Annotated in this window: 66 protein-coding genes and 1 riboswitch (1 of these 67 running past the window's edge); of the genes, 59 read left to right on the top strand and 7 right to left on the bottom strand. The window is 54.9% G+C overall.

What is annotated here, in order from left to right; genetic code table 11:
* From ACOWVD_RS11810 to ACOWVD_RS11605, 42 genes are all read left to right on the top strand, one after another.
* Positions 1-763 carry the 3' portion of a helix-turn-helix domain-containing protein gene (locus ACOWVD_RS11810; protein WP_421105818.1) on the top strand. The gene continues 152 nt to the left of window position 1, outside the view, so only the last 763 of its 915 coding nucleotides appear in the window; its start codon lies off the left edge, out of view; it ends in the stop codon at positions 761-763.
* On the top strand, positions 760-1,482 hold the full coding sequence (locus ACOWVD_RS11805) for a replication protein P (RefSeq protein ID WP_421105819.1): 723 nt from the start codon (positions 760-762) through the stop codon (positions 1,480-1,482). The genes ACOWVD_RS11810 and ACOWVD_RS11805 overlap by 4 nt, the downstream gene beginning before the upstream one ends.
* A complete protein-coding gene (locus ACOWVD_RS11800) occupies positions 1,479-1,826 on the top strand; it encodes a hypothetical protein (protein ID WP_421105820.1) in 348 nt (115 codons plus the stop codon). The genes ACOWVD_RS11805 and ACOWVD_RS11800 overlap by 4 nt, the downstream gene beginning before the upstream one ends.
* Complete coding sequence (locus ACOWVD_RS11795; RefSeq protein WP_421105821.1) at positions 1,823-2,050, top strand: hypothetical protein; 228 nt, start codon at positions 1,823-1,825, stop codon at positions 2,048-2,050. Before ACOWVD_RS11800 ends, ACOWVD_RS11795 begins: the two co-directional genes overlap by 4 nt.
* Positions 2,047-2,592, top strand: a complete 546-nt coding sequence (locus ACOWVD_RS11790) for a phage N-6-adenine-methyltransferase (protein ID WP_197842607.1) — start codon at positions 2,047-2,049, stop codon at positions 2,590-2,592. Before ACOWVD_RS11795 ends, ACOWVD_RS11790 begins: the two co-directional genes overlap by 4 nt.
* Positions 2,589-2,972 carry a RusA family crossover junction endodeoxyribonuclease gene (locus ACOWVD_RS11785; RefSeq protein ID WP_421105822.1) on the top strand — a complete coding sequence of 128 codons (384 nt, stop codon included), beginning with the start codon at positions 2,589-2,591 and terminating at the stop codon, positions 2,970-2,972. Before ACOWVD_RS11790 ends, ACOWVD_RS11785 begins: the two co-directional genes overlap by 4 nt.
* Complete coding sequence (locus ACOWVD_RS11780; RefSeq protein WP_421105823.1) at positions 2,957-3,952, top strand: DUF968 domain-containing protein; 996 nt, start codon at positions 2,957-2,959, stop codon at positions 3,950-3,952. The genes ACOWVD_RS11785 and ACOWVD_RS11780 overlap by 16 nt, the downstream gene beginning before the upstream one ends.
* A gap of 52 nt (positions 3,953-4,004) precedes the next feature.
* The gene (locus tag ACOWVD_RS11775) at positions 4,005-4,703 is read left to right on the top strand and encodes a bacteriophage antitermination protein Q (protein WP_421105824.1); all 699 of its coding nucleotides are present in this window, start codon (positions 4,005-4,007) and stop codon (positions 4,701-4,703) included.
* 246 nt (positions 4,704-4,949) lie between these two features.
* Positions 4,950-5,126 (top strand): type II toxin-antitoxin system HicA family toxin, encoded by a 177-nt coding sequence (locus ACOWVD_RS11770; protein WP_046897129.1) that lies wholly within the window; start codon positions 4,950-4,952, stop codon positions 5,124-5,126.
* A gap of 47 nt (positions 5,127-5,173) precedes the next feature.
* Positions 5,174-5,581, top strand: coding sequence for a type II toxin-antitoxin system HicB family antitoxin (locus ACOWVD_RS11765; RefSeq protein ID WP_197798607.1), 408 nt, complete (start codon positions 5,174-5,176; stop codon positions 5,579-5,581).
* A gap of 104 nt (positions 5,582-5,685) precedes the next feature.
* Positions 5,686-6,063, top strand: coding sequence for a putative holin (locus ACOWVD_RS11760; protein WP_154899404.1), 378 nt, complete (start codon positions 5,686-5,688; stop codon positions 6,061-6,063).
* Positions 6,053-6,373, top strand: a complete 321-nt coding sequence (locus ACOWVD_RS11755) for a phage holin family protein (protein WP_421105825.1) — start codon at positions 6,053-6,055, stop codon at positions 6,371-6,373. The genes ACOWVD_RS11760 and ACOWVD_RS11755 overlap by 11 nt, the downstream gene beginning before the upstream one ends.
* Complete coding sequence (locus tag ACOWVD_RS11750; protein WP_421105826.1) at positions 6,370-6,981, top strand: glycoside hydrolase family 19 protein; 612 nt, start codon at positions 6,370-6,372, stop codon at positions 6,979-6,981. Before ACOWVD_RS11755 ends, ACOWVD_RS11750 begins: the two co-directional genes overlap by 4 nt.
* Positions 6,978-7,367 (top strand): hypothetical protein, encoded by a 390-nt coding sequence (locus tag ACOWVD_RS11745; RefSeq protein ID WP_197798605.1) that lies wholly within the window; start codon positions 6,978-6,980, stop codon positions 7,365-7,367. Before ACOWVD_RS11750 ends, ACOWVD_RS11745 begins: the two co-directional genes overlap by 4 nt.
* Positions 7,297-7,524 carry an Rz1-like lysis system protein LysC gene (lysC, locus tag ACOWVD_RS11740; RefSeq protein ID WP_421105827.1) on the top strand — a complete coding sequence of 76 codons (228 nt, stop codon included), beginning with the start codon at positions 7,297-7,299 and terminating at the stop codon, positions 7,522-7,524. Before ACOWVD_RS11745 ends, lysC begins: the two co-directional genes overlap by 71 nt.
* A gap of 150 nt (positions 7,525-7,674) precedes the next feature.
* Positions 7,675-7,917, top strand: coding sequence for a hypothetical protein (locus ACOWVD_RS11735; RefSeq protein ID WP_197798604.1), 243 nt, complete (start codon positions 7,675-7,677; stop codon positions 7,915-7,917).
* Between the two features lie 116 nt (positions 7,918-8,033).
* Positions 8,034-8,243 carry a hypothetical protein gene (locus tag ACOWVD_RS11730; protein WP_197798603.1) on the top strand — a complete coding sequence of 70 codons (210 nt, stop codon included), beginning with the start codon at positions 8,034-8,036 and terminating at the stop codon, positions 8,241-8,243.
* A 9-nt stretch (positions 8,244-8,252) separates the two neighbouring features.
* The gene (locus ACOWVD_RS11725; protein WP_421105828.1) at positions 8,253-9,713 is read left to right on the top strand and encodes a glycosyltransferase family 2 protein; all 1,461 of its coding nucleotides are present in this window, start codon (positions 8,253-8,255) and stop codon (positions 9,711-9,713) included.
* The gene (locus tag ACOWVD_RS11720) at positions 9,695-10,294 is read left to right on the top strand and encodes a hypothetical protein (protein ID WP_421105829.1); all 600 of its coding nucleotides are present in this window, start codon (positions 9,695-9,697) and stop codon (positions 10,292-10,294) included. Before ACOWVD_RS11725 ends, ACOWVD_RS11720 begins: the two co-directional genes overlap by 19 nt.
* On the top strand, positions 10,281-10,649 hold the full coding sequence (locus ACOWVD_RS11715; protein ID WP_421105830.1) for an HNH endonuclease: 369 nt from the start codon (positions 10,281-10,283) through the stop codon (positions 10,647-10,649). The genes ACOWVD_RS11720 and ACOWVD_RS11715 overlap by 14 nt, the downstream gene beginning before the upstream one ends.
* A gap of 132 nt (positions 10,650-10,781) precedes the next feature.
* Entirely contained in the window at positions 10,782-11,243 is a 462-nt protein-coding gene (locus tag ACOWVD_RS11710) for a terminase small subunit (RefSeq protein WP_262140627.1), read from the top strand.
* 3 nt (positions 11,244-11,246) lie between these two features.
* Positions 11,247-12,908, top strand: a complete 1,662-nt coding sequence (locus ACOWVD_RS11705; protein WP_072628213.1) for a terminase large subunit — start codon at positions 11,247-11,249, stop codon at positions 12,906-12,908.
* 58 nt (positions 12,909-12,966) lie between these two features.
* Positions 12,967-14,904 carry a phage major capsid protein gene (locus ACOWVD_RS11700; protein WP_421105831.1) on the top strand — a complete coding sequence of 646 codons (1,938 nt, stop codon included), beginning with the start codon at positions 12,967-12,969 and terminating at the stop codon, positions 14,902-14,904.
* Positions 14,905-14,941: 37 nt separating this feature from the next.
* On the top strand, positions 14,942-15,112 hold the full coding sequence (locus ACOWVD_RS11695; protein WP_176167126.1) for a hypothetical protein: 171 nt from the start codon (positions 14,942-14,944) through the stop codon (positions 15,110-15,112).
* The gene (locus ACOWVD_RS11690; RefSeq protein WP_421105832.1) at positions 15,112-16,461 is read left to right on the top strand and encodes a phage portal protein; all 1,350 of its coding nucleotides are present in this window, start codon (positions 15,112-15,114) and stop codon (positions 16,459-16,461) included. The genes ACOWVD_RS11695 and ACOWVD_RS11690 overlap by 1 nt, the downstream gene beginning before the upstream one ends.
* A complete protein-coding gene (locus ACOWVD_RS11685) occupies positions 16,458-17,360 on the top strand; it encodes a phage portal protein (RefSeq protein ID WP_421105833.1) in 903 nt (300 codons plus the stop codon). Before ACOWVD_RS11690 ends, ACOWVD_RS11685 begins: the two co-directional genes overlap by 4 nt.
* The gene (locus ACOWVD_RS11680; protein ID WP_421105834.1) at positions 17,357-17,683 is read left to right on the top strand and encodes a head-tail connector protein; all 327 of its coding nucleotides are present in this window, start codon (positions 17,357-17,359) and stop codon (positions 17,681-17,683) included. Before ACOWVD_RS11685 ends, ACOWVD_RS11680 begins: the two co-directional genes overlap by 4 nt.
* Before the next feature lie 67 nt (positions 17,684-17,750).
* Positions 17,751-17,960: a hypothetical protein gene (locus tag ACOWVD_RS11675; protein ID WP_421105835.1), complete on the top strand. Its 210-nt coding sequence runs from the start codon at positions 17,751-17,753 to the stop codon at positions 17,958-17,960.
* Between the two features lie 2 nt (positions 17,961-17,962).
* Positions 17,963-18,295 carry a phage head closure protein gene (locus ACOWVD_RS11670; protein WP_421105836.1) on the top strand — a complete coding sequence of 111 codons (333 nt, stop codon included), beginning with the start codon at positions 17,963-17,965 and terminating at the stop codon, positions 18,293-18,295.
* On the top strand, positions 18,288-18,770 hold the full coding sequence (locus ACOWVD_RS11665; RefSeq protein ID WP_421105837.1) for an HK97-gp10 family putative phage morphogenesis protein: 483 nt from the start codon (positions 18,288-18,290) through the stop codon (positions 18,768-18,770). Before ACOWVD_RS11670 ends, ACOWVD_RS11665 begins: the two co-directional genes overlap by 8 nt.
* On the top strand, positions 18,770-19,138 hold the full coding sequence (gene gp17, locus ACOWVD_RS11660; RefSeq protein WP_421105846.1) for a tail completion protein gp17: 369 nt from the start codon (positions 18,770-18,772) through the stop codon (positions 19,136-19,138). Before ACOWVD_RS11665 ends, gp17 begins: the two co-directional genes overlap by 1 nt.
* Before the next feature lie 58 nt (positions 19,139-19,196).
* Complete coding sequence (locus ACOWVD_RS11655) at positions 19,197-19,694, top strand: phage tail tube protein (RefSeq protein WP_197842887.1); 498 nt, start codon at positions 19,197-19,199, stop codon at positions 19,692-19,694.
* 57 nt (positions 19,695-19,751) lie between these two features.
* Positions 19,752-20,102 carry a phage tail assembly chaperone family protein, TAC gene (locus ACOWVD_RS11650; RefSeq protein ID WP_197842886.1) on the top strand — a complete coding sequence of 117 codons (351 nt, stop codon included), beginning with the start codon at positions 19,752-19,754 and terminating at the stop codon, positions 20,100-20,102.
* A gap of 32 nt (positions 20,103-20,134) precedes the next feature.
* Positions 20,135-20,401: a phage tail assembly protein T gene (locus ACOWVD_RS11645; protein ID WP_197842951.1), complete on the top strand. Its 267-nt coding sequence runs from the start codon at positions 20,135-20,137 to the stop codon at positions 20,399-20,401.
* Positions 20,402-20,421: 20 nt separating this feature from the next.
* A complete protein-coding gene (locus ACOWVD_RS11640; protein WP_421105838.1) occupies positions 20,422-22,854 on the top strand; it encodes a phage tail tape measure protein in 2,433 nt (810 codons plus the stop codon).
* Positions 22,854-23,324 (top strand): hypothetical protein, encoded by a 471-nt coding sequence (locus ACOWVD_RS11635; RefSeq protein ID WP_421105847.1) that lies wholly within the window; start codon positions 22,854-22,856, stop codon positions 23,322-23,324. Before ACOWVD_RS11640 ends, ACOWVD_RS11635 begins: the two co-directional genes overlap by 1 nt.
* The gene (locus ACOWVD_RS11630) at positions 23,321-23,803 is read left to right on the top strand and encodes a DUF1833 family protein (protein WP_197798591.1); all 483 of its coding nucleotides are present in this window, start codon (positions 23,321-23,323) and stop codon (positions 23,801-23,803) included. Before ACOWVD_RS11635 ends, ACOWVD_RS11630 begins: the two co-directional genes overlap by 4 nt.
* 10 nt (positions 23,804-23,813) lie before the next feature.
* Complete coding sequence (locus ACOWVD_RS11625) at positions 23,814-24,194, top strand: nitrite transporter (RefSeq protein WP_421105839.1); 381 nt, start codon at positions 23,814-23,816, stop codon at positions 24,192-24,194.
* Positions 24,195-24,253: 59 nt separating this feature from the next.
* Complete coding sequence (locus ACOWVD_RS11620) at positions 24,254-27,265, top strand: host specificity factor TipJ family phage tail protein (RefSeq protein WP_421130395.1); 3,012 nt, start codon at positions 24,254-24,256, stop codon at positions 27,263-27,265.
* 55 nt (positions 27,266-27,320) lie between these two features.
* Positions 27,321-29,204, top strand: coding sequence for a sialate O-acetylesterase (locus ACOWVD_RS11615; protein WP_421105841.1), 1,884 nt, complete (start codon positions 27,321-27,323; stop codon positions 29,202-29,204).
* Positions 29,204-29,926, top strand: coding sequence for a hypothetical protein (locus ACOWVD_RS11610; protein ID WP_421105842.1), 723 nt, complete (start codon positions 29,204-29,206; stop codon positions 29,924-29,926). The genes ACOWVD_RS11615 and ACOWVD_RS11610 overlap by 1 nt, the downstream gene beginning before the upstream one ends.
* 67 nt (positions 29,927-29,993) lie before the next feature.
* Positions 29,994-30,479 (top strand): hypothetical protein, encoded by a 486-nt coding sequence (locus ACOWVD_RS11605; protein WP_421105843.1) that lies wholly within the window; start codon positions 29,994-29,996, stop codon positions 30,477-30,479.
* Here ACOWVD_RS11605 and ACOWVD_RS11600 read toward each other — a convergent pair.
* Together ACOWVD_RS11600 and ACOWVD_RS11595 are read right to left on the bottom strand one after the other, a co-directional pair.
* On the bottom strand, positions 30,476-30,706 hold the full coding sequence (locus ACOWVD_RS11600; protein ID WP_421105844.1) for a hypothetical protein: 231 nt from the start codon (positions 30,704-30,706) through the stop codon (positions 30,476-30,478). The genes ACOWVD_RS11605 and ACOWVD_RS11600 overlap by 4 nt on opposite strands.
* Complete coding sequence (locus tag ACOWVD_RS11595; RefSeq protein ID WP_421105845.1) at positions 30,706-31,797, bottom strand: tyrosine-type recombinase/integrase; 1,092 nt, start codon at positions 31,795-31,797, stop codon at positions 30,706-30,708. Before ACOWVD_RS11595 ends, ACOWVD_RS11600 begins: the two co-directional genes overlap by 1 nt.
* A 314-nt stretch (positions 31,798-32,111) precedes the next feature.
* Between ACOWVD_RS11595 and pgl the strand changes: the two genes are divergently transcribed.
* Entirely contained in the window at positions 32,112-33,107 is a 996-nt protein-coding gene (gene pgl, locus ACOWVD_RS11590) for a 6-phosphogluconolactonase (RefSeq protein ID WP_197764060.1), read from the top strand.
* A gap of 64 nt (positions 33,108-33,171) precedes the next feature.
* On the opposite strand, the gene ACOWVD_RS11585 is transcribed toward pgl, so the two are convergent.
* Together ACOWVD_RS11585 and dmeF are read right to left on the bottom strand one after the other, a co-directional pair.
* Positions 33,172-33,654 (bottom strand): kinase inhibitor, encoded by a 483-nt coding sequence (locus ACOWVD_RS11585; protein ID WP_049242115.1) that lies wholly within the window; start codon positions 33,652-33,654, stop codon positions 33,172-33,174.
* Positions 33,655-33,686: 32 nt separating this feature from the next.
* Positions 33,687-34,655, bottom strand: a complete 969-nt coding sequence (gene dmeF / locus ACOWVD_RS11580) for a CDF family Co(II)/Ni(II) efflux transporter DmeF (RefSeq protein WP_325994888.1) — start codon at positions 34,653-34,655, stop codon at positions 33,687-33,689.
* A gap of 78 nt (positions 34,656-34,733) precedes the next feature.
* Here dmeF and ACOWVD_RS11575 point away from each other — a divergent pair, with 78 nt between their 5' ends.
* Positions 34,734-35,009: a metal/formaldehyde-sensitive transcriptional repressor gene (locus tag ACOWVD_RS11575; protein ID WP_004939805.1), complete on the top strand. Its 276-nt coding sequence runs from the start codon at positions 34,734-34,736 to the stop codon at positions 35,007-35,009.
* A 2-nt stretch (positions 35,010-35,011) separates the two neighbouring features.
* Complete coding sequence (locus ACOWVD_RS11570; protein ID WP_004939804.1) at positions 35,012-35,413, top strand: YkvA family protein; 402 nt, start codon at positions 35,012-35,014, stop codon at positions 35,411-35,413.
* Between the two features lie 4 nt (positions 35,414-35,417).
* On the opposite strand, the gene bioA is transcribed toward ACOWVD_RS11570, so the two are convergent.
* Complete coding sequence (gene bioA, locus ACOWVD_RS11565) at positions 35,418-36,692, bottom strand: adenosylmethionine--8-amino-7-oxononanoate transaminase (RefSeq protein ID WP_049242121.1); 1,275 nt, start codon at positions 36,690-36,692, stop codon at positions 35,418-35,420.
* An 88-nt stretch (positions 36,693-36,780) separates the two neighbouring features.
* Between bioA and bioB the strand changes: the two genes are divergently transcribed.
* From bioB to bioD, 4 genes are read left to right on the top strand one after another with little or no spacing between them, the layout of a single operon-like run.
* Positions 36,781-37,818, top strand: a complete 1,038-nt coding sequence (bioB, locus tag ACOWVD_RS11560; protein ID WP_025160023.1) for a biotin synthase BioB — start codon at positions 36,781-36,783, stop codon at positions 37,816-37,818.
* The gene (bioF, locus tag ACOWVD_RS11555; RefSeq protein ID WP_164095990.1) at positions 37,818-38,969 is read left to right on the top strand and encodes an 8-amino-7-oxononanoate synthase; all 1,152 of its coding nucleotides are present in this window, start codon (positions 37,818-37,820) and stop codon (positions 38,967-38,969) included. The genes bioB and bioF overlap by 1 nt, the downstream gene beginning before the upstream one ends.
* Complete coding sequence (gene bioC / locus ACOWVD_RS11550; protein ID WP_274864753.1) at positions 38,953-39,720, top strand: malonyl-ACP O-methyltransferase BioC; 768 nt, start codon at positions 38,953-38,955, stop codon at positions 39,718-39,720. Before bioF ends, bioC begins: the two co-directional genes overlap by 17 nt.
* A complete protein-coding gene (gene bioD / locus ACOWVD_RS11545) occupies positions 39,713-40,387 on the top strand; it encodes a dethiobiotin synthase (protein WP_049242124.1) in 675 nt (224 codons plus the stop codon). Before bioC ends, bioD begins: the two co-directional genes overlap by 8 nt.
* 26 nt (positions 40,388-40,413) lie before the next feature.
* Here the strand turns inward: bioD and ACOWVD_RS11540 are convergent, their stop codons facing one another.
* Complete coding sequence (locus ACOWVD_RS11540; RefSeq protein WP_197798582.1) at positions 40,414-41,136, bottom strand: ATP-binding cassette domain-containing protein; 723 nt, start codon at positions 41,134-41,136, stop codon at positions 40,414-40,416.
* Between the two features lie 454 nt (positions 41,137-41,590).
* On the opposite strand from ACOWVD_RS11540, the gene ACOWVD_RS11535 reads away from it, so the two are divergent.
* The 3 genes from ACOWVD_RS11535 (at position 41,591) to ACOWVD_RS11525 (ending at position 44,624) form a co-directional block, all read left to right on the top strand.
* Positions 41,591-41,713, top strand: a complete 123-nt coding sequence (locus tag ACOWVD_RS11535) for a hypothetical protein (RefSeq protein WP_254925154.1) — start codon at positions 41,591-41,593, stop codon at positions 41,711-41,713.
* A gap of 531 nt (positions 41,714-42,244) precedes the next feature.
* Positions 42,245-44,257 carry an excinuclease ABC subunit UvrB gene (gene uvrB / locus ACOWVD_RS11530; RefSeq protein WP_004939786.1) on the top strand — a complete coding sequence of 671 codons (2,013 nt, stop codon included), beginning with the start codon at positions 42,245-42,247 and terminating at the stop codon, positions 44,255-44,257.
* A gap of 100 nt (positions 44,258-44,357) precedes the next feature.
* On the top strand, positions 44,358-44,624 hold the full coding sequence (locus ACOWVD_RS11525; RefSeq protein ID WP_004939783.1) for a VF530 family DNA-binding protein: 267 nt from the start codon (positions 44,358-44,360) through the stop codon (positions 44,622-44,624).
* A gap of 6 nt (positions 44,625-44,630) precedes the next feature.
* Here the strand turns inward: ACOWVD_RS11525 and ACOWVD_RS11520 are convergent, their stop codons facing one another.
* The gene (locus ACOWVD_RS11520; protein ID WP_004939781.1) at positions 44,631-45,548 is read right to left on the bottom strand and encodes a gluconeogenesis factor YvcK family protein; all 918 of its coding nucleotides are present in this window, start codon (positions 45,546-45,548) and stop codon (positions 44,631-44,633) included.
* 260 nt (positions 45,549-45,808) lie between these two features.
* A riboswitch (molybdenum cofactor riboswitch) is annotated at positions 45,809-45,953 on the top strand.
* On the opposite strand from ACOWVD_RS11520, the gene moaA reads away from it, so the two are divergent.
* From moaA to ACOWVD_RS11485, 7 genes are all read left to right on the top strand, one after another.
* Positions 45,940-46,926, top strand: a complete 987-nt coding sequence (gene moaA, locus ACOWVD_RS11515) for a GTP 3',8-cyclase MoaA (protein ID WP_312425415.1) — start codon at positions 45,940-45,942, stop codon at positions 46,924-46,926. Its footprint overlaps the riboswitch before it by 14 nt.
* A gap of 24 nt (positions 46,927-46,950) precedes the next feature.
* The gene (moaB, locus tag ACOWVD_RS11510; RefSeq protein ID WP_021503999.1) at positions 46,951-47,466 is read left to right on the top strand and encodes a molybdenum cofactor biosynthesis protein B; all 516 of its coding nucleotides are present in this window, start codon (positions 46,951-46,953) and stop codon (positions 47,464-47,466) included.
* 3 nt (positions 47,467-47,469) lie between these two features.
* Entirely contained in the window at positions 47,470-47,949 is a 480-nt protein-coding gene (moaC, locus tag ACOWVD_RS11505; protein WP_004939770.1) for a cyclic pyranopterin monophosphate synthase MoaC, read from the top strand.
* The gene (gene moaD / locus ACOWVD_RS11500) at positions 47,946-48,191 is read left to right on the top strand and encodes a molybdopterin synthase sulfur carrier subunit (RefSeq protein ID WP_004939768.1); all 246 of its coding nucleotides are present in this window, start codon (positions 47,946-47,948) and stop codon (positions 48,189-48,191) included. The genes moaC and moaD overlap by 4 nt, the downstream gene beginning before the upstream one ends.
* 2 nt (positions 48,192-48,193) lie before the next feature.
* Entirely contained in the window at positions 48,194-48,661 is a 468-nt protein-coding gene (gene moaE, locus ACOWVD_RS11495) for a molybdopterin synthase catalytic subunit MoaE (protein ID WP_033633871.1), read from the top strand.
* A 130-nt stretch (positions 48,662-48,791) separates the two neighbouring features.
* Positions 48,792-49,502 (top strand): Bax inhibitor-1/YccA family protein, encoded by a 711-nt coding sequence (locus ACOWVD_RS11490; protein ID WP_004939761.1) that lies wholly within the window; start codon positions 48,792-48,794, stop codon positions 49,500-49,502.
* Between the two features lie 277 nt (positions 49,503-49,779).
* A partial coding sequence (locus tag ACOWVD_RS11485; protein WP_421130393.1) for a PAAR domain-containing protein occupies positions 49,780-53,339 on the top strand: 3,560 nt, incomplete at its 3' end.

Genomic DNA, 53,339 nt, shown 5'->3' with positions numbered 1-53,339 from the left:
GAGCGCCGTGAAGGCTCATATCACTGCACTGATAAAAATGGGGCTGCTCTCGAAAGAGAACCGCCTTGGCGTTAATAACGGAAAAGGTAATACATCAAACATTTACCAACTGACACTTGGTAACCCTGTGTCGTCAGAAAACACAGCCCCTGTGTCGCGTAAAAGCACAGCACCTATGCCACCAAAAAACACAGGTGGGTCAGGAAAAAGCACAGGTGAGGCGTCAGAAAACACAGCCCCTGTGTCATCTGGTGGCACCCCCTGTGGCAGCACGTGGCACCAGAACCAGTCATTAGAACCTAAAGACCAAAACCCTTCTTGTCAGGTCGCTCCGCAACCCGACGAATCAGGCGATGAAAAGTTTTTATCTCGGCACCCAGAAGCAGCGGTATTCAGTGCCAAGAAAAAAATCTGGGGCAGTGCTGAAGACCTGAAGTGCGCGGAGTGGATCCGCTCTCGCATCGTGAAGCTGTATGAGCAAGCTGCCGAGAGCGATGGGGAAGTCGCCAGACCGAAGGAGCCTAACTGGGCAGACTGGGCAAACGAGATCCGCCTGATGTGTTCTCAGGACGGCCGCACGCACAAGCAGATCTGCGAACTGTTCGCTAAGGCAAACCGGGACCCATTCTGGTGCAAGAACATCCTGAGCCCGTCAAAACTGCGTGAGAAGTGGGACGACCTGACGCTGAAGCTTAGCGTTAACCCTGCATCACCGGCAGGTGGTCATTGGAACACTGCTGAAGCATGGGAGAACACCCTATGAATAAATTCATGAGTGCTGTCCAAAATCGCGATGGTAACGCACTGGCGCGGATGATGCCCGCAGAACCGCAAGCGCGAGTAGTCAACGGAAACGCTGAAAAATTGGTTGATCTGCTCTTCGTCAACCTCATGCAAGTCTTTCCCGCCGCTAAGCAAACAGCGCTGAGCACGCCAGCAGAAGTGGCAGCCGCAAAACGTCAGTGGATCCTGGCATTCGCGGAGAATGGGATTACCACCGTTGAGCAACTGCAGGCCGGCATGCGCATGGCGCGTCAGCAAGAAAGCGACTTTTGGCCGAGCTGTGGAAAGTTCATTGGCTGGTGTAAGGCTGGCGCCGCCGAGAATGCTGGCCTGCCATCCGTTGATGACGTTGAATCAGAGTTCAAGCGCTACAACGCGAATCGCGGTCAGCATGCCCGGCCTGAAGATTTCAACTGGTCGGCGCCGGTCATGTACTGGATTGTGATCGACGTTCGTCATCTGATGCTTCAGCACAACTACACCGAAAGCGAGATCCGCAAGTCAATTCAGCAGCACCTCAACCGATGGGCTAAACGGCTGGCCAAGGGCGAACGAGTGCCAACCCCTGCGCCACAAATCGCCCACAAGCAACACATCCCGGCGCCGTCAGAGCTAATCGACAAAGACGGCAAATTTCAGCGTAAAGGTGAAGAGCTGCTGGCGCGCATCCGCTCGAAGCGAGAGGGGAACCCATCATGAAGAAATTAACGATCCCGGTAGACGCATTAGAAAGCGAACGCATCAACAAGGGCATTCGTCGGTTGGTGCGCGAAGGTTTTCTGAAAGACAACCCAGATAGCCAGATTTGCCGCGTCCGAAATGCCGCTGCTGGATCAACGTGGCGCACATTGCGTGACCTTGAACGGCTGGTGGGGGAGATGTACGGCGTCTACGACACGCAAGCGGCTATCAGCGCTCGTCTGCGTGAATTCAGCAAGCCATTCCAGGGGCTGGTTAAGGAACGCCGGATGGCAAAAAGCAAATCGGGGAAATGGGTTTATTTCTACCGCCTGGTTGCCGTTGAGAAGGAGCCTTCAGCATGAAGTGTGTATCTGGAATTGAGGTTATGCCGCTGCTGGTTATAGCTCATCGCGTGTGGCGCTGGTGGATGCTCAGAGAAGCACGCCGCACATGGCAAGAACGCGGTGATTTTCGAAAGTACGCCCGGCGTCAGGGCTGGTTAATTGAATGGCAACGCCAGCGGTTCAGCACTGATTACTGCGTAGTGCGCTATCTGGTTCGTAAGGCAGAGGGGAGTTTTGCATGAAGTCAGATTATCTTGGCGTCAGCCATACACCACCAGAGCATAAAGACCGGTGGCAAACACCAATCGAGATATTCAGCGCTCTTGATGTTGAATTTGGGTTTTACCTGGATGCTGCGGCAGACAAAAACAACGCACTGTGCGCTCGTTACCTGACAGAGCAGGATAACGCGTTGGCAGTCGATTGGGAGAGCTACGGCGCCATCTGGTGCAATCCGCCATACAGCGCGATTAAGCCTTGGGTTGAAAAAGCCACGCAACAATGCCGTGTGCAGAATCAGCCGATCGTCATGCTGATACCCGCGGACACCTCGGTAAGCTGGTTCTCATTGGCGCTGAAGTCGGTTGATGAAGTCAGGTTGATCACCGATGGCCGCATATCGTTCATTAACGCTGGCTCAGGTAAGCAAGTGAACGGCAATAACAAGGGAAGCATGCTGTTGATCTGGCGCCCATTCATCAAACCACGTTGCCAATTCACGACTGTAAGCCGCGATGAGCTAATCAGTATTGGCGCCGAGGCATTGCGCGAGGTGGCTGCATGAAATTGACGTTGCCATTCCCACCAAGCGTCAACGGCTACTGGCGTTCCCCTAACAAGGGATCGTCACGGGGGCGCACTTTGGTCAGTGAGCGCGGCAGGGTATTCCAGGAAGAGGCTATCGCCCAGGTAATCGAGCAACTTCGCCGCCGGCCGAAGCCGATCAGCGCCAATATCTCGGTTCATGTGGTGTTCTGCCCGCCGAATAAAGCGCGACGGGATCTGGATAACTACTTCAAAGCATTGTTCGATGCGATGACGCAGGCAGGCGTATGGCTTGATGACAGCCAGATTAAGCGCATCGAGGCGGAGTGGGGGCCGGTAACGAAAGGCGGGAAAGTGGAACTGAGAATCAGCGAGGTGATGCCATGCGCTGCCTGTTGAAACCTATCATCATCAGCGAGCTCGGCCAGGTGATATTGAAACCAGGCGCTGAGCTGATGTCGTTGTTCGGTGATCGGGTCATGGTGACCAGAGTACCGCCTGAATTCCGCAAGATGCCATCTGGCGCACTGCCGACAGTAGAACAGCAATTGGCAACTGATCCACGTTTCCGATCGTTCTTCACGCATGAGCGAGTGCTGGGGGCTGCTGGTGGCCCTGCCGCTATGCGCGATTGGTTAGGCCGTGGTTTTGATTGCCAGTGCTCCAGCGCAGACGGGTATCACGACAAGAACATCAGCGTGATGGAATACGGCGACCATAGTATCAGGATGTGCTGGCATCACCAGCACAAATACCGTGAGCAGACGAGCCTGATGCTGAACCAGCTGGCGGAACAGAACGTGGCTGATTTTGTCGTATATCGGGCACGCTCGCATTTCATGTTTGACGAATCCCACCAGCTGACGTTGCCGGAGCTTTGCTGGTGGGCATGGGTCAAAGAGGTTATCGATCTGATCCCTGAAGAGGTAGCCGCTGCATCACTGCGTGTGGCGCCACATAGCGTGCCTGCTGGGGTTAAGAAAGAATCAGATATCGAGCACACGCTGGCGGCAAAGCAAATTGTTGCAGAGAAAGCCAAAAAAGCGGCCAAAACGTTAGTTATCGATCCGGCCCCGCCAAAGGCGTTATTCAAGATTCCAAAGCGTGAGCGCTGGACCAGTGAGAAGTTTACCCGTTGGGTTAAGTCTCAGCCATGCGCATGCTGCGGATCACCCTCGGACGACCCCCATCACATCATTGGCCACGGACAGGGTGGCATGGGAACCAAAGCGCACGATTTTTTTACCATCCCACTTTGCCGAAAACATCACGATGAATTGCATCGTGACATGTCACGATGGGAAGAAGAGCACGGCACTCAGATCGAACTGTGGTTCAGATTCATCGACCACTCGTTATCGATCGGCGCCATTTCATAAGTGTGGAGTAATAGGTGAGCTGGCATGCGGGCCAGACGCCTGGAGAAAATGCATGATTATGTCCGAACAATACCTGCAGTACATCCGGGAGTGTTTCATGATGGCAACTGCTGATACCAGCGGTAAGACAAAAGGGCAACTACAGGCATTCACTGAATCAACGCAAGTATGCACTACGCGGTTGAAGCGTAAGAGACGCACTATCGTGGAGCCCGACGGCCGGAGAATCACAATACATAGCGCACCGGTTCCTGGCAGTGAAACCAGACCGAGTTCAGGGGCAATTGCGCTTATTGATCCTGCCACGTTTTCAGCTACTTCGTGGCGCAGGGCTATTTACCCAATCGCGAGCAATCAGCGCAGCTGGCTTTCATGGTGCTACACGGGCGATATTTCATTCAGCCATCAGGAAGAGATCACTCGCTGGGCGTGGGGTGAATTCCGCGCCCGCATTGAAGTTATGGGCAAGCGCATAGCAGGAAAGACGATCGAAAAGCTTAGAGCGTTAACTTGGTTGGCCGCCCAAGATGTGAAAGCCAGGATAATGGGCGGTAAAGCTTACCAGTGCCAAGAAGTAGCTGAGCTACTTCAGGTATCCGCGCCAAACTGGTCAAAAAACTATGGCCAGTATTGGTCGCTGATGTGTGGAATATTCCAGAGGCTTGATCGGGAAGGTCTAATATCTTTATCGAGATCACGATCACAACAAAAAGCGACATTTTCACAACAGGGTATTGCAAAAGTTAATTAAATAGTCCATATTTAGCGTTAATTTGATATCGTGCCATAAATGTAATGACCGGCACCAAAATTAAAACCTCGCTTCGGCGGGGTTTTCTTGTTTTCAGCCCCAGCCAACATCCGACACACACCTGGCACACCCCGTATCGCCAAATCGTTTACGGCTGGTGGCTGATTCTATCTAGGTAAGCAAAAATGTTGACTCGGTAATCATAATTGTTTACTATAATCCCATGTTTAACAGATGGGAGGAGTAGTGAAGCAAAGCGAGTTCAGGCGGTGGCTTGAGTCGCAAGGGGTGGAAGTTACGAATGGCACAAACCACTTGAAACTTCGATACCAAGGCAAGCGAAGCGTGATGCCAAGGCACCCCGGAAGCGAGATAAAGGAACCGCTAAGAAAGGCCATCATCAAGCAGCTTGGCCTGAATTAATAAACCAGCCCTCCGGGGCTGGTACTTGCAAGCTTCACTAAAACGATATGCGATATCCAGTTAATCTACAGCCTGATAGCGGCGGATATGTGGTTTCATTCCCGGATATACCGGAGGCGCTGACCCAAGGCGATACGCGAGATGAGGCGTTAGCTATGGCTCAGGATGCGTTAATAACAGCGTTTGAATTTTACTTTGAAGATAACCAGGCAATCCCGATGCCAAGTGAAGTATCCGGTGATTTCGTTGAGGTTCCGCTTAGTGTGGCTTCAAAGGTGCTGCTGCTGAATGCGTTTGTCGAGTCCGGCTTAACGAGGGTTGAGCTGGCCGATCGCGTTGGCATTAAAAAGCAAGAGGTCAACAGGCTGATTGACTTACAGCACGCGACAAAAATTGATGCTATCCAGCGCGCGATGAACGCATTGGGCAGGCAGTTAGATGTAGTCGCGCATTAAAAAAATCATAATCTGATTATGAACATTAAACGCAAGGCTCACTTCGGTGGGCCTTTTTTATGCCCTCGGTATGGAGAGGACAATTACAGCAATGAGGAGTCACGATGTCCGATCCATTAACCACCGCCGGTGCGGCTGGGCTTGCTGGCGCGACGGCGGCGGCTCCAGTGTTCGGCATTGATTACGGCGTAATCTTCGGCGCGTTCATTGGCGCAATGTTTTACGTGACACAGGCGAAGGACATTCCGCGCATTCGCCAGGCGGTGTCGTTCATTGTCTCGTTCGGTACCGGCGTGCTGGGCGCAAGCGTTACAGGTGCAAAGCTGTCAGGCTGGCTTAATTACAGCGACACGCCATTAGAGCCGCTGGGTGCCCTGATCATTTCGGCGGTGGCCGTCAAATTGCTGACCTTCATCAGCGAAAAGATGGAGGATCCGACGTCACTGTTTAGCCGGTGGCGAGGAGGTTCGAATGGTGGATAACGAATTAGCTTTGATGTGGTTACGACTGACAGAAAGCGATCCGATGGTAGTGCTTAACGTACTTCTGTGCTCGGCGATTGTCTGTCGTTTGGCCTGCTTCAGAAAGACAGGTTACCGGCACCGGGCGTGGATAGCTTGGCTGGCATGGTTAGTTATCGGCGTATATTCATGGATCCCGTTTCGCTTCATTGCTCAGCAGTACCAGGAAACACACTGGGGCGTAATTGCTGCGAATCTCATCATCTGCATCGCGCTGTACCGGGTTAAGGGGAACATCGCGAAACTGCTACACCCCTTGAGGCCACAATGACACAAAATGAATTTCAACGGGCGGCTGGTATTAGCGCCGGATTGGCTGCGCGCTGGTATCCGCATCTGCTCGCCACCTTCGCTGAGTTCTCTATCGCGAAGCCAGCGGCACAGGCAATGTTTATTGCTCAGGTTGGGCATGAATCAGCGGGCTTTACCCGCACGGTGGAGAGTCTGAACTATACGCCACAGGGATTGCTTTCAACCTTTGGGAAGCGCATCACTCCCTATCAGGCTGACATGCTCGGGCGTACAACGACACACCTGGCAAATCAGCCAGCGATTGCAAACTTGGTATACGCCGATCGCTTGGGCAATAAATCACGCGGCGATGGCTGGAAATACCGTGGGCGTGGGCTGATTCAGGTTACCGGCCAGGACAACTACCGAGCGTGCGGTATTGCGCTGAAACTCGACCTGGTTGGCAATCCTCAATTGCTGGAGAGCGACGGTAACGCGATGCGCTCTGCAGGCTGGTTTTGGAAGTCTCGCGATTGCGGCCGCAATGCCAACGATATCGAATGGGTTACCCAACGTATCAATGGTGGCATCAACGGACTATCTGATCGCAAAGAGCGGTATGAAATGGCTCGTGAGGTGCTGCTATGAACTGGTTCCCATTGCCTAACGGGAAAGCAATTCTGGTGGCAGTAGCTCTCGGATTGGTTGCCTGGCTGGCCGTTAGCAACTGGGGGTACCGCAAAGAGCTGCGGTTGACCGACCAGAGGCTTTCAACGGAGCAGTTGAAAAACAGCAAGCAGGCAGGGTTGATAGCTACGCTGCAGGAACAGGATGAAGTAAACCGCGCGCTGGTGGCATCACAACAGCAGCATGAACAGCAGCTACGCCAGCAGCACGACATCTTGCAGAGGAAATTCCGTGAAGCGATTAAAGATAATCCCTGCGCTGCTGAGCGTATGCCTGATGCTGTCGTTGAGCTCCTGCAGCAAAATTCCACCTTCGGCCCCAGAGCAGTTAATAAGCCTACCCCCTGAAACAGTGTTCACGCCATGCAAGCAGCCAGAGCTGCAGGGTAATACCTGGGGCGAGGCGGTGAGCTACACGCTGGCGCTTCAAACAGCCTTATCAATCTGCGCCGGCCAGGTGGCCACGCTGAACCAATGGCGAATATCGGTATTACGCGATGAATAAGTTCGGTCGAAATCCACCCCCTACGACGGTAATGGTTAAACCGCCACCGACTCCGGCGCCACCGTGTGTTAAATGCAAATGGTGTGATGCAGGCCCAATACCACGGCAGGATCCGCCTGACGAATACCTTTCACTAAAAGGGTCAGAAGAATGAAATTTCAACTAGCGAAGCTATACCGAGGATCTTTTTTTATCGGCTATGGCATTGCCGTTAATGGTGAGCTATTGGACTGCCAAGTATCCACTGAGATTAAGACTGAGGCCAAAGAAATATCCAAGGTTGTAGCAGTGTTTAACTTGACCACTGAACATGCAGAAAATCAAATTACCATTGATCTAAGTAAAACCGAGGCGGAAACCGGGTCGGGCGCCATAAAGATCATGCCGAAATAATCATTACATGTGGCATTCACTGAGTGCCATCGATAATGCGACTACAAAGGCCATCATCCTGTACCCGCGGGCTGGTGGCTTTTTTATTACCACTACCACCACCAAGAGAAACCACCATGTTCACACTGAAAATCATTACCGCAAACAGAAACGAAATTATCAACGCTGTTGACTCCATTGAGTGGAAGAAAGCCGAGAAAGCTGTATATGCCTACGCTTGCACGGGTGAGTTGCTAAAGCTAACTCTGTTGCCTGGTGATACCGCCTATCTGGTAAATAGCGATAACCGCACTGTCGCAACTTATACCAATCCTGCTGAGCAGTAAGGTAGAACCATGCAGGTGATTATTGACGGCGTTCACTATGAGCCTGCAAACAAGCAGGCTTTTTCACGTATTGGGATCGCAATATCAACACATCAGCGGCCAGAAGTGTTAGCAAGGGCTATATCGCAACACCTTCAGCATTTGCCACCTGGTGCGCTGGTGGTTGTTGTAGACGATGGTTCAAACCCGGCGGCAGCTGTTCCTGATGGGATTCAGCTTTTCAGACATGAAGAATCTCGCGGTATTGTGGCAACGAAAAATGCCAGCCTTGAGGCGTTAATTAGTGCCGGTTGTGAGCACCTCTTCTTATGGGACGATGACGCGTGGCCGATTGCAGACGACTGGCATATTCCATACATAGCATCACCAGAACCACACCTGGCTTACCAATTCCTTGATCTAGCAGGTCCAAGAAAGCTTCAGGATCTTGCAGTGCTGCATGCTGATGATGAGCACGTTGCCTACACTGGGCAGCGTGGCGTGATGCTTTACTATCATCGCAGCGCTATTGAAAAGGTTGGTGGATTTGATCCGGTTTATGGCCGTGGTATGTACGAGCATAGTGATCTGGCGCTGCGCATTCACAATGCAGGATTGACAACTTGGGCCTATGCCGATGTGGTTGGTTCAGCATCGCTGATTCACTCACTCGATGAGCATGAGGCAGTAGAGCGATCCGTCCCTAAGCCAGACAGGCTGGCTCTTGTTGAACGAAATGTGAAGGTGCATAACGATAGGCGTGATGCTGGATTTACTGGGTATGTTGAATATCGGCAGCAGCGTGACGTGGTGATCACAACGCTGCTAACCACTCAACTAGACCCGCAACGCGGCACCAAAATGGCGGCATCCTCGGACATGCTGGCCAGGTGGGCGTGTTCACTTCAGCAGTGTAGGCGTATCGCCTTAGTGGATGAGATTCAGGATGCCCCGCCGGACGTTGAGCTGTACCGCGTTCCAGATATGAAGATGAACGTCTACTTCCGCCGCTGGCTGCACATCTGGCAGCACCTACGCGAGCATCCTGAATACCGCTTTGTCTGGTGTACAGATGGTACTGACGTGGAAATGCTTCGCTCGCCGTGGGCTGAAATGGAACCCGGCAAGGTTTATGTCGGTTCAGAACCGAAGACCTACGCAGACGCCTGGGCCAAGGAGAAGCACCCCGAATGCATTTATCAGGATTTCCTCGAGCGGCATCGCAATGATGTGATGTTGAATGCCGGATTGCTGGGCGGCCAGCGTGAAGACGTTATGTCGTTTGCACATGCCATCGTTCGTTTGTTCTATCGGATAGAGAGCTATCGATTCTGGAAGATGGAGAAGGCATCTGCTGCGGTAGGGGACATGATTGCGTTTGGTATTGTTGCCAAAACATTTGGCGACAGTGTCATTACCGGCCCACGCGTGCATACCGTATTCCGCACTGATGGGATTGGAAGGGAGTATGCATGGTGGAAGCACAAATAAAGTTTGTTGTAGTCGGCCATCATTCCAGACGGACCCAGGCAGCTGCGCTTGCCAGATCGCTTCAGGCTCATTTGATGATTGATGAAGGCGACAATGGCGCCAACTGGAACCACCGTCGCGCGCTTGAATGGGCTGACGCTCAGATTTGCCGCGTTGTTGTGGTTGAGGACGACGCTGAGCCCGTACCAAACTTCCTTCCCCAGGTTGAATGGTGGCTGCAGCGCTACCCTGATTCGCTGGTGAGTTTTTATCTTGGTACTGGCCGCCCGCCACAGTATCAGATGCAGATAGCTGAAAGGTTGATAGTGGCTGACAAGATACGTGCTGACTTCATCACGCTACCGCGCCTGATACACGGCGTGTGTTACAGCGTACCGCGACAGCAGATTGAGCGCGTACTGAACCGCTGGGATACCAGAAAGCCGGCAGATTACGCGGTGGGTGATGCATACGCTGGGAATGTTATTTACCCATGCTGGTCTCTGGTAGACCATGCAGATGGTGATCCTGTTGAGACTCACCCAGATGGCTCGCCGCGTACTGAACGCCGCCGGGCATGGAGGATCAATGGCCAAGCTTAAAACACTACAGCCAAGGCTCAAGGCTATCGACACCCGACGGATAAAGCCCGTCTATGGTGAGCATAGGCGCGTAAGCGGCAGTGCAAGGGTTAGCCTGAAGCGTCGTGTGTATGTTCGTGATAGTGGTAAGTGCTGTATGTGTGGGCGTGTTGTTGACTTGCACGATAGTGAACTAGATCACCGCGTCGCCCTGCAGTTTGGTGGTGACAATGATGAATCTAACCTCTGGACGCTGTGCATCGAGTGTCATGCTGGTAAGTCAGCAAGAGAGGCTTCGACGAACCAGCCAGATTTAGAAGCATTGAAGCATTCAGTGCCATCTTCGGTGCGAATAGATAGTGTTATCGTGATTTAATTTAAATGATAATTAATATCAACAAGTAGGCGGTGATGGTGGGGGGGGGTATCGGCAAAAGTAAACGTCGATCGCCCTGGACACCGCGCCCCCTCTCACGCGTAGAAAAAATCCCCTTTGGAGGGTGTAAACATGTTAACAGGGCAGAAGCGCAAGTTTGCATTGGCGCTGATGTCTGGTTCAACTCAAGTTGCCGCTGCTATCAAGGCTGGCTATTCTGAGAAATCGGCGCGTTCCAAGGGCTCGCAGCTGAAGAAAGACCCGGACGTCATCGCGTTTATGAAGAAAAAACAAGGTGAGAAAGTCCGTGTTGATCATCACGCTGAGTCCGCGATTTCTCCTCCTCCTCTTATTAACAATACTGTTAAAGAATTTGATGACCCACTTGATTTTCTTAAGTCGATCATGAACGACGTGACGGAGGAAATCGACGTCAGAAAAGATGCAGCAAAGGCAATGCTGCCATATCTTCATCCCAAGAAAGGTGAAGGTGGAAAGAAAGATGCTAGAAACGCAGCTGCAAAAGTGGCTGCAAGCGCCAGCAAGTTTGGCGCTATGGCGCCACCAAAACTGGTAGTCAACAATAATGGGTAACTTATGGTGCAGTGGACAACAGCATGCCCTGATTGGGAAAAGCGGCTTGTTGCCCGCGAATCGATAATCCCTCCGCCAATTTTTCCTGATCAGGCTGATTATGCCCTTGGCATTTTCAAAGAGCTCCGCGTTTCTGATTTACCAGGTAAGCCAACATTCGGAGAGTGCTCAGAGCCCTGGGTTTTCGATTATGTGAGAGCGATTTTTGGCGGTTACGAAGCTGAAACTGGCAATCAGCTTATTCGTGAATATGGCCTCCTCATTAGTAAGAAAAATACAAAATCGACTATTGCAGCTGGAATTATGCTCACAGCTTTAATTCTCTGCTGGCGAGAGGATGAGGAACACCTGATCTTGGCGCCAACAAAAGAGGTTGCTGACAACAGCTTCAAACCAGCTGCCGGCATGATCCGCGCCGATGATGAACTGTCTGACATGTTTCAGATTCAGGACCATATCAGGACGATAACCCACCGCGTAACGCGCAATACATTGAAGGTTGTTGCGGCTGATACTGATACCGTTTCAGGAAAGAAAGCTGGTCGCATCCTCGTTGATGAGCTATGGCTTTTTGGTAAGAGACAGAACGCCGAGGCCATGTTTATGGAAGCTCTTGGCGGGCAAGTATCGAGAAACGAAGGTTGGGTTATTTTCTTGACTACGCAAAGCGATGACCCGCCAGCTGGTGTATTTAAGGAGCGTCTTGATTATTGGCGTGCTGTGCGTGATGGCACGATAAAAGATCCAAAAACACTCGGGGTTCTCTATGAGTTCCCTGATGCTATGGTGGAAAGTAAGGCGTACCTGTTGCCTGAAAATTTCTACATCACAAACCCTAATATTGGTCGTTCCGTTAGCGCTGAATGGATCGAGGACCAGCTTAGAAAGAACCAGGCAAAAACTGATGGCACACTGCAACAGTTCTTGGCCAAGCATCTTAACATTGAGATCGGGCTGAACCTGAGAAGTGATCGATGGGCTGGAGTTGATTTCTGGGAGCCACAGGGGAAAAAGCAAGTAACGTTTGATGAAATCATGCGACGTTGCGAGGTGGTTACTGTAGGAATCGACGGCGGCGGCTTAGATGACTTACTCGGTATGTCGGCGGTAGGTCGCGATAAGGAAACGCGAGAATGGCTTTGCTGGTGCCATGCATGGGCACACGAAATAGTTTTAAAACGCCGGAAAAGTGAAGCATCAAGGCTGCATGATTTTGTGGCCGCTGGCGATCTCACATTGGTTAAACAGATAGGGCAAGACACTTTAGAGGTCGCACTTTATGTTAAGCGGCTCTATGAGGCTGAATTGCTAGACAAGATCGGAATTGACCCGTCAGGCGTTGGGCAAATACTTGACGCAATGATAGAAGAGGATATTCCTGCTGATTTAGTCGTTGGTATAAGTCAGGGCTGGCGCCTTGGTGGAGCGATAAAAACCACTGAGCGTAAGCTGGCAGAGGGGATTCTTATTCATGGTAATCAGCCAATGATGGCCTGGTGTGTGGGTAACGCCCGCGTAGAGCCAAAAGGCAACGCCATTCTGATCACCAAGCAGGCCAGTGGCAAAGGGAAAATAGATCCTTTGATGGCGCTATTCAATGCTGTCTCTCTCATGTCGCTTAACCCTGAAGCGAAAAAGCGGGATTACCAGGTATTTTTCATATGACAAAAACGTCAGTTACTGACCCGCTCCGGCGGGTTTTTTCGTTTCAGGAGGATAGTAAATGTCGCTGAACCGTGCATGCACCCTCATGAAAGTGAAGGCGATTAACGAGGATGAACGGATTATTACCGGCATCGCCTCTACGCCTTCGCCTGATCGTGATGGTGACATCTTGGAGCCTGATGGCGCTAAGTTTCGAAATGACACCCCTTTCCTTTGGCAGCATGACCGGAGTCAACCAATCGGTAGTTGCACCCCAAAAATGGTTAAGGAGGGGCTACAAATTACAGCCAAGCTGGTAAAGCCAACTCCGGATATGCCTTCCCAGCTTGTGGCTCGATTAGATGAGGCGTGGTCCTCTATCAAGTCAGGGCTCGTAAAAGGATTATCAATCGGATTTCGGCCCATTGAATACTCGTATATCGATGATGCTGGGATTCGCTTTATTTCATGGGACCTGCTGGAAGTTTCAGCAGTAACCATTCCGGCTAACGCCGAATGTTCAATCCAAACAGTCAAGTCGTATGACCGTCAGTTGCTAGCCGCGTCAGGCACTGAGCAACCGGTGGTTAAAGCTAAACCCACCGCTGGCGCTACAGCAAAAAAATCTACTGAAATTAAAGGAAAAACCATGAATATTGCAGAGCAAATCAAAAGCTTTGAGAACAAACGTGCAGCGCTGGCAGCATCACTGAATGATGTTATGAGCAAAGCCGCAGATGAAGGCCGCACCCTGGATAGCAAAGAAACTGAGCAATACGATAATGTGTCTGCTGAAATCAAATCAGTAGACTCCCACCTGGGCCGCCTGCGCGATATGGAAGCGAACATGGCTGCTACCGCTAAGCCCGTCGCGAAAGCAGCAAGTGTCGATGTTAATGTGGTAGACAACCGTGCGCCTGGCATCATCCGGGTTGAGCAAAAGTTGGAGAAAGGGATCGCGTTCGCTCGTTTTACTAAGGCACTGGCAGCCGCCAAAGGGGTGCGTTCTGAAGCATTGAGCATTGCTAAGAGCAAATACCCAGATGACACCAAGCTGCATCACGTCCTGAAAGCCGCGGTAAATGCGGGTACTACTACAGACCCACAATGGGCTGGTGCGTTGGTTGAGTACCAGGATTTCGCGAATGATTTCGTTGAGTTCCTGCGCCCACAAACCATAATTGGTCGTTTTGGTCAGGGCGGAATTCCTGCACTACGCCAGGTTCCGTTTAACATTCGTGTTCCGGCGCAGATCAGTGGTGGTGCAGCCCAATGGGTTGGGCAGGGTAAAGCGAAGCCATTAACAAAATTCGATTTTGAATCTATCACTTTCGGTTTTGCAAAAGTCGCGGCTATTTCTGTACTGACTGAAGAACTGATCCGTTTCTCTACACCATCCGCTGATGTATTAGTTCGTAATGGTTTGGCGGAATCGGTCATTGCTCGTCTGGATGCCGACTTCATCGACCCTGCAAAAGCAGAAGCGGCTGGCGTATCCCCGGCGTCGATCACCAACGGCATCGTTGGCATCCCTTCAACTGGCAGCCCGGACGAGGATGCTGCGGCGGCATTTGGTCAATTCATTAATGCAGACCTGCAACCTACTGGTGGCGTCTGGCTAATGTCCAGCACTACGGCGCTGGCACTTTCAATGCGCAAAAATGCGCTGGGGCAGAAGGAATATCCAGAAATGACAATGCTGGGTGGCACATTCCAGGGGCTCCCGGCAATCGTTTCTCAGTATGTCGGCAACCAATTGGTTCTCGTTAACGCGCCGGATATTTATCTGGCTGATGATGGCGGGGTGGCTGTTGACATGTCCAGTGAGGCATCACTGGAAATGGAGAGTGCGCCAACTGGCGATAGCATTACCCCAACCGGAACCGAGTTGGTTTCAATGTGGCAGACCAATAGCGTGGCCATCCGCGCAGAACGCTGGATCAACTGGCGCCGCCGTCGTAGTGCAGCTGTAGCTCGAGTTACTAACGTAAACTATGGCACCAGCCAGGGCAGCTGATAATACAAGGAGGGCGGGGGAAACCCCGCCGTTTTGCATGGCAAAAATCAGGTATCTACAGCGCACGCACGATTCTTTTCCTGGTGATGAGAAAAGCGTGAATGATCAGTGCGCCAAAGTTCTGGTGCTGCTGGGCAAGGCTGAGTACATCAGCAACAAACGTGCTGGTGGTCGTTCAAATAATAAAAAAGCTGCGGGGACTGGCTGATGTGGAATCCTTTCCGTAAAAAAGAAAAATCACTGCAACAGCCATCTGGTCAAGGAACTTGGCAGCGTATATTTTCTTTTATTCGTGAGCCTTTTGGTGGTGCATGGCAGAGAAATCTTGAGATAAATAACCAAACCGTAATGTCTTTCTACGCGGTTTTTTCATGCATCTCATTAATTGCAAGCGACATATCAAAGATGCCAGCAAGGCATCAGCGCCGTGACTCTAATGGTGTATGGAAAGATCAGGTAACAGGTTCTATTCCAGCCTTGCTGGAAAAGCCAAATACATTCCAGAATCGGATACAGTTTTTTGAAAATTGGGTAAACTCAAAATTATGTCATGGCAACACCTATGTCATGAAGATTAGAGATAATACCGGTGCCATAAAAGAACTAAGAATACTAGATCCAAACAAAGTAATTCCTCTGGTAGCAGATGATGGATCTGTTTTTTATCAGATCAATCCTGACAATATTGCAGGGTTGCCAACGGAGGTAACAGTTCCGGCGCGGGAAATTATTCACGATAGATTTAATTGCTTTTTTCATCCATTAGTTGGGTTGTCGCCGCTTTATGCAGCTGGGCTTGCTGCTATGCAAGGGCATCATATTCAGGAAAACTCAGCATTCTTCTTTAAGAATGGTGGAAAGCCAAGCGGTGTGATTGAGGTTCCTGGTTCTCTTACTGAGGAAAATGCCAAAAGTATTAAGGCTAACTGGGATACAGGATATACAGGTGAGAATGCTGGTAAGACGGGCATCCTAAGTAATGGAGCAAAATACAATCCAATATCCATGTCTGCAGTTGATGCGCAGATCGTTGAACAGCTCAAAATGACAGCAGAAATTGTCTGCTCAGTTTTTCATGTCCCTTCTTACAAGGTAGGGGTAGGTGATCCACCTTCATATAACAATATTGAAGCGCTGGAACAGCAGTATTACTCACAGTGTCTTCAGATCCTGATTGAGTCTGTAGAGTTACTTCTTGATGAAGCACTTGGCCTATCAGGAAATGAAGGAACTGAGTTTGAAGTAAATGCACTACTACGTATGGATACAGAACGCCGAATTAAAACGCTGGGTGAAGCGGTTAAAAATACCATCATGTCGCCCAACGAAGCCCGTCGCAAAGAGAATCTTCCACCGGTTCCTGGTGGTGATTCTCTGTATCTACAGCAACAGAACTTCAGCCTTGAAGCATTGGCACGTCGAGATGCTTCCGATGATCCGTTCAGCAAAACGGCACCGGCCACCACAATCCAAGCAGCCAGCGATGATAGTAAGGCACTGTCAGAACCTGAGTTGAACATTGCCAAGGCCATGATTAGGGGATTATTAGCAAAATGAATGATCGCGACTTATCCATAATCAAGGTGATGTCGGAAGAGTTTTCAAAAGCTCTTATCGGCGTCAAAGAGGATTTCAATAAACGGATTGATGAACAGCAAGAAACCTTTAACAAAGGAATTGCTGAATTGAAAGAGGTCTTTGCTGGCTTAAGTCTAGTAACAAAGGAAGATGTAACATTAGCGATTGAGGCCGCTGTAGAAGCCATTACTCCACCTGAAATTCCTGAGTTACCCGATGTATCAAAAATGGTTTCTGAAGCTATTGCCGAATTGCCTGTACCTGCAGATGGGAAAAGCCTCACCCCGGAAGATATTCGACCATTGCTAAAAGAGATGGTTGAAGAAGCAGTTTCAGATATCCCTATCCCACGTGATGGTAAAGATGCCGATCCTGAAGCGATAAAAGCGGCGGTTACTGATGCAATGGCCGCATTGCCAGCACCTGAAACACCAAAGCCTGGTGCAGATGGCCGCGATGCCTTGCAGATTGAAATTATTCCAGGTATTGACGCCGATAAGAGTTACCCGCGAGGAACCTATGCTACGCATAGTGGTGGGCTTTGGCGTTCATTCGAAAAAACAGCTGGCATGCGCGGGTGGGAGTGTCTGGTTGATGGCATCTCTGCTGTTGATGTTGCCAATGACGATGAGCGAATGTTTACCGTGACAGTCACGAGAGCAAGTGGCGCATGTGAAAAAAAATCGTTCGGTATTCCAGTGATGATCTATCGCGGTGTTTTCAAAGCTGAAAGCAGTTATCAGCCAGGTGACACAGTGACCTGGGGCGGATCTCTCTGGCATTGCGACGAAACAACAGCAGATAAACCAGGTGAGCTCGGATCAAAAGGATGGACACTGGCAGCCAAGCGCGGGCGGGATGGGAAGGATAAATCATGATCGAACTCGTAACGTTGGAAGAAGCAAAGCTACACCTACGCATTGATGACGATTATGGCGACGATGACATTACCCTAAAAATTCAGGGTGGTAGCGCCGCCATTCTCGCTTACGTGCAGGGAAGCCGGCAGTTGATTGTTGATGATGCCGGGAAAGCTATTGAAGGTGAGCCGCTTTCCCGAGTTAAAACAGCATTGCTTGTTCTGCTTGGTATTTTGGATCGTAACCGAGGCGGTGAAGAAGAAGAAAAATTGAAACAGGGGGAGTTACCTTTTTCTGTCTCAATGCTTATCTACGATTTGCGCCGACCAAGCATTTTGTGAGGGTATATGGCCTGTGAAGGATGCCGGCGCCGCCGGGAATGGTTAAAGAACTGGTTGAGGATTGCCCATGAAAGAGCAACTGGTAAACGCACTGATAGTAGCACTGCAGGAAGAGACGAAGGCAAAGCAGGAACAGACAGCAGCATTAACCCGCCTGGCGGAGTCCAATGAATCGTTGGTCGCTGTTCTGGTCGATGCATTTAGTAGTGATGCTGATCTTATCGAAATGACGTCCATTGATGATCAGCGCCCTCAGTATCTGGGTACCAGGGGGTAATTATGCAGGCCGGTAAATTGCGACATCGCATCACACTTCAAAAGCCGGGAAAAGTACAAAACCCTGATAATGGTGAGATGGAAGATGCCTGGTTGGATCTAGCCACTATCTGGGCTGATGTCGTACCGCTATCAGCGCGTGAATTTGTCGCTGCACAAGCAATGCAAAACGCCGTAACAACTCGAATAAAAATTCGGTATCGCCAAGATATTTCACCAAAATATCGAATCCTGTTCCGCAGTTCAATATTCAATATTGAAGGGGTGCTACCTGATCCTGATAGTGGCCTGGAATATCTTACCCTTCCTTGCTCTGAGGGAACGAACGATGGCTGATGGCGTTGAATACACCCTTACTGGCGTCGATGAGCTGATGGGAAAACTGGAATCGATCAGCGATGACATGAAGCGTAAAGGAGGGCGTGCAGCGTTAAGAAAGGCTGCCAACGTTATCGCCAATAGGGCAAAGGCAAATGCACAGCGACTTGATGATCCGGAAACCGGCCGCAGCATTGCTGACAATATCGCTGTGCGTTGGAATGGTCGTGAGTTTAAGCGTAATGGAAACCTGGCCTTTCGAATCGGTGTGCTACATGGTGCTGTGCTAAGAAAGCATCCCGATAAAGCCAAGAATGCCCCAACGCCGCACTGGCGCCTGCTGGAATTCGGCACCGAAAATATGCGAGCTCAACCTTTCATGCGGCCGGCGGCAGAGAACAGCGCCGCTGAGGCATCCAATACGTTCGTTACTGAATATGGAAAAGCTATCGACAGGGCAACAGCTAGGGCAGCCAAGAAAGGGACCAGATGATGATCGCACCAATTTTTAAAGTATGCGCCGCCAGTCAGGCTGTAACGGCGTTGATTGGAGAAAGTCCGGTTAGGCTCTATCCCTTTGGCCTTCAGGATGACAATGTAGTTTATCCCTATGTCGTTTGGCAGAACATACCCGGCGGTGGCCCTGAAAATTATCTTGATAGGCGACCGGACGCCGACAGTTACACGCTACAGGTTGACGTGTATGCAGATACGGTCACCGCTGCCACTTCGGTGGCTATGGCTCTGCGCGATGCTATAGAGCCACATGCCTACATTACCAGGTGGGGCGGGCAAAGCCGCGACCCAGAAACAAAACGATATCGCTATTCATTCGACGTTGACTGGATAGTGCTTCGCTAACCCTCCCAACTTTTCAACATACCGGCCTTGCGCCGGTTTTTTTATGACCGGAGACACTATGTCTGTATTAACACAAGGCACGCAGTTGTATGTGCTCGCTAATGGAGTCGTAAGCGAGATTGAATGTATTACCAACTTTACGGCGGGCGGGAACCCGGCAGATCAGATTGAAAACACTTGTCTTTCGGAACGCAAATCTAAGACATATGTAAAAGGTCTGCAGACGCCTGGCCAGGCGTCTGTAACTCTGAACGCGGATCCGAAAAACGCCAGCCACCTGATGCTGCATAACCTGGCTGAGACTGACGATGAAACACCACTTACGTGGGCGTTAGGCTGGTCTGATGGTGAATCTGTACCAACAGCAGCAGCTCCCGGCGCTCCAAACTCTGTAGATGGTCTGTTGTTGCCTGAAGATCGTACCTGGTATGTCTTCCAAGGTTACGTGTCAGATTTCCCGTTCGACTTCCAACAAAATACCGTTGTCAGTACAGCTGCAACTATCCAGCGTTCTGGCCCTGCTGTCTGGGTTCCAAAGGCTCAAGCCGGCAGCTAATCAATCTATCCGCCGGGGCCGAGCGCCCCGCGTTAACTTCTCATTGATGGTAACGACATGAAATTAACTCTGGAATCATTGAAAGAACATGGTGCCTTTACTGGTCGCCCGGTAGAGAAAGAAATCACCTGGAAGCAGGGTGACAAAGAGCTCACTGCCACCGTATATGTGCGACCACTTGGCTATCATGCGACTAAATCTGACTTGCTCGCTTTCGATGGGAGAATTGATAACATTGCAGGCCGAATTGCCGCATCAATTTGCGACGAAAATGGAAACCCAATTTTCACCCCTCAAGATATCACCGGCGAGGCTGACCCTGAGCGAGGCTCTCTCGACGGTGCCCTGACCATTGCATTGTTGTTGGCTATTCAGGACGTCAACAGTCTGGGAAAGACCAAAGCCTAACGCCAGAAGATGAGTTCTGGTGCGAGCTGGTGATGAATGGCATCGGAGGGAGAACCATTGCTGAGGCTCAGGAGCGAGTCAGCCTCCAGGAATACCGGACATGGGTTAGGTACCGTGAAAAATATGGCTCTCTCAACGGTATTATGCGCACGGAATGGGGCTCAGCGCTGGTGTGTTCCGTCCTCGCCAACATAAACCGCAGTAAAAACTCACAGCCCTTCGATATCAGTGATTTTTCTCCTCACATGAACTCCAATAAATCTATTAGCTTGGAAGAGGCAATGGCGTTGTGGGATTAACCCGTCTATAGGAATGGTTTATGGCCAGTAAATCTCTCGGCACGCTGACGATTGATCTAATTGCTAAGGTGGGCGGGTTCACATCTGGCATGGACAAGGCGGAGCGTGCATCTGATAAGTGGCGAAAAAAGGTCGAGTCGGATATTAAAAGTGCCGGTTCAGCGATCTCCGGAATGGCGGCGTTAGCGGTTACTAGCGCCGCTGCTATCACGGCCGTTGGCGTTTCCTTGTTAAAAACGTCCTCAGCGCAAATCACTGAAACGGATCGTTGGGCTAAGTCTTTAGGCACTTCAACGCAAGTGTTGTTAGAGTGGAAGTATGCTGCTCAGCAAGCTGGTATTGAAGGCGATAACATCGCTGATATTTTTAAAGATCTGAATGACAAGATTGGCGACGCTGTTCTGAATCAGTCCGGCGAGGCAGCTGGTGCACTCGATACCCTGGGGTTATCGGCGAAAAAACTTCAAGAACTGTCGCCTGAGAAGCAGCTGGTGGCGATAGTTGACGCCATGAAGGGAATGAATACCGCCCAAAAGACAAACATTTTGGAAAGCCTGGGCAATGACCTGTCCAGAATGTTGCCGCTATTTGATAACGGCAATGAAAAACTGAATAAATTTATCCAGCAAGCCAGGGATTTTGGTGTTGCACCGCCGCAAGAAGATATTGACAAGCTGCTAAAGGTCAATGAGGTATTCCAGGAGATAGAAGGTTCCTGGGAGGGATTTAAAAACAAAATGGCCGCTGGCTTGGCCGATATCGATTTGAAGCCGCTGGTGGAATCTGTTCACAGCCTGGAAAAAACATTTACAGATCCTGCTGTGCTTCAGGGGATTGTTAATATTACGAAGGGAATAACAGATCTTGTTGGGTTGTTGGCTCAGGCGGCAAAGCTTGCCAATGATTTTGCATACGGATGGAACAAAAGTGCTTCAACAAGTGCTGACTCTTCCTTCAATGATCTACTATCAAAACGGAAAGAACTTAACGATTCTCTTGCCTACTCAGAATCTTTACTTGGGAAAATAGATGTTGCAGCAGGAGTAATTAGAGGAAGCGATCAGATAAGGGCAGAGATTGCTAAAAACGAAAAGCTTATTAGTGAATTTAATACAAAACTGCCAACTGAGTTCGCTGTTATTTCAGAATCAGGCGGGCTCGAGTTAGGCAAGGGCGAGACTAACGGAAAGCCTAAGGCGGGTAAATCACCGAAAGTTATCTCACCTAGTATTAAATTCGATAATGCGTTTAAGGCAACTGAATCGGCATACCTACGTCAAATAGAATTAATCGACACATCTGGGAAGAGGACTGCTGAAGTTACTGAGCAACAAAAGTTGGCGTTCGACATTTCGTCTGGAAAACTCAATGGACTGAATGAAATACAGAAGAAAAGATTGCAATATTTGGCGGAAGAAGTAGACAAGCTAAACGCGGTTAAGAAAGCCAATGAGAATATGATTAAAGCGTCACAATATGCTGCTTCTCTTCAAATGGAAAATGAAGCTAAGCGGCAGGGACTTAATGCTGATTTCATTGGGGCTTATTCGAGCGACGACCAGCGGAATAGATTGAAAGAAATGTCATCTATCCGTGAGGATTTTGCCCGCCGGCAGACTGACCTTCAAACGCAATTTGACTCTGGTGATATAGACAAAGATCTGTATGACCGTAAAACACAGGCGCTTACCGATTCATTGGACGAACAACTTAGGATTCAGGAGGAATATTATAAAAAAACGGATGAGCTTAGAAATGATGGTATGGCCGGTTTTATGTCTGGATTGCAGACGCAGATCGAAGGTTCGATGAATCTTTATACCAGTATGCAGCAGGTAGGCGCTCAAGCGTTTGGGAGCTTAACAGATATGATAATTGATTGGGCTGAGACTGGTAAGCTAAATGCTGATGAGTTTGCGGCTTCATTTCTCCAATCTATAGGTTCTGCATTGCTATCATACGCCGCTGCTCAAGTTGCAATGGCTGGTTTATCTGCATTTTCAGCCATGATAGGCGTTCCCTTTGTTGGCCCAGCGGTAGCGCCAGGAGCGGCTGTTGCAGCTGCCGCTGCAGCAGGAGTGCTTGCTCTCGGCGTCAGTGGCGCATTAAAGGGACAGGCTCACGATGGTATTGATTCCGTTCCTGAAACAGGCACCTGGCTTTTACAAAAAGGGGAGCGAGTTACGACAGCTAAGACCAGCGCTAAACTTGATGCCACGCTAGATCGAGTGGGGCGAGATGCGAATACTGGGGGTAAAGTGCCTTATGCACCGGTCACTCATTTAACCGTCAACGGTGATCCAGACAAAAGCACGATACGCGCTATCGAGGAAGCAGTATCTCGCGGTAATAAACGCCTGTACGGCCAGATGACCTCTGATGTCGCTACGGGGCGAGGGGATTTCTCAAAAGCTCTTGGTGCTGGATGGCAAACAAAACGGAGAACAGGTTAATGGGGATCACATCAAATATCGATTACCCGCATCAATACCTACCATTGCCGCTTCAGGATGGGTATGGACTTAAGCCCATCAGCCCGTTGCTCAGAACGCAGATGGTATCAGGAAGAGCGCGCCAGCGCAGGCGATACACTTCAACGCCAACGCAGGCGCCTGTATCATGGCTAATGAATGACGTTCAGGGACAGGCTTTTGAGGCTTGGTATCGCGATGCAATCAGTGATGGGGCCTCATGGTTCAACATGACTTTGCGCACCCCGATAGGGATAAAGCCCTATGTATGTCGCTTTGTTGATATCTATGAAGGCCCTGTGTTAATTGGCGGCAAGTATTGGCAGTTCAGTGCAACGCTAGAACTTTGGGAGCGCCCATTGGTTCCACCTGGTTGGGGTAACTTCCCCGAGTTTATCGCGGGACAGAACATCATCGATCTCGCAATCAACAGGGAGTGGCCTGAACCATGACGGTATTAAATCGGCTTTATGCGTCGTCAGGTTCTGAAGTTATCATCGAGACACTGCAGATCGTAGTCGGTGGTGCGACATACTGGTTAACGCGGGGATGGGATGATATCACCGCAACGCTTGAAAACGGGGCGGTTGCAACATTTACCGCCTGCGGGATCGATTTGTCTTTACCCGCCAGGAACGCTGACGGCACACAAGACCTAAAATTTGCGATCTGTAATATCGATGGTACGGTTTCAAATGCCATCCGCGATGCGTTGGGGAATCAGGAAATAGGTACGCTGACTTACCGGCATTACCTGTCTACTGATTTAACAGCGCCAGCTTCGCCGCCATTTACCTTGACAATTAAATCGGGCTACTGGACATCAATAGAGGTTCAGATAACGGCGGGCTATTTGAACGTGCTTGACACTGCGTGGCCGCGCCGACGATTTACTCTGCCAGACTATCCGGGGCTGCGCTACCTCTCGTAAGGGACATCCCATGTTTAATCCTGATAAATACCTTTCTGTCACCTGGCTGAAGGGTGGACGAACTTATCCTGAACTTGACTGCTTCGGCATTGTTAACGAGGTTCGGCGCGATATCGGCATGCCATCCTGGCCAGATTTTGCGGGCGTGACGAAAGATAATAATGGACTGGACAATTCAGCGCGGGGATTAATGCGTGAGTTGAGCAAGTGTGAGCCGTGCGAAGGGGCAGGAATTGCTTGTTATTCCGGGAGCATGGTGACGCATGTTGCAGTTGTGGTGAGTATTGATGGCGTCTTACATGCGGCGGAATGTAATCCGAATACGAACGTGACATTTCTTCCTCTGACGCGTTTTGAGCGGCGTTTTATAAAAGTGGAGTATTACCTGTGATCCGCATTTATCCCTCTCGCCTGCCTGGTGAACCATTGGAAACGCATGAACATAGGGCCATGACGCTGCATCAGTGGTTCGTTGAAAACGTGGATGGTTATCAGAATGACATGCGTCACCCTATTGCCGTTGAGGTTAACGGCAAAAGTATTGCCGCTATCGAGTGGCCGCTGTGCCATATCAGCGCAGAAACGGATGTGCGGATATTTCCGATCCCTTATGGCACGGGATTAGAGATCGCTGCCTGGGCTGCTGTAGCTGTTGCTGTGGCTTCTGCTGCTTACTCGCTGATCATGATGTCGCAGATGAGCAAGGATGGGATGGGATCGGCCAGTGGTGGCGACTCTCTGGACTTATCACCGGCGAAAGCCAACACGGCCAAGCTTGGCGACCCAATCAGAGAGGTGTTGGGTAGAGATCGCGTTTATCCCGATTATCTGGTTCAGCCGGTTAGCCGCTTCGACAACAGTAACCCACAAATCTACAGAACAGATATGTTCCTGTGTGTGGGTGTTGGTAACCAATCCATCAACCAAACAACGATAAAGATCGGCAATACACCCGTGAGTAGTTTTGGCGATGATGTGAGCTATACGATCTACCCACCTGGCGCCAATGTTGTTTCCGATCACCGCACAGAAAATTGGTTTGCTTCGACAGAAGTCGGCGGGACCACATCTGGAACTTCAGGGCTTGATCTTGCTTCAACGGGTCCGGATTCAGTCAGCATTACCGCCGACGCGATCACAGTATCTGGCAATAACCTGACTGTTATTGGTGCCGTTGATGGAGACGGTGATGCCGTTATTCCTGACTCGTGGGTGGTGGGTACTGACCTGACGATTCAGGCCCCGGACACATTTACAGTGGCGATCGAATCGGGGCATAACGTTATCTATGGCGATTTTGCTGAACTAAATCCATCAGTAGGGCTGCCGGTTTCGATGACATGGAATGGAACACGAATTGACTTGTTCATTTCAGCATACAACCCAGGATCACCCGCGGTACCAGGTGTGGGAGGTAACGCCGCGAGCATAACCGCGTCAGCGGCGCCAACGACATACGACTTTAGCACCACCCCTCTATCATTTACGCTGACGTGGGCCAGTGTGAATTATGTTATTTCTCTGACAGCAAACTACGTAACGATGTCTGGCCTTACTGACGAGATCGATGATCAACTTTCAGGGTCAGGTCTGGAAGTGGTTGCGATAGACACGAAGATTGTGATCAGGGAAAAAGAGAGCCCATTTAGCGGTAACAATATCGGTTTCAGCGTGCTGCCGGCTGTCTTGTTTGGCTCTGACCCTGTAGTTGTCGGCGGAACAGCATCAACTGGAGGAACGCCAGCCATCAGTGAAAACATCGCTATGGCATGGGGTAGCTCAACCGGAGACGCCTTCGTAGGAATCCCCAACGGTTCTCAGCGGATAGCTTTTGGGCTAAGGGGATATCGGTATCGCATTACTAACATTGATGGCCAGACAATCAGCGTTGAGCGACTGATAGAAAACCCAGGTGGTTCAACAACGGTAGATCCGACGTGGCCAGGATTCACTGGCCGCACATTACTGGACTCTACAGTAACAGGGCTCAGTGATGCCAACGACTGGATGGGGCCATTTCTCTGTTGCCCGGAAAATGAAACGACAAGTCAGATAGAACTTAACTTTGTTTATCCGCAGGGACTGTGTGATGTCGGAAGTAAGGATGGCGCCATTCACTGGCACGATGTGGCGATGACGATTCAATATCGTTTGTCTGGCTCTGACGCCTGGACCAGCGTACAGATAACACATGGTAACAACACTGTGAATGAAGTTGGTTATACCGAGGCGATCACGTTCCCTACTCCAGGTAACTATGAGGTGCGGATTAAGCGAGATACGCCGGTATGGGGTGGTACTACGCGGGATTCTGTCCAGTGGCAGGCGATGCGAGCAAAACTGTCGGCGCGCAAGACCAGCTATCCTGAAATCACAACGATCGCGCTGACTATTCGCACGGGTAACCGCCTGGCGGCTCAGTCTGATCGGCGCGTTAATCTGGTCGCAACAAGGCTCTATGATGGGCATCCATCGCGGAGCATCAGTGGTGCGTTATACCACGTGCTGAAAGATCTTGGTTACTCAGATAACCAGATCGACTATGCCACTATCAATGCGCTGGAAGCTAATTACTGGACACCCAGGGGCGAAACCTTCGACTGGTCTGCAGGCAGTGATAACACGTCCGGTTTAGACGTGCTGCAACGGATCGCGAATGCTGGAATGGGGTATTTTTTGTCGAGTGATGGTCTTGCCTCTGCTGGTCGCGAGGGGATTAAAAACTGGTCAGGCGTGATCAGTCCGCAAGAGCAAACAGAGGAACTCCAGACAGCCTTCAAGGCTTTGTCTCAGGACGACTATGACGGGGTTGATGTTACCTACGTTAATGCCACTACGTGGGCAGAGGAAACGGTACAATGTCGTTTCAGTGATAACCCAACGCCAAAAAAAGTGGAGGATTACACACTGGATGGTGTGAAGGATCCTGATCGGGCCTATCGCATCGGCATGCGCCGGCTGATGAAGTACCGATATCAGCGGCTCACGCACTCAACAAGCACAGAAATGGACGCTCTCTGCTACAACTACGGTGATCGCATTGTGCTAACAGATGACATTCCCGGCAGCAAGACGATTAGTTGTCTGGTTGTTGATGAACAGCATGATGATAACGTGGTGCGGATTGAGGTAAGTGAACCCCTCGATTGGTCATTTGAAAACCCGCGTTGTCTGATACGGTTCCAGGATGGCTCCGCATCCCCGCTTTTGATGCCAACTCGTATTGATGATTACACATTCTCCATTGCCAATACTGCGGATGTGCGAATTGATGAGTGGATCATGAATAACCCGGCGATAGAGCCACCGCGAGTTATATTCTGCTCATCAAGCCGTGTAGGGTATGACTCAATAATGGACTCCATCGAGCCTGGCGCCGATGGTACGTGCAAAGTGAACGCATTGCAGTATACCCCATTGCTTTATCAGCATGATGACGATATCTATCCAGGTAATATCTAAGTTATTAATATATCCAAATAACCCGCTGCGGCGGGTTTTCTTTTATGAGGCCAAGATGACCACTTACAACACAGGAAACCCTGTCGGGCCTAATGGCTCAGCTGATCCGCGCGATTTGTATGATAATGCGCAAGTTATGGATTTATTAATAAATTCAATTAACGATAAAACAACGGGGCGTATTGGCAATGAGCTAATCACCTGGGCTGGCTTGGTTAAAAACCTATCACCTCTTGGTAAAGCATATACTAAAGAACAAGCGGATGCTGCCATCGCATCGGGAGAAATACCAGAAGGAGCTTTCTTCTTTATTTGGTCTGATGATAATTTGAAAATCGCAGACCAGTATAAAAATATTTCTGGCGTTGCAATATCAACAGGAAAGAGCATCGAGAATGGTGATGGTGTATGGGAGATTTTATTTTTCCTTCTAAATTTTTGTGGTGAGTCATCTAAATCTCTTACAAATTCCGCACTATTTAAAGGTAAAGGTATATATCCATTGCTAACAGATAAGCAGAATAATATCGCCTTAGCTTATGATGACAATAAAGGCGCTATAGTTGGGGTCGATGTTCAGAGCCAATCCAAAATGACAGCCAAACTATCCGGGGTGGGCATGTCACTATATAAAGGGAATGATAACGTTATCCCTATTGTTGGTGGTAACAATAATGGAATTGCCCTTGGATATGATAAAGATAAAGATGAGCTAGTTGGCTTATTCCCAGAGAGCGCCGCATCAGACAAAAGTAGGTTGCCGTTTAAAACTGCATCAGTGGCAGTTAATTTTTTACTGGCATATGGGCAGTCTCTTTCCACTGGAGTGTTAGCTCAGTCAGTTTTGTCAGTAAATCAACCATATAGCAACATAACGTTTTCAAGCGGAGTTCGCGGGAATGGTGGCGATTTTTCTGGAACCAAACCATTGGTCGAAGATTCAAAAACACCAACACCAGATGATCAGGCCAGCGTTGGTGAAACTGTATGCTCAGGAGCTGCAAACTACGCAAGTCTGTCAATGTATCGAGAGAATGGAGTAGAGCCTGCTGAGCATGTGATTTTTTCAAGCACAGCAGGGCATGGGGGATATACGATTTCGCAGCTGTCGAAGGGTTCATCGTGGTATGCCTCACAATTCATGGCCCACCTGGCCGGCGCAGCCAATTTAAATAATGACATCGCACTACATGCCGTAGCGTGGCTGCAGGGGGAGACTGATAGCATTAATTCCAGCTACACAAAAGCGGCGCATCTGGCCGCACTGAAAAAACTGCAAAAAGATGTTACGGATGATGCTCGGGCAACAACTGGGCAGGGTAGTCCTGTGATGTTTCTGACGTATCAGCACAGCTCCCGCGTAAAATTAAACGATGCAGTTCCATTGGCGTTGTTAGAAGCATGTCAAACAAGCGATTATTTCTACTTTGTGGCGCCAACATACGCATTCCCGCACTACTCTGACGGATTGCATTTAATGGCTGTGGGTTACAAATGGATAGGGGCGTATTACGGGCGAGCATATAAGCAAGCAGTAATTGATGGTGATAAGCCGTTATCTATTATGCCCAAAGGGGCAACATATTTAGGTAATAAAATCACAGTTAGATTTAACGTCCCAGTGCCGCCGCTCGTTCTTGATGTTGCAAATTTAGCAAGCACCAAAGATTTCGGTTTTTCTGTTGCAGGAAAAACAATAACCTCGGTTGAGGTTTCTGAGGGGGACTCTGTAGTTATTACACTTGATTCTAATTTGACAGGGGTTACACAGGTAAGCTATGCGTTTGATAATTTAGCTCCATCTTTAAATATATCAAATGGAGCTAGCGGAAATTTGAGAGATTCATGTAAAGACACATGTATTATCGATGGTGTAGTTAAGCCAATGTTTTATCTGTGTCCACACTTTAAATTGAACGCAATTAGCGAGGTTATATAATGAGCAACATGTTTATTAGAATTCAAGCGAATGTTCCAACAACCATCGGCAAGGTTAACTCAAGCGACATTGACTTGTTTCTTCCGTATGATCCGGAGGCGCTGGCATTCTGGAATTTTACTAGCGGGTCTCTTGTGTCCGCCAACTCTCAAACTCAGGTGCTAACTGCGCAAGGCAGCTATTCTCTTGCTGATAATGCGTTAATTGCAAAATCTGGCGGAGCTAACAACCTTCTTTCATCGTATGTGGAAAGTGGAGAGTTTTCGTTTTCTGGCGTTATTGATATGAGCCAGGCTACGAGTGCTGCAATGGTAATTGCGGGAAATTTTAAGGCCTCGCCGGAGTCAGGCGCAGCTATTTATTTGACTGGTGCCGGAAACGTAGCAACGCGTGCCGCGTCGAAAGTTTCCATTATCGATGATTTGCCCGATATGACGAAACCACTGTTTTATGCCGTGTCTGTTAACGCATCAGTGCCGTCATTGTCTGTCGTTATCAAACAACCGGGCAGGATAGATTTTTCAGCCACCGGGGGGTTTTTCCCATCTCCATACGTCAGCTCCACATCACCACTGCTGATCGGAAGTCTTGCAGGTGGTCAAAGCTCAAACATCAAAACGTATGAGTTTGCAATCTATAACAAATCGCTATCACTAGAAGCGTTAAATAGGAAATACTTGGAGTCTCAGGTAAGAATGGCAGGGGTTGGAGTTAAGATTTAGATGTGGGTTTAAAGGTTGACAATGATATGATATAATATGTCAAATATTATTTTTAGCGACTGATATCATGTCACTTATTAAAGTAAAGAAAATTCTGTATCGACTGCTAAATATCCCGTATTTGTCAGACCCGGTTAACTTATTGCCGCGTGCATATGTAGAATATTCTGGGCTTACGGCCAACGAGTATTACTCTGATGAAGATACAACATGGATGGGTGAACAGTCTTTTCTTTACGCAAAAATCGAGTCTGCTAGCAAAAACTATTCAGCTTTTTCATTCTTATTGACCATTCCCAAGGATGGGAATTATGAATATTATGAGTTTGAAATGAAGGCCAGAAAACAAGCAGAGGACTCTATCATGTTTGCTCTTAAGTCTGGCCGATTTGTCTCTGTAAAATTTGATGGTTCGCCGAAAAGTCTTTACCCAGTGATTATTATGATTCTTGATAGAGTTGGTACGGATGACTCAAATAGCGGCGGAAGAGGCGTGCTAAGCAAGTACGACTTAACTCATGGCTCATTTTCAGCTGCTGGGAACAGCCGTTAAATTCTAAAATCGAAGTCCAGCGCCGCATCAACTGCCTCTCCCTGGGTTTTAAACGGCACATCTGACACCAGCGGCCAACGCCCCTTATGCCACACATAAAGCCAGTGTTGGTGTTCCTCGTCTTCGCGAATAGCGAACATGGGAGGGCTGTTGATAGTTGGCTCTGGGTATCTGTCGTTTTCGTTGAGAATGAAGATCTGCCGGCCGGCGAGGGTGATGCTTCCCATCATTTCTCCTTTGATTTCCGAAGTAGATCAAATTTTTCATGAAGCGATTTAGGGTACAGCTCAGTGTAAACTTGCCACAATGTATTTAAGTTCTTATGCCCAGTTACCTGAGCCACTTCTTCGATACTAAATCCAGCCTCAAACAACCTACTTGCTCCCTCCCGCTTAAGATCGTGATAGTGTAGGTCATCTATCCCAATCTTCTCTCTAACCTTGATGAATGCTGCTGATATAGACTTTGAGTTATAAGGGAAAATGTAATTTGAAACCCTCTCTTGGCGCATGACTATCTCCCACGCCTCACCAAGAAGCGGAACACTCATGTGGTTTCCTGCTTTCTTCCTCGGATCCTTTCTATCCCTTACAAGAACTGATTTCTGAGCATAATCAATATCACTCCATTCTATGCGGCAAACCTCGCCGACTCGCATGCACGAAAGAATAGAAAAATTGAAAATATCGACAAACGGTATCCTGGATCGGGGATGGTTTTGTCGCTCTTGCAAGGCAGCAACGATGACGTCTATCTCTTTTTCGTCAGGGCGTCTAGTTCGCCTATTCGATTTCGAGATTAGGCGCATCTTAGCCAGAAGTGGCTTTGCTTCATCGATCGGATTAGCGGTGTAGCTGATGCCGTATATAGGCTTTGCGGCTTTCAATACCGTGCCAAGATAACTCAAGTCATGAGAGACGGTTGATGGACTGGCGCCGTTAGCAACCCTTCGTCTGCAGTGATCAATGATGTCATTGGCCTGCAGCTTTGATAGCGCCAAGAAGCTAAACTCAGCGGTCAGCAACATGCGCAGAGTTGAGGATTTATCTTTTCCCGCCTTCCCGCCTGTTTCTGGATCATCAAGATATTTTTGTATGAGCTCGGCCACAGTTATCCGGTCGGTGTCATTAGAGTTTGGGATGCCGTTTTTTTCCAACTCAGCAACCCGGTTAATGCCCCATGTCTTTGCCAGAGCTTGTTTGCCGAACGTTCTATTTTCACGGAAAAGATAGACGCCTTTTTCCCGGACACCAACAGTGCAGCGATACCGTACAGTACCATCTGCTTTGGTTCTTTTTTCGATGCTGTAATAGGCCATAGTTAAACCATTCGGTACGATTTGAGGGGTGCTGTTAGGGGTGCTGATGAGCGGAAAATACATTAAACCTGATTAGAATGCATTAAAATAATGCAATTTTATTATGTGGTTATACTTTGATGTTATTGGTTTTTATATGAAATAACTGTAATTACATACAGTTATGTTTCCGATGGTACACCGGATAGCCTATGGAGAAAACCGCGTGAGCTTCCGGTGCTAAGCAGGGTTGCCATGCGACGGATGTGCGGTAAGCTAGGGGCAAGCGAACGGCCTGAAACCGGTTCCTCTTTTACCCTTTGCAAGGAGAACACATGAAGCAAATCGTTTATGTCGCCAGCCCGGAGAGCCAGCAGATCCACGTCTGGCAGTTGGACGACGCCGGCGCGCTGGCGCTGCTGCAAACCGTTGACGTGCCGGGCCAGGTGCAGCCGATGACCCTTCATCCGGACAAGACTCACCTGTACGTCGGCGTGCGTCCGGCGTTCGGTATCGTCAGCTATCGCATCGAGGCGGATGGCACGTTGCAGCAGGCGGGCATGGCGCCGCTGCCGGGCAGCCCGACCCATATCTCGACCGATTTGCAGGGGCGTTACCTGTTCTCCGCTTCCTACAGCGGCAACTGCGCCAGCATCAGCCCGATCGGCCACGACGGCGTAGTAACGGCGCCGATCCAACAGATCGACGGCCTGAGCGCGCCGCACTCGGCGAACATCGATCCGACCAACCAACTGGTGCTGGTGCCGTGTCTGAAAGAAGACCGCATTCGTCTGTTTAACCTGAGCCTGGCGGGCCAACTGACGCCGCACGCGCAGGACGCGGTGGATATCGCTACCGGCGCCGGTCCGCGCCATATGGCGTTCCACCACAACGACAAGTTCGCCTACTGCGTCAATGAGCTGAACGGCACGGTAGACGTGCTGGCCATTTCGGAAAACGGCGGCAAGTACAGCGTGACGCAGACGCTGGACATCATGCCGAGCGATTTCGACGGCACCCGCTGGGCGGCGGACATTCATATCACGCCGAACGGCCGCTTCCTGTATACCAGCGATCGCACCGCCAGCATTCTGACCCTCTTCAGCGTTTCCGAAGACGGCGGCACGCTGAGCGTGGCCGGCTATTATCCGACCGAAACGCAGCCGCGCGGTTTCAATATCGATCACAGCGGCCGCTTCGTGATTTCGTCCGGCCAGAAGTCCGATCACATCGCGGTGCATGAAATTGACCAGAGCAGCGGCGAGCTGACGATGCTGGCGCGTTATCCGGTGGGCAAGGGCCCGATGTGGGTGAGCGTGCTGGCGAAGTAATTCGTCAGCCTGACTCGAGTGGAAAGCGCGGTGCGGTTGACCGCGCTTTTTTATTGGCGGGGGATCAGTTGAACATCACCGTCAGCGTGGCGCTGCCGAGACTGTGGAAATGGACGTTGAAGCCCACCAGCGCGCCGCTGGAACCCTCATCCACGTCAATGCGCTCCACGTCCAACGCATGCACGGTGAACTGATAGCGGTGGCTTTCGCCATTCGGCGGCGCGGCGCCGCCGTAACCGGCCGAGCCGAAGTCGGTGCGGGTTTGCAGCGCGGCGCTCGGCAGCGGCGCTTTGCCGGAGCCTGCGCCCTGCGGCAGCTCACGCACGTCGGCCGGAATATTGGCCACCACCCAGTGCCACCAGCCGGAGCCGGTAGGGGCATCGGGATCGTACAGGGTGACGACGAAGCTCTTGGTGCCGGCGGGCACGCCGTCCCAGGCCAGGTGGGGCGACAGGTTATCGCCGTGGTAGCCCATGCCGTTGAAGACCTGCGTCTGCGGCATTGTGCCGCCGTCCTGCAGATCGTTGCTGTACAAACGAAAAGCCATAATGACTCCCAGTTGCGATAAAAGCAGAGCCCTTAAGCTAGATCTTTTCGGTGGAACAATACAACCCCTTGCGCCAACGGTGGGCGGTTGATCTCGACGGTAACATGCACCAGTTCGGGATGCGCGGCCAACAGTTGGCGCACCCGATCGGCGGTGAGGGCGCGATCGGCGCTGCTCAGGGCGAGGACGCAATGATATTTTCCTTTACCGATGCGGCCTAAATGCAAATCGGTCAGCGTGAGTGGGTGGCCGGAGGTGGCCAGGGTCTGAAGTATCTCTTGCGCCACGGGGGCGTCCATTTCGGCATCCAGCAAAATCTTCCCGCTATCGCGCATCAGGCTATAGGCCCAGGCGGCAACCATCATCGCGCCGACGATGCCCATCAACGGATCGAGCCAGGCGGCGCCCCAAAGCTTGCCGCCGAACAGCGCGACGAGGGCCAACACCGAGGTGGCGGCGTCGGCGATGACGTGGATATAGGCGGAGCGCAGGTTGAGGTCATGATGATGGTCATCGTGGTGATCCCCGTGGTGGTGATGGTGGCCGCCCCCGCGCAACAGCCAGGCGCAAAGCAGATTGACGGCCAGCCCGATCGTACCGATGGCGATGGCTTCGTTGTAATGAATCGGGCTGGGATTCAGCAGCCGCTGCGCTGACTGAAACAGCATCAGCGCAGCCACCAGCACCAACAACACCGCGCTGGTGTAACCGGCCAGCACTTCTATCTTCCAGGTGCCGAGGCTGAAGCGGCGATCCTTGGCCAACCGGCGTGCGGCGCCGTAAGCCAGCAGCGACAAGCCCAGAGCCAGCGCATGCGAGCTCATGTGCCAGCCGTCGGCCAGCAATGCCATCGAGTTAAACAGCCAGCCCCCGGCGATCTCGATGACCATCATACTGGCGGTGAGTATCACCGCCCATCTGGTGTTTCTTTCGGCCAATGGGTTACCATCGTCAAAAACGTGGCTGTGCTCGCGGTGCAAAGCGGGCGTATGAGACGTCATGGTGAAGTTCCTCAGCAAAAGGTAGTGTGCTGAAATATACTATACCCCAGTATAGTAAATAACAATCAGGCGGAAATAATGAGCCATACCCTCAGAGATCAAAAGAAGCTGTTGGCGCGGGTGCGCCGCATTAAAGGGCAGGCCGAAGCGCTGGAGCGCGCGCTGGAGAGCGGCGGCGAATGTTCTGCTGTGCTGCAGCAGATCGCGGCGGTGCGCGGCGCGGTCAACGGTTTAATGGCGCAGGTGCTGGAAGGGCATGTGCGCGAACATCTGGCTGCCGCAGACGCTACGCCGCAGCAGCGCGAGCAGGACATCGAGCAATTGATGACCGTTTTACGTTCTTATATGAAGTAATCATGATTTCACTGAAAAAACGCACGCCGTGGTTCGGCTGGCTGCGCCGTTGGGCCAAAGGCATCAAGCGCGATATTTACGCGCTGTGGCTGGCCGCCCGTGATAAGCGCACCCCGTGGTACGCCAAGCTGATCGCACTGCTGGTGGCCGGCTATGCGATCTCGCCGATCGATCTGATCCCGGACTTCATTCCGGTATTGGGCTATCTGGACGACGTGATTATCGTACCGTTGGGCATCATGCTGGCGGTGCGCCTGATCCCCAAGCCGCTGATGGCCGAGCTGCGCGAGAAGGCGCAACAGCGCGTCGACAACCCCACCGGCCGCATGGCGGCGGCGATGATCATTTTACTCTGGCTGCTGTGCCTGGGATTGCTGGCCCGCTATCTCGACCAGCATTGGTAAGGCATTAACGCGCGGCGGCAGCCACGGCGGCGGTCAGGCGGCTGAGCTGGTCCGCTTCGATGATGTAAGGCGGCATCAGGTAAATCAGCTTGCCGAACGGCCGGATCCACACCCCGCGCTCGACGAACCCGCGCTGCAGCTCGGCGACATCCACCGGTTCGCGCATCTCCACCACCCCAATCGCCCCCAGCACCCGCACGTCCGCCACCTTCGGCAGCGCCGCCAACGGCAGCAGTTCTTGCTTCAGCTGGGCTTCGATGGCGCTCACCTGCGCCTGCCAGCGATTTTCCGCCAGCAGCGCCAGGCTGGCGTCCGCTACCGCGCAGGCCAGCGGGTTGCCCATAAAGGTTGGCCCGTGCATAAAGCAGCCGGCCGCGCCGTTGCTGATGGTCTCCGCCACGTGGCGGGTGGTCAGGGTGGCGGACAGGGTCATGTAACCGCCGGTCAGCGCCTTGCCCAGGCAGAGAATGTCCGGCACCACCTGCGCGTGTTCGCAGGCGAACAGCTTGCCGGTGCGGCCGAAGCCGGTGGCGATCTCGTCGGCGATCAGCAGCACCTGATGACGATCGCACAGCTCGCGCACCCGCTTGAGGTAGGTTGGGTGGTAGATGCGCATGCCGCCGGCGCCTTGCACCACCGGTTCCAGGATCACCGCCGCCACTTCACCGGCGTGCTGCTCCAGCAGCGCGGCGAACGGCGCAATGTCTTCTTCGCGCCATTCCTCGTCGAAGCGGCACTGCGGCGCGGTGGCGAACAGGTGCGGCGCCAGATAGCCCTGATAGAGGCTGTGCATCGAGTTGTCCGGATCGCAGACCGACATCGCGCCGAAGGTATCGCCGTGATAGCCGTGGCGCAGAGTGAGGATGCGCTGCCGGCGCTCGCCGCGCGCCTGCCAGTACTGCAGCGCCATCTTCAGTGACACTTCCACCGCCACCGAACCTGAATCTGCCAGGAACACGCACTGCAGCGCTTCCGGCGTCATCGCCACCAGCCGACGGCACAGCGAGATGGCGGCCGGATGGGTGATGCCGCCGAACATCACGTGCGACATCTTCTCCAACTGCTGGCTGGCGGCCTGATTCAGACTCGGATGGTTGTAACCGTGGATCGCCGCCCACCAGGAGGACATGCCGTCCACCAGGCGCCGGCCATCCGCCAGCTGCAGCTCGACGCCGCTGGCCGACTCGATCGGGTAACAGGGCAATGGGCGGCTCATGGAGGTGTAGGGGTGCCAGATATGACGTTGGTCAAACGCCAGGTCGGAAGCGGTGACAGACATACTTGTAAACCAAATTGAATTAAGATTGGTTGACAGTATATCCACAATATTTAAACTGGCGACACTTTTTCGTTTTGGAGACGCCATGATGGCCGACCGCATTCACTGGACAGTAGGGCAAGCCCAGGCCCTGTTTGATAAACCGCTGCTGGAACTGCTGTTCGAAGCGCAAACCGTACACCGTCAGCACTTCGACCCGCGTCAGGTGCAGGTCAGCACGCTGCTGTCGATCAAAACCGGCGCTTGCCCGGAAGACTGTAAATACTGCCCGCAAAGCTCGCGCTACAAGACCGGCCTGGAGTCGGAGCGGCTGATGCAGGTCGAGCAGGTGCTGGAATCGGCGCGCAAAGCTAAAGCGAACGGCTCGACCCGTTTTTGCATGGGCGCGGCGTGGAAGAACCCGCACGAGCGCGATATGCCTTATCTGCAGCAGATGGTGCAGGGCGTGAAAGCGATGGGCATGGAAACCTGCATGACGCTGGGCACGCTTGACGGTACTCAGGCCGAGCGGTTGGCGGAGGCCGGGCTGGATTATTACAACCATAACCTCGACACCTCGCCGGAGTTCTACGGCAGCATCATCACCACCCGCAGCTACCAGGAACGCCTGGATACGCTCGACAAAGTGCGCGACGCCGGCATCAAAGTGTGCTCCGGCGGCATCGTCGGGCTGGGTGAAACGGTGCGCGACCGCGCCGGGCTACTGGTGCAGCTAGCCAACCTGCCGAAACCGCCGGAGAGCGTGCCGATCAACATGCTGGTGAAGGTGAAAGGCACGCCGCTGGCGGATAACGATGACGTCGATCCGTTTGATTTCATCCGCACTATCGCGGTGGCGCGCATCATGATGCCGGCCTCTTATGTCCGTCTCTCCGCCGGCCGCGAACAGATGAACGAACAGACGCAGGCGATGTGCTTCATGGCCGGCGCCAACTCCATCTTCTACGGCTGCAAGCTGCTGACCACGCCGAATCCGGAAGAAGACAAAGACCTGCAGCTGTTCCGCAAGCTGGGATTGAACCCGCAGCAGACCGCCACCGAACACGGCGACAACCAGCAACAGCAGGTGCTGGCCAAGCAACTGCTGAACGCCGATACCGCCGAGTTTTACAACGCGGCGCCGTGATGAGCTGGCAGCAACGCATCGAGCAGGCGCTGGCAGAGCGGCGCCTCAACGCCGCCTACCGCCGGAGACAGACCACCGAGGGTGGCAACGGCCGCCAGATCCGGCTTGGCGATCGTCTCTACCTGAACTTCTCCGGTAACGACTACCTGGGGCTGAGCCAGGATGCGCGGGTGATCGCCGCCTGGCAGCAGGGCGCGCAGCGTTACGGCGTCGGCAGCGGCGGTTCGGGCCACGTCACCGGCTTTAGCGCGGCGCATCAGGCGCTGGAAGAGCAACTGGCGACGTGGCTCGGCTATCCGCGCGCGCTGCTGTTCATCTCCGGTTACGCCGCCAACCAGGCGGTGCTGGCGGCGTTGATGCAGAAGGGCGATCGCATTTTGGCCGATCGCCTCAGCCATGCCTCGCTGCTGGAGGCGGCGGCTCAGTCGCCGGCCGAGCTGCGCCGCTTCCAGCACAATCAGCCGCAGGCGCTGGCGGATCTGCTGGCCAAACCCTGCGACGGGCAGCGGCTGGCGGTGACCGAAGGGGTGTTCAGCATGGACGGCGACGGCGCACCGTTGGCGGAGCTGCATCGCCTAACCCGCGCGGCGGGCGCCTGGCTGATGGTGGACGATGCCCACGGCGTCGGCGTGCGCGGCGAGCAAGGCCGCGGCAGCTGCTGGCAGCAGGGCGTGCGCCCTGAACTGCTGGTGGCGACCTTCGGCAAGGCGTTCGGCGTCAGCGGCGCGGCAGTGCTGTGCGATGAGGCGACCGCCGAGTATCTGCTGCAGTTCGCTCGCCATCTGATCTACAGCACCGCGATGCCGCCGGCGCAGGCCTGCGCGCTGCAGGCGGCGCTGGCCTGCATTCGAGAGGGCGATGAACTTCGCGCCCGGCTGCAGGACAACATCCGGCGTTTCCGCCAGGGCGCGGCGCCGCTGGCGCTGACCCTGACGGATTCCGACACCGCCATCCAGCCGCTGCTGGTGGGGGACAATCAGCGTGCGCTCGATCTGGCGACCCGTCTGCGCGAGCGCGGATTGTGGGTGAGCGCCATTCGTCCGCCAACGGTGCCGCCGGGCGGCGCGCGGCTGCGCATTACCCTGACGGCGGCGCATCAGCCGCAGGATATCGATCGCCTGCTGGAGGTATTGCATGACGTCAGCCAATGACACAGTGAACAAACAGGCGGTCGCCTCGGCCTTCAGCCGCGCGGCCGGCAGCTACGACGCCGCCGCCGCGCTGCAGCGTGACGTTGGCGAGCGCTTACTGGGGATGGGGAGTTCCCACCCGGGCGAACGGCTGCTGGATGCCGGCTGCGGCACCGGCTATTTCAGCCGTCTGTGGCGCGAGCGCGGCAAGCAGGTGACGGCGCTCGATCTGGCGCCGGGGATGTTGGCATTCGCCCGCCAGCAACAGGCGGCGCACCATTATCTGCTGGGCGATATCGAGCAGGTGCCGTTGCCCGACGCGGCGATGGACATCTGTTTCAGCAGCCTGGTGGTGCAGTGGTGCAGCGATCTGCCCGCAGCGTTGGCGGAGCTGTATCGCGTGACCCGGCCCGGCGGCGTGATCCTGTTCTCCACGCTGGCGGCGGGCTCGCTGCAGGAATTGGGGGACGCCTGGCAACAGGTGGACGGCGAACGTCACGTGAACGCCTTCCTGCCGCTGGCGCAGATCTGCGCCGCCTGCGCCGACTATCGACACGAGCTGGTGACGGAGCTGCGCACCCTGAATTACCCGGACGTGATGACGCTGATGCGTTCGCTCAAGGGCATCGGGGCGACGCATCTGCACCAGGGACGCGAGGGCGGCCTGATGTCGCGCGGCCGCCTCGCCGCGCTGCAGGCGGCTTACCCGTGCCGGCAGGGGCAGTTCCCGCTCAGCTATCATCTGGCTTATGGAGTGATTTATCGTGATTAAACGTTGGTTCGTGACCGGCACCGACACCGAGGTCGGGAAAACTGTCGCCAGCAGCGCCTTGCTGCAGGCCGCCAATCTGGCGGGCTACCGCAGCGCCGGCTATAAGCCGGTGGCTTCCGGCAGCGAGATGACCGCCGAGGGGCTGCGCAACGGCGACGCGCTGGCGCTGCAGGCCAACAGCAGCGTGGCGCTGGGGTACGACGAAGTGAACCCTTACGTTTTTGCCGAACCGACTTCGCCGCATATCGTTAGCGCCGATGAAGGCCGGCCGATAGACGCAGCGCGGCTGTCCGACGGCCTGCGCCGGCTGGAACAGCGCGCCGACTGGGTATTGGTCGAGGGCGCCGGCGGGTGGTTTACTCCGCTGTCGGCGCAGTACACCTTCGCCGACTGGGTGCAGCAGGAGCAACTGCCGGTGATCCTGGTGGTGGGCATCAAACTGGGCTGCATCAACCATGCGGTATTGACGGCGCAGGCGGTGCAACAGGCGGGGCTGACGCTGGCCGGTTGGATCGCCAACGACGTGGCGCCGCCGGGGCGGCGGCATCAGGAATACCTGGCCACGCTGCGCCGCATGCTGCCGGCGCCGCTGCTGGGTGAAATCCCGCACCTGCCGCAGGCCGAACGAGCGCCGCTGGGGCAGTATCTGGATATCAGCCTGTTATAAACTCTCAATGAGGGAGCCTTACTCCCTCATCCTCCGTCCTGTCCCGCCAGCCCGGCGCCGATCAGCGCCTCATCCAGCTGCGTCAGCGCGCCGTGCGCCACGGTGCGCCCGCTATCGAGCAGACAAAAGCGGTCCGCCACCCGGCGCACGAACGGCAGCTGATGTTCTACCAGCAAAATGGTCATGCCCAATTCATAGTTTAGCCTGCGGATCACGTTGCCGATGTCGGCGGCGATCGAGGGAGGCGCGCCCGCCGTGGGTTCGTCGAGGATCAGCAGCGCCGGTTCCTGGGCCAACGCACGGCCGATCGCCAACTGGCGCTGGGCGCCTGCGCACAGATCGCCGGCGCGGCGGGTACGCATCTGGCGCAAATTGGGAAACAGGCTGTAGATCAGCGGCGGAATGCGGCGAGGGGCGCCGCGCACGGCCATCTGCGCCACCTGCAGATTCTCTTCCACGCTCAGCTGCGAGAAGAGTTGCCGCCCTTGCGGGACGTGGCTGATGCCGAGTGCGGCGCGGCGCTCCATCGGTTGCAGCAGTAGGTTTTGCGGCGGCTGATCCCCCGGCTGCCAGGTCATGCTGCCGCTCACTACCGGCAAATGCCCCATGATGCAGTTGACCAGCGTGGTCTTGCCCACGCCGTTGCGCCCGAGCAGCACGGTGCACTGGCCGCGCGGCAGCTCCAGGTTGATGTCCCACAGGGTGTGGTTTTGACCGTAGAATTGATTGACCGATCTCAGGCTCAGCATTTGGCATTCTCCTCATAGACGCTCGTTTCACTCGTTGGCGGGGGACAGCAAAGGCCGCATGCGCGGCGAATTTCCCGAGTGTGGCAATGTCTGGAACAAGATGCCGTCCGTCCGATGAGCCAGAGCAAGGTCTGCGGTGGACGGAATGACAGTCAATATGTCGTTAAAAACGACGCTTGTGACGACTTGGTGTCGTTCTTGCGCTTTTACTGGCGATAGCACCGCGAGGGGTACACGCTGCGGCTGGCAGCGCATCACGCCGCCGCACCGCATTGATACGCAGGAAGATAAAGCAACTCCCAGGCCAATTTTGTCGCCGGGTGAAAACGGGAGGTTGTTATCGCCTTGTTAACCGCTAATCAGGCCTGACGCGCTCTGCCGCGGCGGCCTGAAAATACGCCGGGAAGTTAACCCGGACGTTTTTTGCACTCTTGTGGTGCTCTGCGGTGAGGGCATGGTGCAAGGCATTGCGCCGCCGTCAAGCGCGATCCGCGAGAAAGGGGCCGATGCGATTTTGGCAATGGGGATTTTTAGTATTAATCGGCATAAACAAAGCGATATTTTTATGAAAAAATAACTAAAAAAGCCATTTTGGCGAGTGTAAAGGGCGAAAAGCTTTCTTTCTGTAACTCCCGCCCCGGGCGGGGCGGTGAGAGTTATCCACTATTCCTGTGGATAACCTTGTGCATTAGATTTAGAAAAACGCTGTAAAGCGAGAGCGGACGCGGGTTCTGTTCGCTTTGCCCGCATTCTCGTCTTTTTATTAAAAATGTTATATATCAATAGATTAATTAAAATCAAGACACAAGGGTATTGATCAGGTCTCTATGTATGATTTTTCGACGCGGTGCTATCAATAAGTTAATTTTCGGCAAGTTCTGGGGATAAATCTGTTATTGACAATAAAAATGTCACCCGGCTGTAACCTCACGGTGCAACGGCATCGCCGCCGTGCCGGGCGCAGCGACGAATCCGCTTGAAGCTGGTTTTATATCCAGTATCATGGGCACTGGCGCAAATCGCCGACACTTTCCATAATTAGGGGCCATATCCGGCGCAGAGCCGGCTGGCCGCCTGAGCGCGCGCATCTCCACAGGGTAGCCGAGCAATGAGTAAACTTTTCAAACTGCATTCCGAGTTCAAACCGGCCGGCGATCAGCCGGAAGCCATCCGCAAGCTGGAAGAGGGGCTGGAAGACGGCCTGGCGCACCAGACGCTGCTGGGGGTCACCGGTTCGGGCAAAACATTCACCATCGCCAACGTGATAGCCGATCTGAATCGGCCGACCATGGTGCTGGCGCCGAACAAGACGCTGGCGGCGCAGCTGTACGGCGAGATGAAAGCGTTTTTCCCGGAGAATGCGGTGGAATACTTCGTCTCCTACTACGACTACTACCAGCCGGAAGCCTACGTGCCCAGCTCCGACACCTTCATTGAAAAAGACGCTTCGGTGAACGAGCACATCGAGCAGATGCGTCTTTCCGCCACCAAGGCGTTGCTGGAGCGGCGCGACGTGGTGGTGGTGGCGTCGGTATCGGCGATCTACGGCCTGGGCGATCCGGATCTTTACCTGAAGATGATGCTGCACCTGACCCAGGGAATGATCATCGATCAGCGCTCCATTTTGCGCCGCCTGGCGGAGCTGCAGTATTCCCGCAACGATCAGGCTTTCCAGCGCGCCACCTTCCGCGTGCGCGGCGAGGTGATCGACATCTTCCCGGCGGAATCGGACGAGCTGGCGCTGCGCGTCGAGCTGTTCGACGAAGAAGTGGAACGGCTGTCGCTGTTCGATCCGCTGACCGGGCAGATTGAGCAGGTGGTGCCGCGTTTTACCATTTACCCGAAGTCGCACTACGTGACGCCGCGCGAGCGGATCATGCAGGCGATGGAAGAGATCAAGGTCGATCTGGCGGACCGCCGCAAGGTGCTGCTGGCCAACAACAAGCTGCTGGAAGAGCAACGCCTGACGCAGCGCACCCAGTTCGATCTGGAGATGATGAACGAGCTGGGCTACTGCTCGGGCATCGAAAACTACTCGCGCTACCTTTCCGGGCGTGCCGAGGGCGAGCCGCCGCCGACGCTGTTCGACTACCTGCCGGCGGACGGCCTGCTGGTGGTCGACGAATCCCACGTCACCATTCCGCAGATCGGCGCGATGTTCAAAGGCGACCGCGCGCGCAAGGAAACGCTGGTGGAGTACGGCTTCCGTCTGCCGTCGGCGCTGGACAACCGCCCGCTGCGCTTCGAGGAGTTCGAGGCGCTGGCGCCGCAGACCATCTATGTTTCCGCCACGCCGGGCAAATATGAGCTGGAGAAATCCGGCGGCGATCTGATCGATCAGGTGGTGAGGCCGACCGGGCTGCTGGATCCGATCGTGGAAGTGCGGCCGGTCGCTACTCAGGTGGACGATCTGCTCTCCGAGATCCGCAAGCGCGCGGCGATCAACGAGCGCGTGCTGGTGACCACCCTGACCAAACGCATGGCGGAAGACCTGACCGAATACCTGGAAGAGCATGGCGAGCGCGTGCGCTACCTGCACTCGGATATCGATACCGTGGAGCGGGTCGAAATCATCCGTGACCTGCGTCTGGGCGAGTTTGACGTGCTGGTGGGCATCAACCTGCTGCGTGAGGGCCTCGACATGCCTGAGGTGTCGCTGGTGGCGATTCTGGACGCCGACAAGGAAGGCTTCCTGCGTTCCGAGCGTTCACTGATCCAGACCATCGGCCGCGCGGCGCGTAACCTGAACGGCAAGGCGATCCTGTATGGCGATCGCATCACCGATTCGATGGCCAAGGCGATCGGTGAAACCGAGCGGCGCCGCGCCAAGCAGCAGGCCTATAACGAAGCCAACGGCATCGTGCCGCAGGGGCTGAACAAGAAGATCGGCGATATTCTGCAGATCGGTCAGCCGGTCAACCGCGCCAAGGGGAAAGGCAGGAGCAAGGCGGCGGACGGTGGCGCTCAGCTGCAGAACCTCACGCCGAAAGCGCTGGATCAGAAAATCCGCGATCTGGAGGCGCAGATGTACACCCATGCGCAGAACCTGGAGTTCGAGCAGGCGGCTGCGCTGCGCGACGAAATCCACCAGCTGCGCGAGCAGTTCATCGCGATTTCCTGACCGTTGGACGGCGCCCGCGCTGTGGGCGTCAAAATTCCTTGTCGGCCGCGTCAAAGCTGTTATGGTGTGCGGCCCGATTTGACCACGAAGAGTACCGAACATGAGCCAACACCAGTCTAAAGACCCGCTGCACGGCGTGACGCTGGAGCAACTGCTGAATAAACTGGTGGATCACTACGGTTGGTCCGAACTGGGCGCGCGCATTCGCATCAACTGTTTCCGCAGCGATCCGAGCATCAAGTCCAGTCTGAAGTTTTTGCGTCGCACGCCCTGGGCGCGCAAAGAGGTGGAAGATCTGTATATCGATATGGTCAGCCATCCCGCCCCGGCCAGCGATAACCCCTGGCTGCGCGGGCGCGACGGCTAAATTCGGTCAGCGGCGGGCAGCCAGCTCCACCAGCGCGTGATCCAGCGCCTGGCGCAGCAGCTGGCGATCGTGGCGGTAGGGGATGTCGCTCGCTTCCAGCGGCTGTTGAATCACCACCCGATCCTGCACTTCACTGGTGTCCACCGCCGGGCCGACAATCAGCGCATCGATCATCCGGCGGCCGATCTTCTCTTCCATCAGCGTTAGCTTATCCTTTAACGACAGTGCCGCGGCGGCCACGCTCAGTTCGCGGCCGAGGTTGCCGATATAGATCATGCTGGCGCTGCTGCGGCGCAGCGCCTGGGTGAGATCGTCCAGCAGCAGCAGCGGCATCAGGCTGGTGAGGAAACTGCCCGGCCCGATCAGGATCACGTCGGCTTGCGCGATGGCGTCCAGCGCTTCGCGCGTGGCGTTGACCGGGGGCGACAGCATCAGCTCCTGCGGCATAAGAGTCAGTTGGTCAACATTCACTTCACCGTAAACATGGTTGCCTTCGTGATCGTGCGCCATCAAATCCACCGGCTGTTCCGACATCGGAATCAACGCCGCGTCCACCTTCAACAGGCTGCGCACCAGATTGATCGCTTCCAGCGGGCGCACGCTCAGGTGATCCAGCGCTTTCAGCATCAGGTTGCCCAGGTTATGGCCGGCCAGTTCGCCGTTGCCGCTGAAGCGGTATTCGAACATCGCCGAGGCGACGCTCGGCTCGGTGATCAGCTGGTTGAGGCAGTTGCGGGTATCGCCCCAGGCAATGCCGCCTTCCGAACGGCGGATGCGGCCGGTGGAACCGCCGTTGTCGGTGGTGGTGACGATGCCGGTCAGGCGGGAGCCTAAGGACGACAGGGCCGACATCACACGGCCCAGACCGTGTCCGCCGCCCAATGCCACCACGCGGTCGAGATCGGCCAGGGTACGATTACGCATAAATTTCCTTACAAAGGGGCTGAACTGCCCGCATAAGGTAGCGGATCCGGCATAAAAACGCGATAAAGAGTGTCATTTGCGTGATTCTGGTCAATTCGTCCACGCAAGCGATGTTTATCATGGTTTACCCGAATAGACGGCGTCTAAAAACGCTGTATAGACAATTATATAGCGAATTAACGCGTTGGCTATCGTTGCCGATTAGCGCTAGAATTCTGCTGAAAACCACGGTTTCATTCCGGCTACTCAAGGTAGCGGGAAGAGAAATCAAACTCCTAGCCCCTGCGCCTACGTTGTTCATCCGGAACGATATGGCGCCTGGGCCGTGGCGAAGTCAGCCACCAGGGTGCAGAGGGGAAACGCTCGCATCTCCCGACTTTGGAAAGGTGTTATGGTACCGCAACTCATTGATACTTATGAGCGCAAGTTCTATTACCTGCGCTTGTCGATCACCGACGTGTGCAACTTTCGTTGCACCTATTGTCTGCCCGATGGCTACAAGCCGAGCGGCAGCCCGAAAAGCTTCCTGTCGCTGGATGAAATCCGCCGCGTCAGCCGCGCGTTCGCCGAACTGGGCACCGAAAAGGTGCGCCTGACCGGCGGCGAGCCTTCGCTGCGCCGTGATTTTACCGAGATCATCGCCGCCGTGCGGGAAAACCCGGCCATCCGCACGCTGGCGGTCACCACCAACGGCTACCGTCTGGCGCGCGACGTCGCCGCCTGGCGTGACGCCGGTTTGACGGCGATCAACGTCAGCGTCGACAGCCTGGATCCCCGTCAGTTTTACGCCATCACCGGTCAGGACAAGTTCCGCCAGGTGATGGACGGCATCGACGCCGCCTTCAGCGCCGGTTTCAGCAAGGTCAAGGTCAACGCCGTGCTGATGCGCGACGTCAATCACCAGCAGCTCGGCGCCTTTCTCGCCTGGATCAAGGATCGGCCGATCCAACTGCGTTTTATCGAACTGATGGAAACCGGCGAGGGCGGCGAGCTGTTTCGCAAACACCACGTTTCCGGCGAAGTGATTCGCCGGCAGCTGGAACAGCAGGGCTGGCAGCGCCAGGCACGCGGCCGCAGCGACGGCCCGGCGCAGGTGTTCAGCCACCCGGACTACCAGGGTGAGGTGGGTCTTATCATGCCGTATGAAAAAGACTTCTGCGCCAGCTGCAACCGGCTGCGCGTTTCTTCCATCGGCAATCTGCACCTGTGCCTGTTCGGCGAGCAGGGGGTGCCCCTGCGCGATCTGCTGGCGGACGACGGCCAGCTCGATGCGCTGAAGGCGCGCATCCAGAGCGGGCTGCTGAGCAAGAAGCAGACCCATTTCCTGCATCAGGGCAACAGCGGGATCACCCAGAACCTGTCGTTTATCGGCGGCTGACAGCCAATAGGAGCTTATTGAACCATGAGCCATGCGAGCAGCGAGTTTATTGCGGCGCATATCGCCATCCTGACCGTGTCCGACAGCCGCGGCGCGGCGGAAGACACCTCCGGCCAATATCTGCAGGACGCGGCGCGGGAAGCCGGCCATCAGGTGGTGGATCGCGCCATCGTCAAAGATGACATTTACCAGATCCGCGCGCGGGTTTCCGCGTGGATTGCCGATGACAACGTGCAGGCGGTGCTGATCACCGGCGGCACCGGTTTTACCGCGCGCGACAACACGCCGGAAGCGCTGTTGCCGCTGTTCGACAGAGAGGTGGAAGGGTTCGGCGAACTGTTCCGCATGGTGTCGTACGAAGAGATCGGCACCGCGACGATCCAGTCGCGCGCGCTGGCCGGCCTGGCCAACCGCACGGTGATTTTCGCCATGCCGGGTTCCACCCGCGCCTGCCGCACCGCCTGGGAGCGGATTATCGAAGAGCAGTTGGACGCGCGCCATCGGCCGTGCAACTTCCAGCCCCATTTAAAGAAGCCCTGAGTCATGACACAGCTAACCCACATTAACGCCGCCGGCGAAGCCCATATGGTCGACGTTTCCGCCAAGGCCGAAACGGTGCGCGAGGCGCGCGCCGAAGCCTTCGTCGAGATGCTGCCCGCCACGTTGGCGATGATCGTCGACGGCAGCCATCACAAGGGCGACGTGTTCGCCACGGCGCGCATCGCCGGCATTCAGGCGGCCAAACGCACCTGGGAGCTGATCCCGCTGTGCCACCCGCTGATGCTGAGCAAAGTCGAAGTGCAGCTGGAGGCGCAAACGGAGCACAGCCGGGTGCGCATCGAAACCTGCTGCCGGCTGACCGGCAAAACCGGCGTCGAGATGGAGGCGCTGACCGCCGCCTCGGTGGCGGCATTGACCATCTATGACATGTGCAAAGCGGTACAGAAAGACATGGTGATCGGCCCGGTGCGCCTGCTGGCGAAAAGCGGCGGCAAATCCGGCGATTTTAAGGTGAACGCATGATCGATATTCTTTTCTTCGCGCAGGTGCGCGAACTGGTGGGCACCGGCGCGCTGTCGATGCCGGCGGATTACCCGACCGTCGAGGCGCTGCGCCAGGCGCTGTGTGCGCGCGGCGATCGCTGGGCGCTGGCGCTGGAGTCCGGCAAACTGCTGGCGGCGGTCAATCAGTCGCTGGTGGCGGCGGATCATCCGCTGCGCGCCGGCGATGAAGTGGCCTTCTTCCCGCCGGTCACCGGGGGGTAAGCATGGAAAACACCCGCATTCGCGTGGGCGAAGCGCCGTTCAACGTCGGCGACGAGTATCAGTGGCTGGCGCAGTGCGACGCCGACGGCGCGGTGGTGACCTTCACCGGCAAGGTGCGCAACCATAACCTTGGGGACGACGTCAGCGCGCTGACGCTGGAACACTACCCCGGCATGACCGAGAAGGCGCTGGCGGAGATCGTGGCCGAGGCGCGCAGCCGTTGGCCGCTGCAGCGCGTGACGGTGATCCACCGCGTCGGCGCGTTGTATCCCGGCGACGAGATCGTGTTCGTTGGCGTGACCGGCGCGCACCGCGGCATGGCGTTCGCCGCCAGTGAGTTCATCATGGACTACCTGAAGACCCGCGCGCCGTTCTGGAAGCGCGAAGCGACCGGCCAGGGCGATCGTTGGGTGGACGCTCGCGACAGCGATCGCGAGGCCGCGCAGCGCTGGCACGACGCGGCTAAATAACGCGTCAACAGCGGAAACAAATCAAGACCTTTGCCGCTTTCGCGCGGCCTATTCTGTGGTACGCTTATAGCAGGCGAAGCCCCGTTCGCGGGGCTTCGGAATCTTGTTTACAACGCAAAAGGTAACCGTCATGGACCGATATCCACGCTCTAATGGTTCAATCGTCGAACGTGCCAACAGCGGCATTCAGGCCTACATGGCACAGGTTTACGGCTGGATGACCTGCGGTCTGCTGCTGACGGCGTTCGTTTCCTGGTATGCGGCCAATACGCCCGCGATCCTTAACTTCATCTTCTCCAGCCAGATCACCTTCTTCGGTCTGATCATCGCCCAGTTGGCGCTGGTGTTCGTGATTTCCGGCATGGTCAACCGCCTGAGCGGCGCGGTGGCCACCTCGCTGTTCATGCTCTACTCGGCGCTGACCGGGCTGACGCTGTCGAGCATCTTCATCGCTTATACCTACAGCTCGATCGCCAGCACCTTCGTGGTCACCGCCGGCATGTTCGGCGCCATGAGCCTGTACGGCTACACCACCAAGCGCGATCTGAGCGGCTTTGGCAGCATGCTGTTCATGGCGCTGATCGGCATCGTGCTGGCCTCGTTGGTGAACATCTGGCTGAAAAGCACCGCGCTGATGTGGGCGATTACCTACATTGGGGTGGTGGTGTTCGTCGGTCTGACCGCGTACGACACGCAAAAACTCAAGGCGATGGGCGAGCAGCTGAACGCCGATGATAAAGACGGCTTCCGCAAGTACGCCATCGTCGGCGCGCTGACGCTGTATCTCGACTTCATCAACCTGTTCCTGATGTTGCTGCGCATCTTCGGCAACCGCCGCTAAATCCGTCGTCTTTCAAGCCTTAGGGTATCTGGCGATCAAAAAGCTCTGCATGTGATATGCAGAGCTTTTTTTATGCGATTATGCGATGCTTAAGCTTTCGTGAAGCAAAAGGATTTTGCATGACGCCTGATACTTCCCGCTGTATCTTTACCGAAGGCAGTGCGGTCCTACAGGAAGGTTACCTCGACCGCTCCGTCAAACGACGCGCTGCTGCAGCAGGTGCTGAACAGCTACCGGGCGGCCTAACGATGAACTCTTTGCGTAAAAGGAACTTACGATGACCGAAGCGGCTCGCGTCGGCGATACCATCGGGCATTCCCATGCCCTGGCCGGCATGATTGCCGGCACCCTTGTCGGCGGCCTGATCGCCGCCGCAGGCGCGGTGGCTGCGGGGGCGCTGTTCGTCGCCGGCCTGGCGGCTTCCTGTATCGGCGTCGGCGTGCTGCTCATCGGCGCCAGCCTGGCGGTGGGGTATCTCACCGGGGAGGCGGCCACCGCGGCGCGTGACGGCATTGCCGACGCCGGTGCCGGTAGCCTGACCCCCAAAGGCAATATCGTCACCGGCTCCCCCAACGTCTTCATCAACGGCAAACCCGCCGCGCTCGCCACCAACAGCCAGGTGGCCTGCAGCGACGACGGCCCGAGCATGCAGATGGCGCAGGGCTCCGACAAGGTCAGCATCAACGGCCAGCCCGCCTCGCGCGTGGGGGACAAAACCAACTGCGACGCGCAGGTGATGGAAGGTTCGCCCAACGTGTTTATCGGCGGCGGCACCGTCACCACCTTGCCGATCAAGCCCGAAGTGCCGGATTGGCTGTATAAGGTCTCCGATCTGACGCTGCTGTTCGCCGGCCTGGTGGGCGGCGTGGGCGGCGCCGCCGGCAAGCTGGGGGCGCTCGGCAAACTGTTGGGCAAGCTGCCTGGCATCAACAAACTGGCGCGCATCGCCTGCCGCGCCGGCACGCTGATGACCGCCACCGCCGCGGTCGGCATTATCGCCCGGCCGGTGGATATCGTCAGCGGCCAGAAATTCCTCGACGGCGAAGACGATCTCGATTTCGTGCTGCCTTCGCGCCTGCCGGTCGCCTGGCAGCGCTATTGGCGCAGCGGCAACCCCGGCGACAGCGTACTGGGCCGCGGCTGGAACCTGTTTTGGGAGAGTAGCCTGCAGCCGTATCAGGACGGCCTGGTGTGGCGTGCGCCTTCCGGCGACTTCGTCGCTTTCCCTATGGTGCCGCGCGGCCACAAAACCTACTGCGAAGCCGAAAAATGCTGGCTGATGCACAACGACGACGGCAGCTGGCAGCTGTTTGACGTCGGCGAACAGATTTTCCACTACCCGCCGCTGGCGGGCGACCAGCCGAGCCGGCTSAGCATGATCACCGACGCCATCGGCAACGCCACCTCGCTGTTTTACGACGAYGAGGGGCTGCTGAGCGAACTGGTGGACAGCGCCGGGCAGCGCCTGATGTGCCGCTATGCGCAGGGCCGCCTGCGTGMAGTGGCGCTGCAAACCGCCGACGGTGAACGRACGCTGGCGCGCTACGGTTACGATGAGCAGGGCCAACTGACGACGGTGAGCAACCGCGCCGGTGAGGTGACGCGCCGCTTTGGCTGGCGCGACGGCCTGATGATCAGCCACCAGGACGCCGCCGGGCTGCTGAACGAATACCAATGGCAAGAGATCGACGGTGTGCCGCGCGTGACGGCCTATCGCAACAGCGCCGGAGAATCCCTTGAGTTCGGCTATGACTTCGCCGGCGGGCGCCGCAGCGCGGTGCGCGGCGACGGCAAACGGGCGGAGTGGCGGCTGGATGACGACGACAACGTGGCGCAGTACACCGATTTCGACCAGCGCCGCTACGGCTTTATCTACCAACGCGGCGAACTGTGCAGCGTGCTGCTGCCCGGCGGCGCGCAGCGCCGGAGCGAATGGGATCCTTACGGCCGCCTGCTGTCGGAGACCGACCCGCTCGGCCGCGTGACGCGCTATCAATATTCGCGCAACAGCGGCCGGCTGTTCGCCGTCGCCTACCCGGACGGCAGCAGTGAGGCGCAGCATTGGGACACGCTGGGGCGCCCGACGCGCTATGTCGATGCGCTGGGCAATGCCACGCTGTACCGTTATCCGGATGACGAAGAGAGCCTGCCCGCTAGTATGATCGACGCGCTGGGCGGGGAAGTGAAGCTGGAGTGGGACGCCCGCGGCCAGCTGACGCGCTACACCGACTGTTCCGGCAGCGTGACGGCTTATACCTACGATGCGCTGGGGCAACTGACGACGCAGACCGATGCCGAAGGCCATCAGACGCGCTACCTGTGGGATAACGGCGGCCGCCTGCATACCCTGATCCACCCGGACGGCGGCGAAGAGCGCTTTAACTGGAACGCGCACGGCCAGCTGGCCGAGCATCAGGACGCGTTGGGCAGCCTGACCCGCTGGCAGTACAACGCCCTGGGGCTGCCGGTCAGCATCACCGATCGCATCAACCGCACCCGGCGCTATCACTACAGCCCGCAGGGCTGGCTGACGCGSCTGGAGAACGGCAACGGCGGCGAATACCGCTTCAGCTACGATGCGGTGGGCCGCGTGCTGACCGAAGAGCGCCCGGACGACACCCGCCACGATTATCGCTACGGCGCGGCCGGGCTGCTGGAGGAGCACCGCGAGGTCGGCYTGCCGGGCAGCGCAGGCGAGCTGACTCAGCGCGAACAGCGCTTCCGCTTCGACGAGGCSGGGCAGCTGGTCTGGCGCGGCAACGCCAGCGCKGAATGGCATTACCGTTTCGACGCCATGGGGCGGCTGCGCGAGCTGAACCGCCTGCCGACGGCGAGCGGCGCGGCGCTGGGCATCGAGCCGGACAGCGTGCAGATGCGCTATGACGCCGCCGGGCGGCTGCTCRGCGAACAGGGCGTGAACGGCGAGCTGCAATACCAGTGGGATGCGCTGGCCAACCTGCAGGCGCTGACGCTGCCGCAGGGCGATCGCCTGCAGTGGCTGTATTACGGCTCCGGCCACGCCAGCGCCATCAAATTCAACCAGCAGGTGGTGAGCGAATTCAYCCGCGATCGCCTGCACCGGGAAACCGGCCGCAGCCAGGGCGCGCTGCAGCAGCAGCGGCGTTACGAYGCYCTGGGCCGCCGYAGCTGGCAGAGCAGCGCCTTYGGCCACGAYAAAYTGACCCGGCCGGAAGACGGCGTGCTGTGGCGCGCTTATCGCTACACCGGCCGCGGCGAGCTGGCCGGGGTGAGCGACGCGCTGCGCGGCGAAGTGCACTAYGGTTACGACGCCGAAGGCCGCCTGCTGCAACACCGCGAACCCAATCAGGGYAAACCGGGCGCGCGGCTGGTGTACGATCTGGCGGATAACCTGCTGGGCGARCGCAGCCCGCAGAACGACATCGACGCGCACCTGCCGCTGGCGCCGATCGCCGACAACCGCCTGACGCACTGGCAAAAACTGTTTTACCGTTACGACGCCTGGGGCAACCTGATCAGCCGGCGCAACGGCCTGTACGAGCAGCACTACCGCTACGACGCMGACAACCGGCTGGTGCAGGCGCACGGCCGCGGCCCGCAGGGCGAGTTCGAGGCGCAGTATCATTACGACGCGCTGGGCCGCCGCAGCCGCAAAACGGTGCGCTACAAGGGCAAAACCGAACAGACGACCCGTTTCCTGTGGCAGGGYTACCGGTTGCTGCAGGAGCAGCGCGACGACGGCAGCCGCCGCAGCTGGAGCTACGATCCGGCCAGCCCGTGGAGCCCGCTGGCGGCGCTGGAGCAGGCGGGCGACAGCCGCTCGGCGGATATTTACTGGTATCACACCGATCTGAACAG

Source organism: Serratia sp. SA088, from assembly GCF_049065515.1.
GTDB classification, from domain to species: Bacteria; Pseudomonadota; Gammaproteobacteria; order Enterobacterales; family Enterobacteriaceae; genus Serratia; species Serratia nematodiphila.
Note: the sequence above shows the minus strand (reverse complement) of the source record. Positions and strands in the feature narration are given on the sequence as shown.

Excerpts from the sequence above, each read along its gene's own strand:
- ACOWVD_RS11670 (WP_421105836.1), top strand. The coding sequence starts at position 17,963 with ATGCAGGCCGGTAAATTGCGACATCGCATCACACTTCAAAAGCCGGGA.
- ACOWVD_RS11625 (WP_421105839.1), top strand. The coding sequence starts at position 23,814 with ATGTTTAATCCTGATAAATACCTTTCTGTCACCTGGCTGAAGGGTGGA.
- ACOWVD_RS11615 (WP_421105841.1), top strand. The coding sequence starts at position 27,321 with ATGACCACTTACAACACAGGAAACCCTGTCGGGCCTAATGGCTCAGCT.
- ACOWVD_RS11715 (WP_421105830.1), top strand. The coding sequence starts at position 10,281 with ATGGCCAAGCTTAAAACACTACAGCCAAGGCTCAAGGCTATCGACACC.
- ACOWVD_RS11695 (WP_176167126.1), top strand. The coding sequence starts at position 14,942 with ATGGCAAAAATCAGGTATCTACAGCGCACGCACGATTCTTTTCCTGGT.
- ACOWVD_RS11620 (WP_421130395.1), top strand. The coding sequence starts at position 24,254 with ATGACGCTGCATCAGTGGTTCGTTGAAAACGTGGATGGTTATCAGAAT.
- ACOWVD_RS11800 (WP_421105820.1), top strand. The coding sequence starts at position 1,479 with ATGAAGAAATTAACGATCCCGGTAGACGCATTAGAAAGCGAACGCATC.
- lysC (WP_421105827.1), top strand. The coding sequence starts at position 7,297 with ATGCTGTCGTTGAGCTCCTGCAGCAAAATTCCACCTTCGGCCCCAGAG.
- ACOWVD_RS11570 (WP_004939804.1), top strand. The coding sequence starts at position 35,012 with ATGATTTCACTGAAAAAACGCACGCCGTGGTTCGGCTGGCTGCGCCGT.
- ACOWVD_RS11765 (WP_197798607.1), top strand. The coding sequence starts at position 5,174 with ATGCGATATCCAGTTAATCTACAGCCTGATAGCGGCGGATATGTGGTT.
- ACOWVD_RS11605 (WP_421105843.1), top strand. The coding sequence starts at position 29,994 with ATGTCACTTATTAAAGTAAAGAAAATTCTGTATCGACTGCTAAATATC.
- ACOWVD_RS11775 (WP_421105824.1), top strand. The coding sequence starts at position 4,005 with ATGATTATGTCCGAACAATACCTGCAGTACATCCGGGAGTGTTTCATG.
- moaB (WP_021503999.1), top strand. The coding sequence starts at position 46,951 with ATGAGCCATGCGAGCAGCGAGTTTATTGCGGCGCATATCGCCATCCTG.
- ACOWVD_RS11755 (WP_421105825.1), top strand. The coding sequence starts at position 6,053 with ATGGTGGATAACGAATTAGCTTTGATGTGGTTACGACTGACAGAAAGC.
- ACOWVD_RS11600 (WP_421105844.1), bottom strand. The coding sequence starts at position 30,706 with ATGGGAAGCATCACCCTCGCCGGCCGGCAGATCTTCATTCTCAACGAA.
- ACOWVD_RS11630 (WP_197798591.1), top strand. The coding sequence starts at position 23,321 with ATGACGGTATTAAATCGGCTTTATGCGTCGTCAGGTTCTGAAGTTATC.
- ACOWVD_RS11795 (WP_421105821.1), top strand. The coding sequence starts at position 1,823 with ATGAAGTGTGTATCTGGAATTGAGGTTATGCCGCTGCTGGTTATAGCT.
- ACOWVD_RS11645 (WP_197842951.1), top strand. The coding sequence starts at position 20,135 with ATGAATGGCATCGGAGGGAGAACCATTGCTGAGGCTCAGGAGCGAGTC.
- ACOWVD_RS11745 (WP_197798605.1), top strand. The coding sequence starts at position 6,978 with ATGAACTGGTTCCCATTGCCTAACGGGAAAGCAATTCTGGTGGCAGTA.
- ACOWVD_RS11585 (WP_049242115.1), bottom strand. The coding sequence starts at position 33,654 with ATGGCTTTTCGTTTGTACAGCAACGATCTGCAGGACGGCGGCACAATG.
- ACOWVD_RS11540 (WP_197798582.1), bottom strand. The coding sequence starts at position 41,136 with ATGCTGAGCCTGAGATCGGTCAATCAATTCTACGGTCAAAACCACACC.
- ACOWVD_RS11720 (WP_421105829.1), top strand. The coding sequence starts at position 9,695 with ATGGTGGAAGCACAAATAAAGTTTGTTGTAGTCGGCCATCATTCCAGA.
- moaE (WP_033633871.1), top strand. The coding sequence starts at position 48,194 with ATGGAAAACACCCGCATTCGCGTGGGCGAAGCGCCGTTCAACGTCGGC.
- dmeF (WP_325994888.1), bottom strand. The coding sequence starts at position 34,655 with ATGACGTCTCATACGCCCGCTTTGCACCGCGAGCACAGCCACGTTTTT.
- ACOWVD_RS11710 (WP_262140627.1), top strand. The coding sequence starts at position 10,782 with ATGTTAACAGGGCAGAAGCGCAAGTTTGCATTGGCGCTGATGTCTGGT.
- ACOWVD_RS11635 (WP_421105847.1), top strand. The coding sequence starts at position 22,854 with ATGGGGATCACATCAAATATCGATTACCCGCATCAATACCTACCATTG.
- ACOWVD_RS11785 (WP_421105822.1), top strand. The coding sequence starts at position 2,589 with ATGAAATTGACGTTGCCATTCCCACCAAGCGTCAACGGCTACTGGCGT.
- ACOWVD_RS11690 (WP_421105832.1), top strand. The coding sequence starts at position 15,112 with ATGTGGAATCCTTTCCGTAAAAAAGAAAAATCACTGCAACAGCCATCT.
- gp17 (WP_421105846.1), top strand. The coding sequence starts at position 18,770 with ATGATCGCACCAATTTTTAAAGTATGCGCCGCCAGTCAGGCTGTAACG.
- bioC (WP_274864753.1), top strand. The coding sequence starts at position 38,953 with ATGACGTCAGCCAATGACACAGTGAACAAACAGGCGGTCGCCTCGGCC.
- ACOWVD_RS11650 (WP_197842886.1), top strand. The coding sequence starts at position 19,752 with ATGAAATTAACTCTGGAATCATTGAAAGAACATGGTGCCTTTACTGGT.
- moaC (WP_004939770.1), top strand. The coding sequence starts at position 47,470 with ATGACACAGCTAACCCACATTAACGCCGCCGGCGAAGCCCATATGGTC.
- moaD (WP_004939768.1), top strand. The coding sequence starts at position 47,946 with ATGATCGATATTCTTTTCTTCGCGCAGGTGCGCGAACTGGTGGGCACC.
- ACOWVD_RS11750 (WP_421105826.1), top strand. The coding sequence starts at position 6,370 with ATGACACAAAATGAATTTCAACGGGCGGCTGGTATTAGCGCCGGATTG.
- ACOWVD_RS11520 (WP_004939781.1), bottom strand. The coding sequence starts at position 45,548 with ATGCGTAATCGTACCCTGGCCGATCTCGACCGCGTGGTGGCATTGGGC.
- ACOWVD_RS11760 (WP_154899404.1), top strand. The coding sequence starts at position 5,686 with ATGTCCGATCCATTAACCACCGCCGGTGCGGCTGGGCTTGCTGGCGCG.
- ACOWVD_RS11490 (WP_004939761.1), top strand. The coding sequence starts at position 48,792 with ATGGACCGATATCCACGCTCTAATGGTTCAATCGTCGAACGTGCCAAC.
- ACOWVD_RS11780 (WP_421105823.1), top strand. The coding sequence starts at position 2,957 with ATGCGCTGCCTGTTGAAACCTATCATCATCAGCGAGCTCGGCCAGGTG.
- ACOWVD_RS11575 (WP_004939805.1), top strand. The coding sequence starts at position 34,734 with ATGAGCCATACCCTCAGAGATCAAAAGAAGCTGTTGGCGCGGGTGCGC.
- pgl (WP_197764060.1), top strand. The coding sequence starts at position 32,112 with ATGAAGCAAATCGTTTATGTCGCCAGCCCGGAGAGCCAGCAGATCCAC.
- ACOWVD_RS11725 (WP_421105828.1), top strand. The coding sequence starts at position 8,253 with ATGCAGGTGATTATTGACGGCGTTCACTATGAGCCTGCAAACAAGCAG.
- ACOWVD_RS11790 (WP_197842607.1), top strand. The coding sequence starts at position 2,047 with ATGAAGTCAGATTATCTTGGCGTCAGCCATACACCACCAGAGCATAAA.
- ACOWVD_RS11685 (WP_421105833.1), top strand. The coding sequence starts at position 16,458 with ATGAATGATCGCGACTTATCCATAATCAAGGTGATGTCGGAAGAGTTT.
- moaA (WP_312425415.1), top strand. The coding sequence starts at position 45,940 with ATGGTACCGCAACTCATTGATACTTATGAGCGCAAGTTCTATTACCTG.
- ACOWVD_RS11705 (WP_072628213.1), top strand. The coding sequence starts at position 11,247 with ATGGTGCAGTGGACAACAGCATGCCCTGATTGGGAAAAGCGGCTTGTT.
- ACOWVD_RS11805 (WP_421105819.1), top strand. The coding sequence starts at position 760 with ATGAATAAATTCATGAGTGCTGTCCAAAATCGCGATGGTAACGCACTG.
- ACOWVD_RS11525 (WP_004939783.1), top strand. The coding sequence starts at position 44,358 with ATGAGCCAACACCAGTCTAAAGACCCGCTGCACGGCGTGACGCTGGAG.
- ACOWVD_RS11700 (WP_421105831.1), top strand. The coding sequence starts at position 12,967 with ATGTCGCTGAACCGTGCATGCACCCTCATGAAAGTGAAGGCGATTAAC.
- ACOWVD_RS11735 (WP_197798604.1), top strand. The coding sequence starts at position 7,675 with ATGAAATTTCAACTAGCGAAGCTATACCGAGGATCTTTTTTTATCGGC.
- uvrB (WP_004939786.1), top strand. The coding sequence starts at position 42,245 with ATGAGTAAACTTTTCAAACTGCATTCCGAGTTCAAACCGGCCGGCGAT.
- ACOWVD_RS11730 (WP_197798603.1), top strand. The coding sequence starts at position 8,034 with ATGTTCACACTGAAAATCATTACCGCAAACAGAAACGAAATTATCAAC.
- bioB (WP_025160023.1), top strand. The coding sequence starts at position 36,781 with ATGGCCGACCGCATTCACTGGACAGTAGGGCAAGCCCAGGCCCTGTTT.
- ACOWVD_RS11535 (WP_254925154.1), top strand. The coding sequence starts at position 41,591 with ATGGTGCAAGGCATTGCGCCGCCGTCAAGCGCGATCCGCGAGAAAGGG.
- ACOWVD_RS11640 (WP_421105838.1), top strand. The coding sequence starts at position 20,422 with ATGGCCAGTAAATCTCTCGGCACGCTGACGATTGATCTAATTGCTAAG.
- ACOWVD_RS11655 (WP_197842887.1), top strand. The coding sequence starts at position 19,197 with ATGTCTGTATTAACACAAGGCACGCAGTTGTATGTGCTCGCTAATGGA.
- ACOWVD_RS11680 (WP_421105834.1), top strand. The coding sequence starts at position 17,357 with ATGATCGAACTCGTAACGTTGGAAGAAGCAAAGCTACACCTACGCATT.
- ACOWVD_RS11675 (WP_421105835.1), top strand. The coding sequence starts at position 17,751 with ATGAAAGAGCAACTGGTAAACGCACTGATAGTAGCACTGCAGGAAGAG.
- ACOWVD_RS11665 (WP_421105837.1), top strand. The coding sequence starts at position 18,288 with ATGGCTGATGGCGTTGAATACACCCTTACTGGCGTCGATGAGCTGATG.
- bioA (WP_049242121.1), bottom strand. The coding sequence starts at position 36,692 with ATGTCTGTCACCGCTTCCGACCTGGCGTTTGACCAACGTCATATCTGG.
- ACOWVD_RS11595 (WP_421105845.1), bottom strand. The coding sequence starts at position 31,797 with ATGGCCTATTACAGCATCGAAAAAAGAACCAAAGCAGATGGTACTGTA.
- bioF (WP_164095990.1), top strand. The coding sequence starts at position 37,818 with ATGAGCTGGCAGCAACGCATCGAGCAGGCGCTGGCAGAGCGGCGCCTC.
- ACOWVD_RS11610 (WP_421105842.1), top strand. The coding sequence starts at position 29,204 with ATGAGCAACATGTTTATTAGAATTCAAGCGAATGTTCCAACAACCATC.